Annotated in this window: 47 protein-coding genes and 1 pseudogene (1 of these 48 running past the window's edge); 28 read left to right on the top strand and 20 right to left on the bottom strand. The window is 68.1% G+C overall.

Annotated elements, in window-relative coordinates; genetic code table 11:
* Positions 1-240: 240 nt before the first annotated feature.
* The gene (locus D7X74_RS03325) at positions 241-1,665 is read right to left on the bottom strand and encodes a lipase maturation factor family protein (RefSeq protein WP_120531448.1); all 1,425 of its coding nucleotides are present in this window, start codon (positions 1,663-1,665) and stop codon (positions 241-243) included.
* Positions 1,666-1,833: 168 nt separating this feature from the next.
* Between D7X74_RS03325 and D7X74_RS03330 the strand changes: the two genes are divergently transcribed.
* Both D7X74_RS03330 and D7X74_RS03335 read left to right on the top strand, forming a co-directional pair.
* The gene (locus D7X74_RS03330) at positions 1,834-3,375 is read left to right on the top strand and encodes a hypothetical protein (protein ID WP_120531449.1); all 1,542 of its coding nucleotides are present in this window, start codon (positions 1,834-1,836) and stop codon (positions 3,373-3,375) included.
* 91 nt (positions 3,376-3,466) lie between these two features.
* Entirely contained in the window at positions 3,467-4,105 is a 639-nt protein-coding gene (locus D7X74_RS03335) for a PP2C family serine/threonine-protein phosphatase (protein ID WP_158622168.1), read from the top strand.
* A gap of 210 nt (positions 4,106-4,315) precedes the next feature.
* On the opposite strand, the pseudogene D7X74_RS03340 reads toward D7X74_RS03335, so the two are convergent.
* A pseudogene (locus tag D7X74_RS03340) lies at positions 4,316-4,420 on the bottom strand (transposase domain-containing protein); the annotation flags it as partial.
* A 127-nt stretch (positions 4,421-4,547) separates the two neighbouring features.
* Here D7X74_RS03340 and D7X74_RS03345 point away from each other — a divergent pair.
* Positions 4,548-5,375 carry a crotonase/enoyl-CoA hydratase family protein gene (locus D7X74_RS03345; protein WP_120531451.1) on the top strand — a complete coding sequence of 276 codons (828 nt, stop codon included), beginning with the start codon at positions 4,548-4,550 and terminating at the stop codon, positions 5,373-5,375.
* An 85-nt stretch (positions 5,376-5,460) separates the two neighbouring features.
* On the opposite strand, the gene D7X74_RS03350 is transcribed toward D7X74_RS03345, so the two are convergent.
* Complete coding sequence (locus tag D7X74_RS03350) at positions 5,461-6,279, bottom strand: SDR family NAD(P)-dependent oxidoreductase (RefSeq protein ID WP_120531452.1); 819 nt, start codon at positions 6,277-6,279, stop codon at positions 5,461-5,463.
* Between the two features lie 568 nt (positions 6,280-6,847).
* On the opposite strand from D7X74_RS03350, the gene D7X74_RS03355 reads away from it, so the two are divergent.
* Genes D7X74_RS03355 through D7X74_RS43920 form a run of 4 tightly spaced genes read left to right on the top strand, consistent with a single transcriptional unit; the run spans position 6,848 to position 10,797 of the window.
* Complete coding sequence (locus D7X74_RS03355; RefSeq protein WP_120531453.1) at positions 6,848-7,858, top strand: DUF2169 domain-containing protein; 1,011 nt, start codon at positions 6,848-6,850, stop codon at positions 7,856-7,858.
* On the top strand, positions 7,855-8,904 hold the full coding sequence (locus tag D7X74_RS03360; RefSeq protein ID WP_120531454.1) for a hypothetical protein: 1,050 nt from the start codon (positions 7,855-7,857) through the stop codon (positions 8,902-8,904). The genes D7X74_RS03355 and D7X74_RS03360 overlap by 4 nt, the downstream gene beginning before the upstream one ends.
* A 13-nt stretch (positions 8,905-8,917) precedes the next feature.
* Entirely contained in the window at positions 8,918-10,048 is a 1,131-nt protein-coding gene (locus tag D7X74_RS03365) for a DUF4150 domain-containing protein (RefSeq protein WP_120531455.1), read from the top strand.
* Complete coding sequence (locus D7X74_RS43920) at positions 10,027-10,797, top strand: SMI1/KNR4 family protein (RefSeq protein ID WP_233595336.1); 771 nt, start codon at positions 10,027-10,029, stop codon at positions 10,795-10,797. Before D7X74_RS03365 ends, D7X74_RS43920 begins: the two co-directional genes overlap by 22 nt.
* Positions 10,798-11,262: 465 nt before the next feature.
* Here D7X74_RS43920 and D7X74_RS03375 read toward each other — a convergent pair whose 3' ends face one another.
* Positions 11,263-11,739 carry a hypothetical protein gene (locus tag D7X74_RS03375; protein WP_120531456.1) on the bottom strand — a complete coding sequence of 159 codons (477 nt, stop codon included), beginning with the start codon at positions 11,737-11,739 and terminating at the stop codon, positions 11,263-11,265.
* Positions 11,740-11,826: 87 nt separating this feature from the next.
* On the opposite strand from D7X74_RS03375, the gene D7X74_RS03380 reads away from it, so the two are divergent.
* Positions 11,827-12,219: a RidA family protein gene (locus D7X74_RS03380; RefSeq protein ID WP_120531457.1), complete on the top strand. Its 393-nt coding sequence runs from the start codon at positions 11,827-11,829 to the stop codon at positions 12,217-12,219.
* Positions 12,220-12,298: 79 nt separating this feature from the next.
* Here D7X74_RS03380 and D7X74_RS43585 read toward each other — a convergent pair whose 3' ends face one another.
* Positions 12,299-12,469: a hypothetical protein gene (locus D7X74_RS43585; RefSeq protein ID WP_167508718.1), complete on the bottom strand. Its 171-nt coding sequence runs from the start codon at positions 12,467-12,469 to the stop codon at positions 12,299-12,301.
* A 240-nt stretch (positions 12,470-12,709) separates the two neighbouring features.
* On the opposite strand from D7X74_RS43585, the gene D7X74_RS03390 reads away from it, so the two are divergent.
* Genes D7X74_RS03390 through D7X74_RS03400 form a run of 3 tightly spaced genes read left to right on the top strand, consistent with a single transcriptional unit; the run spans position 12,710 to position 17,199 of the window.
* Positions 12,710-14,593, top strand: coding sequence for a hypothetical protein (locus D7X74_RS03390; RefSeq protein WP_233601948.1), 1,884 nt, complete (start codon positions 12,710-12,712; stop codon positions 14,591-14,593).
* A 1-nt stretch (position 14,594) separates the two neighbouring features.
* Positions 14,595-15,596 (top strand): hypothetical protein, encoded by a 1,002-nt coding sequence (locus D7X74_RS03395; protein WP_120531459.1) that lies wholly within the window; start codon positions 14,595-14,597, stop codon positions 15,594-15,596.
* Between the two features lie 10 nt (positions 15,597-15,606).
* Positions 15,607-17,199 (top strand): DUF1501 domain-containing protein, encoded by a 1,593-nt coding sequence (locus D7X74_RS03400; protein WP_120531460.1) that lies wholly within the window; start codon positions 15,607-15,609, stop codon positions 17,197-17,199.
* 22 nt (positions 17,200-17,221) lie between these two features.
* Here the strand turns inward: D7X74_RS03400 and D7X74_RS03405 are convergent, their stop codons facing one another.
* The 4 genes from D7X74_RS03405 to D7X74_RS03420 form a co-directional block, all read right to left on the bottom strand.
* Entirely contained in the window at positions 17,222-18,313 is a 1,092-nt protein-coding gene (locus D7X74_RS03405) for an NAD(P)/FAD-dependent oxidoreductase (protein ID WP_158620293.1), read from the bottom strand.
* Between the two features lie 4 nt (positions 18,314-18,317).
* Complete coding sequence (locus D7X74_RS03410) at positions 18,318-20,186, bottom strand: LodA/GoxA family CTQ-dependent oxidase (RefSeq protein WP_120531462.1); 1,869 nt, start codon at positions 20,184-20,186, stop codon at positions 18,318-18,320.
* Between the two features lie 128 nt (positions 20,187-20,314).
* Positions 20,315-21,088 carry a hypothetical protein gene (locus D7X74_RS03415; protein WP_120531463.1) on the bottom strand — a complete coding sequence of 258 codons (774 nt, stop codon included), beginning with the start codon at positions 21,086-21,088 and terminating at the stop codon, positions 20,315-20,317.
* 50 nt (positions 21,089-21,138) lie between these two features.
* On the bottom strand, positions 21,139-22,014 hold the full coding sequence (locus tag D7X74_RS03420; protein WP_147446453.1) for a hypothetical protein: 876 nt from the start codon (positions 22,012-22,014) through the stop codon (positions 21,139-21,141).
* Between the two features lie 176 nt (positions 22,015-22,190).
* Here D7X74_RS03420 and D7X74_RS03425 point away from each other — a divergent pair, with 176 nt between their 5' ends.
* The 4 genes from D7X74_RS03425 to D7X74_RS44950 all read left to right on the top strand — a co-directional run bounded on the left by D7X74_RS03425 (position 22,191) and on the right by D7X74_RS44950 (position 29,120).
* Complete coding sequence (locus tag D7X74_RS03425) at positions 22,191-22,580, top strand: redoxin domain-containing protein (protein WP_120531500.1); 390 nt, start codon at positions 22,191-22,193, stop codon at positions 22,578-22,580.
* Between the two features lie 51 nt (positions 22,581-22,631).
* Positions 22,632-25,406 carry a right-handed parallel beta-helix repeat-containing protein gene (locus tag D7X74_RS03430; protein WP_120531465.1) on the top strand — a complete coding sequence of 925 codons (2,775 nt, stop codon included), beginning with the start codon at positions 22,632-22,634 and terminating at the stop codon, positions 25,404-25,406.
* A complete protein-coding gene (locus D7X74_RS03435) occupies positions 25,403-27,523 on the top strand; it encodes a hypothetical protein (protein ID WP_120531466.1) in 2,121 nt (706 codons plus the stop codon). Before D7X74_RS03430 ends, D7X74_RS03435 begins: the two co-directional genes overlap by 4 nt.
* 88 nt (positions 27,524-27,611) lie before the next feature.
* Entirely contained in the window at positions 27,612-29,120 is a 1,509-nt protein-coding gene (locus tag D7X74_RS44950; protein ID WP_120531467.1) for an alpha/beta fold hydrolase, read from the top strand.
* A 64-nt stretch (positions 29,121-29,184) separates the two neighbouring features.
* Here the strand turns inward: D7X74_RS44950 and D7X74_RS03445 are convergent, their stop codons facing one another.
* The gene (locus D7X74_RS03445; RefSeq protein ID WP_120531468.1) at positions 29,185-30,810 is read right to left on the bottom strand and encodes an Ig-like domain-containing protein; all 1,626 of its coding nucleotides are present in this window, start codon (positions 30,808-30,810) and stop codon (positions 29,185-29,187) included.
* Between the two features lie 456 nt (positions 30,811-31,266).
* On the opposite strand from D7X74_RS03445, the gene D7X74_RS03450 reads away from it, so the two are divergent.
* The gene (locus D7X74_RS03450; RefSeq protein WP_147446455.1) at positions 31,267-32,412 is read left to right on the top strand and encodes a hypothetical protein; all 1,146 of its coding nucleotides are present in this window, start codon (positions 31,267-31,269) and stop codon (positions 32,410-32,412) included.
* A 24-nt stretch (positions 32,413-32,436) separates the two neighbouring features.
* On the opposite strand, the gene D7X74_RS03455 is transcribed toward D7X74_RS03450, so the two are convergent.
* Together D7X74_RS03455 and D7X74_RS03460 are read right to left on the bottom strand one after the other, a co-directional pair.
* Positions 32,437-33,249: a metallophosphoesterase gene (locus tag D7X74_RS03455; protein ID WP_120531470.1), complete on the bottom strand. Its 813-nt coding sequence runs from the start codon at positions 33,247-33,249 to the stop codon at positions 32,437-32,439.
* Positions 33,250-33,309: 60 nt separating this feature from the next.
* On the bottom strand, positions 33,310-33,756 hold the full coding sequence (locus D7X74_RS03460; protein ID WP_120531471.1) for a DUF4437 domain-containing protein: 447 nt from the start codon (positions 33,754-33,756) through the stop codon (positions 33,310-33,312).
* Positions 33,757-33,857: 101 nt separating this feature from the next.
* On the opposite strand from D7X74_RS03460, the gene D7X74_RS03465 reads away from it, so the two are divergent.
* Complete coding sequence (locus D7X74_RS03465) at positions 33,858-34,805, top strand: LysR family transcriptional regulator (protein ID WP_120531472.1); 948 nt, start codon at positions 33,858-33,860, stop codon at positions 34,803-34,805.
* A 9-nt stretch (positions 34,806-34,814) separates the two neighbouring features.
* Positions 34,815-35,420: a hypothetical protein gene (locus D7X74_RS03470; RefSeq protein ID WP_147444204.1), complete on the top strand. Its 606-nt coding sequence runs from the start codon at positions 34,815-34,817 to the stop codon at positions 35,418-35,420.
* Between the two features lies 1 nt (position 35,421).
* Here D7X74_RS03470 and D7X74_RS03475 read toward each other — a convergent pair whose 3' ends face one another.
* Entirely contained in the window at positions 35,422-35,925 is a 504-nt protein-coding gene (locus D7X74_RS03475; protein ID WP_120531474.1) for a nuclear transport factor 2 family protein, read from the bottom strand.
* A 206-nt stretch (positions 35,926-36,131) separates the two neighbouring features.
* Here D7X74_RS03475 and D7X74_RS03480 point away from each other — a divergent pair, with 206 nt between their 5' ends.
* The 3 genes from D7X74_RS03480 to D7X74_RS03490 all read left to right on the top strand — a co-directional run bounded on the left by D7X74_RS03480 (position 36,132) and on the right by D7X74_RS03490 (position 39,554).
* The gene (locus D7X74_RS03480; protein WP_120531475.1) at positions 36,132-37,388 is read left to right on the top strand and encodes a hypothetical protein; all 1,257 of its coding nucleotides are present in this window, start codon (positions 36,132-36,134) and stop codon (positions 37,386-37,388) included.
* A gap of 79 nt (positions 37,389-37,467) precedes the next feature.
* The gene (locus D7X74_RS42895) at positions 37,468-37,926 is read left to right on the top strand and encodes a hypothetical protein (RefSeq protein ID WP_158622169.1); all 459 of its coding nucleotides are present in this window, start codon (positions 37,468-37,470) and stop codon (positions 37,924-37,926) included.
* 176 nt (positions 37,927-38,102) lie between these two features.
* Positions 38,103-39,554, top strand: a complete 1,452-nt coding sequence (locus tag D7X74_RS03490) for a putative metal-binding motif-containing protein (protein ID WP_147446457.1) — start codon at positions 38,103-38,105, stop codon at positions 39,552-39,554.
* 126 nt (positions 39,555-39,680) lie between these two features.
* Here the strand turns inward: D7X74_RS03490 and D7X74_RS03495 are convergent, their stop codons facing one another.
* Genes D7X74_RS03495 through D7X74_RS03510 form a run of 4 tightly spaced genes read right to left on the bottom strand, consistent with a single transcriptional unit; the run spans position 39,681 to position 43,308 of the window.
* Positions 39,681-40,439: an ABC transporter ATP-binding protein gene (locus tag D7X74_RS03495; protein ID WP_120531477.1), complete on the bottom strand. Its 759-nt coding sequence runs from the start codon at positions 40,437-40,439 to the stop codon at positions 39,681-39,683.
* Positions 40,436-41,407, bottom strand: coding sequence for an iron chelate uptake ABC transporter family permease subunit (locus tag D7X74_RS03500; RefSeq protein ID WP_233595333.1), 972 nt, complete (start codon positions 41,405-41,407; stop codon positions 40,436-40,438). The genes D7X74_RS03495 and D7X74_RS03500 overlap by 4 nt, the downstream gene beginning before the upstream one ends.
* Entirely contained in the window at positions 41,397-42,461 is a 1,065-nt protein-coding gene (locus D7X74_RS03505; RefSeq protein WP_233595332.1) for an ABC transporter permease, read from the bottom strand. Before D7X74_RS03505 ends, D7X74_RS03500 begins: the two co-directional genes overlap by 11 nt.
* Positions 42,424-43,308 carry a siderophore ABC transporter substrate-binding protein gene (locus tag D7X74_RS03510; RefSeq protein ID WP_233595331.1) on the bottom strand — a complete coding sequence of 295 codons (885 nt, stop codon included), beginning with the start codon at positions 43,306-43,308 and terminating at the stop codon, positions 42,424-42,426. Before D7X74_RS03510 ends, D7X74_RS03505 begins: the two co-directional genes overlap by 38 nt.
* A gap of 312 nt (positions 43,309-43,620) precedes the next feature.
* Here D7X74_RS03510 and D7X74_RS03515 point away from each other — a divergent pair, with 312 nt between their 5' ends.
* The 6 genes from D7X74_RS03515 to D7X74_RS03540 all read left to right on the top strand — a co-directional run bounded on the left by D7X74_RS03515 (position 43,621) and on the right by D7X74_RS03540 (position 53,528).
* Positions 43,621-45,279, top strand: coding sequence for a hypothetical protein (locus D7X74_RS03515; protein ID WP_120531480.1), 1,659 nt, complete (start codon positions 43,621-43,623; stop codon positions 45,277-45,279).
* 69 nt (positions 45,280-45,348) lie between these two features.
* Entirely contained in the window at positions 45,349-46,983 is a 1,635-nt protein-coding gene (locus D7X74_RS03520; RefSeq protein ID WP_120531481.1) for a glycoside hydrolase family 43 protein, read from the top strand.
* 24 nt (positions 46,984-47,007) lie between these two features.
* On the top strand, positions 47,008-47,475 hold the full coding sequence (gene rnhA, locus D7X74_RS03525) for a ribonuclease HI (RefSeq protein ID WP_120531482.1): 468 nt from the start codon (positions 47,008-47,010) through the stop codon (positions 47,473-47,475).
* Between the two features lie 147 nt (positions 47,476-47,622).
* Positions 47,623-50,109 (top strand): type VI secretion system tip protein VgrG, encoded by a 2,487-nt coding sequence (gene tssI / locus D7X74_RS03530; RefSeq protein ID WP_120531483.1) that lies wholly within the window; start codon positions 47,623-47,625, stop codon positions 50,107-50,109.
* Positions 50,110-50,127: 18 nt separating this feature from the next.
* On the top strand, positions 50,128-52,419 hold the full coding sequence (locus D7X74_RS03535) for a hypothetical protein (RefSeq protein ID WP_120531484.1): 2,292 nt from the start codon (positions 50,128-50,130) through the stop codon (positions 52,417-52,419).
* A 29-nt stretch (positions 52,420-52,448) separates the two neighbouring features.
* The gene (locus D7X74_RS03540) at positions 52,449-53,528 is read left to right on the top strand and encodes a hypothetical protein (protein ID WP_147446459.1); all 1,080 of its coding nucleotides are present in this window, start codon (positions 52,449-52,451) and stop codon (positions 53,526-53,528) included.
* A gap of 18 nt (positions 53,529-53,546) precedes the next feature.
* On the opposite strand, the gene D7X74_RS03545 is transcribed toward D7X74_RS03540, so the two are convergent.
* From D7X74_RS03545 to D7X74_RS03555, 3 genes are read right to left on the bottom strand one after another with little or no spacing between them, the layout of a single operon-like run.
* A complete protein-coding gene (locus D7X74_RS03545) occupies positions 53,547-54,326 on the bottom strand; it encodes a hypothetical protein (protein WP_120531486.1) in 780 nt (259 codons plus the stop codon).
* On the bottom strand, positions 54,323-54,727 hold the full coding sequence (locus tag D7X74_RS03550) for a hypothetical protein (protein WP_120531487.1): 405 nt from the start codon (positions 54,725-54,727) through the stop codon (positions 54,323-54,325). Before D7X74_RS03550 ends, D7X74_RS03545 begins: the two co-directional genes overlap by 4 nt.
* A gap of 39 nt (positions 54,728-54,766) precedes the next feature.
* A complete protein-coding gene (locus D7X74_RS03555; RefSeq protein WP_120531488.1) occupies positions 54,767-56,200 on the bottom strand; it encodes a hypothetical protein in 1,434 nt (477 codons plus the stop codon).
* 177 nt (positions 56,201-56,377) lie between these two features.
* On the opposite strand from D7X74_RS03555, the gene D7X74_RS03560 reads away from it, so the two are divergent.
* Positions 56,378-56,684, top strand: partial view of a diol dehydratase small subunit gene (locus D7X74_RS03560; RefSeq protein WP_120531502.1) — the 5' portion only. The gene runs 128 nt beyond the window's last position; the window shows 307 of its 435 coding nt (coding positions 1-307); it begins with the start codon at positions 56,378-56,380; its stop codon lies beyond the right edge, outside the window.

Here is a 56,684-nt window from a genome sequence, read left to right on the forward strand (position 1 = left end):
GTCTTCCAGACACTGGGGCTCCCTGTCTTCGCGAGGGGGGAGTCGGGCGGCTGGGGGCAGCCTTCGCTGCTCGGCTGGGTGCTGGTGGCCGCCGTGTGGTGGGGCGTGGTGTCGCTCGTGCTTCGTGCCTGGGCCTCGTCGGGTCTGCTCAAGTCCCGGTGACGCGCCGGAGGGCCCGTCGTCGTGGACACGCACCACGGCGCAACGACGCATTCTCGTCCATTCTTCATGCGACGGACGTCAGGCGCGGAGCCTGGTCGGCGGGAGATAATCGCCCAGGCGCGTGCGTTCCCACCACGCGCCCGTGTCGCGCCGTTCCTGCCAGGTCGTGAAACGGTAGCGGTACAGCACGGCGCGAAGCATGCGCGGCGGGTGCTCCGGGAAGGGGTTGTGTCGCAGCAGGCGGAGTGTCGCCGCGTCGCCCCGCAGGAGCTTCTCCATGAACGGCGGGAACCACCGGGGCGCGTGCGCCGGCGAGAGCGCGGCGAACCACATGAGCCAGTCGAGCCGCAGGTGGTACGGCGCCCACTGCGACGGGCGCCGCTTCGGGTCGGTCGGCTTGCCTCGGAATTCGTACTCCCGCCACTCGGTGGCCGGCGTGAGGCGCTCGTCGTTCGTGCCCTCGATGACGACCTCGTAGCGCTCGCGAGTGATGCTGCCGAAGGCTCCGTAGGTGTTCACGAGGCGGAGCGGCTCGAAGCTGGCATTCATGAGTTGCTCGCGTGCGAAGAGGTTGCGCGCGGGCCGGTAGGAGAGCACGACGAGGAGCGCGGTGATCGCGAGGACGAGCCCGTCGTGCCAGGGAACGGCGCGCGTGCTGGCGTGACCGAGGGGCAGCAGGTGCCCGAGCACGGCACCGTCGAGTGCCGAGGCCGTGAGGATGATGGTGATGAAGTTGAGCCAGGAGTAGTTGCCGCTCAGGAGAAGCCACGACTGCGTGAGCGCGATGAAGAGCCCCGCGAAGGTGGCGATGGGCTGCGGGAAGAACAGCAGGAACGGTGCGACGAGCTGGGCGAAGTGGCTTCCGAGCACCTCGAGCCGGTGCAGTGGCTTGGGCTGGCGGTGGAAGTACCAGGAGAGGGGGTTCGGCATCGGCTGCGTCTCGTGGTGGTAGTCAAGGCAGGTGAGGTCTCTCCAGCACGGGTCGCCGCGCAGCTTGATGAGCCCGGCCCCGAACTCGACGCGGAAGAGCAGCCAGCGGAAGAGCCAGAGGAGCGGAGCGGGCACCGCGCTCCACGCCGGGCCCAGGAACGCGGCGAGGAACCCGGCTTCGAGGAGGAGCGACTCCCAGCCGAAGGAATAGAAGGTCTGCCCGACGTTGACGATGGAGAGATAGAGCGCCCACAGCACGAGCCAGGTCGCGAGCGTGAGAGGGATGGGCCACGCATCGGGGAGGCCCAGGACGACGGTGAGCGACAGGAGGATGCCGACGAGCGCGACGGCGACCAGCAGGCGGTCGGAATAGCGCAGGTGGAACACGCTCGGCGCGTCGCGGAAGCGCATCCGAGCGAGGAAGCGGGGGACCGGGAGCAGACCGTGCTCGCCGAGGAGCGGCCGGAACTGCCCCAGCGCGACGAGGAAGGCGATGAGGTAGCAGAACCCCAGGCCGCGCTGGAGCACGAGCCGCGCAAGCCAGAGGTCCGGTGCGTGGAGCCATTCAGGCATGCCTCAACGTTATGTCCGGGCCCGGGCTCCTTCAGGAGCGGCAGCCTGCCCGTCTCCGAAACCGGGCCACACGGGCACGTGGGCCTGCTCCGGTTCCCCTTCCGCGCTACCTTGCGCTCTTTGCCGCCACAGCCTGCGCGGCGCGGAGGTAGGTGAACCGTGGCTTTCATGTACAAGTTCGTCAAGCGTGACGAGGCTCTTGATGAGACGATGGGTGGCGACAGCCTTTACGCTTTGACCCAGGCGAACAACGAAGTCTACGCGAAGATCATGGCGATCTACCGCGCATACGTGAACGAGAAGGACAAGCACACCATCGCCGAGGCGGGAGTGAGCTACTTCTCCATGCTGGAGCTGTTCAACAACCTGCTCGGGGACAGCGACGCCGCGCTGAACGATGATCGCATCGCGGCGGAGTTGTTCAAACGCAACGCAGAGAAGGCCCGTGCCATCACCGGCAAGACAAACGCGCCCGCGTTCATCACCCACCTCGACTCGACCATCGAGGCCACAGCGGCGTCCTTCCGCGAAACCCTCGCCGCACTCCGTAATTCCTTCAAGCTGACATACCGCCACACCGACATCGTCTCGCTACTGAAGACGACGAAAGTCGTCACGAAGCCGGGACTGGTGAAATCCCGAGTCTTCGAAACGGCATACATCCTGGATCGCATCCTCGACAAGAAGCGATTCCTTGCGACGTCGCTGTTGCTCGGCATCATGCATGTCGAGCGCTTCCAGACGCATAAGGACACGGACACGAAGCGTCCGTATTACAATCAGGGTTCCGCGCTCTTCACCCTGCTCACGTTCTCCTATACGCCAGCCCTTTCCGTCGAACAGAACAAGGCGTGGTCGGAGAAGGTCCTGAGCATCTTCGAGGAGACGCCGCAGGACGACACGTTCTCGAAGGAGGAGCTCATCGGACAGTTGAGGCGGCTCCACATGGGCCTCAAATGGGCGACCGAGCTGGCCACTGAAGTGGAGAAGAAGGGCGCCGCTGGGGTGCAGGCCCAGATTGCCAATTGGAAGAAGAAGATCGCCGGCCACGAAAAGAGCCTCCAGGCGTTGAAGTCGGATCGGGTGCAATACGGCTGGAAGATGTTCGGCTCTTGTCTGGGGATCTATAACGAACTCCTGCCGACCACCTATGTCGAGGCTGCGGAGATGTGGGGCCAGTTCAACGCGCCCGGCTACAAGCGCGTGGTCTCCGACGACAGCCCGTCGCCCATGGGCCGTGAGGGCATGCTGGACACCTTCGACAAGGCGCTGGGCGCGGAGTCCTTCTGGGAGAAGACTGATTTCGCGAGCTTTGGACTGACGCTCAGTGCCAGCGCGCTCACCGAGATGTCCTATGTCGGCCCCGTGGCGCGGATCCTTGGCTGGTATACGTCCAGCAACCACGCTGGGCTGTCGTGCAGCGACTGCAAGACCGTGCACGGCAGCAGGGTGAGCCTGGTCCGTCTGTGGCACCGCTGCTCCAAGTGCCAGAAGGTCTACTGCGCGCACTGCGCCTCGGGGCTGGCGCTCTATGCCGTGATGGCGTTGGGCGTGGTGGGGACGGTGGGCGGGTGGTGGATGGGCATGGGCACCGCGCTCTACTCGGCGACCGTGGGCTGGGCGACTGGCTCGACGGCCACCCATACCACCTCCAGGTTCATGGCTCGCAAGTGCAAGTCCTGCGGCACCCAGACCGCGGCGCTCTATTGACGACCCATCCCGCACCCATCAGTGCCAGGCCCCAGAGGAGGCAGCACCTTTACTCCACGGGTCATCCCGGATGACCTGGGAGGTGCGACCCATGAGCGATTTCGAGACGGCGTGGCATGTGGAGCCGGCGGGCAAGGCGGGTGCGGACCGCGTGTTGGTCCTGACGCGAGGGGACGCGACGGTGCTCGTGGTGGCGGATGGGGCGGGGAACTCACGACGTGGCGCCGAGGCCGCGGAGGCCGTGCTGCGTGGCGTCCAGGACGCCGTGGACGCCGGGGCCGACGTGGAACGCGAGGAGACCTGGCGCGATGTGCTGGTGCGGTGCGACGCGGAGCGGGTGGCCTCGGGGCAGGGGGGTGAAACCACCGCCTTGGTCGCCTGTGTCACCACGCGGCGCGTGGTGGGGGCCAGCGTGGGGGACTCGGAGCTGTGGCTGTTCCAGGGAGGTGAATCGACCGCGCTGACGGAGCATCAACACCGCAAGCCCCTGCTCGGAAGCGGGCAGGCCCGGCCCGTCACCTTCGAGCTCGCGTGGCGAGGCGGTGTTCTCCTCGGCGCGTCAGACGGATTGTTCAAGTACGTCGACCTCCGTCGCATCCAGGAGCATGTGAGCCTCGCCGACGCAAACGCCGCAGTGCTCGCGCTGGCCGCGCTGCCTCGACTTGCGAGCGGCGCGCTCCCGGATGACGTGGGGCTCGTCCTGTGCCGCCCGAGCGCTCCATGCCCCTGACTCCGTCCTGACACTCCCGAGGCTGTTCGCCATGAGCGAGGCCCTCCACGTCTACCGCGTCACCGAGGACCACGGCTGGTGCCCGAACTTCGCTCCCTGCCCACTCCGATTGCATGGAAGGACCTGGCCCACCTGCTCCTGGGTAACAACCGTCCGGCCAATGACGTGACGGATCGATTGAGGGCGGACGTCGGCAGTACGAAGCCGCTTCCATTCGTGCGGCAGCAGTTCCCCGATGCGGGCGCTCGGGTGCGTCTGGACGCGCAGCAGGACGTCCGCGAGGTCCGCCTCGGGATTGATGCCGTTGGCCTCGCACCCAATCCGGCGAGCCGCGGGTTCGTGAGGCTCCAGGTGCGAACGAACAGCGCGTGGACGCGTTCGTGGACGCCGCCGCGCTGCATCTGCTCAAGTGCCGCCAGCGAACTTCCCTGGGAGGGAATGGATGGGCGACACGTACAAGTCATTGCGCATCGAGAAGGGCGAGGGCGTCGCCGAGCTGGTGCTCACCGGCCCGGGCAAGGGCAACGCCATGGGCCCCGACTTCTGGCGGGAGATGCCCGAGGCGCTCCGCGACCTGGACGCCGACGACGCCGTGCGCGTGGTGTTGGTGCGCGGCGAGGGCAACCACTTCACCTATGGCCTGGACCTGATGGGGATGATGGAGACCCTCGGGCCGCTGCTCACCGCCGAGAGCAACCTGGCGCTGGAGCGCAGCCAGCTTCTCAAGCTGATTGGTGAGATGCAGCAGGCCACGGAAGGGGTGGCGCGGTGCAAGAAGCCCGTCATCGCCGCGGTGCATGGCTGGTGCATTGGCGGGGGCATGGACCTCATCGCCGCGTGTGACTTCCGGTACTGCTCCCAGGACGCGAAGTTCTCCCTGCGCGAGGTGAAGGTCGGCATCGTCGCGGACCTGGGCGCGCTCCAGCGGCTGCCGCGCATCATCGGCGAGGGGAACACGCGCGAGCTGGCCTACACCGGCGGCGACGTGGACGCGGCGCGCGCGCTGCGCATGGGCCTGGTCAATGAGGTCTTCCCCACGCCCGAGGCCCTGCTCACGGAGGCGCGGGCGACGGCGCGGCGCATCGCCGACAATCCGCCGCTCGTCATCCAGGGCGCCAAGCAGGTGATGGAGTACTGCGCGGACAAGTCCATCGCGGACGGGCTGCGTTACGTGGCGGTGTGGAATTCGGCCTTCCTCCAGTCGCATGACCTGACGGAGGCCTTCTCCGCCTTCGCCGAGCGCCGGCCGCCCCGCTTCCAGGGACGCTGACGCGCCGGGCCTCTGCCGTCGCCTGCCTCTGTCTTGAGAACCCGGGGAGGCTTCACCCCCCCGGGGACCGCGAGCGGTGGACGGCTCAGCCTTCCACGGGACGGGTGAGGCCCAGCGTGTCCGCGTAGCTGTGCAGCCCGCGGATGTGATTGCCACCGTCGACGGCGAGGGTGTCGCCGGTGATCCATGACGCCAGGTCGCTGCAGAGGAATGACACCACCTTCGCCACGTCCTCCGGCTCGCCACACGGCTTCCCGAGCGGCGTGTGGGCGAGGAACTCCCGCCCCATGGCTCCCGTCAGGAGGCCGGCACCCTCGGCCAGGGGCGTGCGGATGGCTCCCGGGGCCACGACATTCACCCGGATGCCGTAGCGCCCCAGCTCCGAAGCCGCGACCTTCGAGAAGTTCGCGAGCCCCGCCTTGGAGGCGCAGTAGTGGGCGAGCCCGTCCGTCACGGCCGTCTGATTCAACGAGGAGATGTTGACGATGGAGCCCGGCTGCTTCGCGGCGACGAGCGCCTTCGCGAGTGCCTGGGTGAAGAGGAAGGGCCCCTTGAGATTGATGGCCAGGATCTGGTCGAACTCCTCCGCAGGCAACTCAAGGAGCGGGCGGAGCGTGGCCGACCCGGCGTTGTTCACCAGGATCCCCGGGAGGCCGAACTCCCGCGTGGCAACCTCGATGGCCCGCGCCACGTCCTCCGCGCTGACCACGTCTCCCGCGAAGGGCACGGCCCGCGTGCGCCCCTCCATCCCCCGGTTGAGCTCTCCGGCGGCTGCTTCCACCTTCTCCAGGGTCCGCCCGAAGAGGAGGACGTTGGCTCCGTCCCGCATGAGGCGCGCGGCGATCCCCAACCCGATGCCCTGGCCTGCTCCCGTCACGATGGCACTGCTCGAAATCAGCTTCATGGTGGCTCCTGTGTGATTCGCGGACGGGTGCGAGGCTACTTCACCGCGCCCGGGTGATGCGGACGTCGTCGTCCGTGGCATCTGATGTTCAGTGCCGCAGTGCCGCTGTCGCGTTGGAGCGCCCACGTTCCTTGGATGAAGCCAGCCACAAGCAGTGTGCAGGGGCCCCGTCTGTTCGCGGCGCTGAGGTGCTTGGGGTTGTCGTCGGTGATGAGGCAGGTCCGGTCTCTGATGCTCCGCGAGCTGGTGCGCTGCGTGCTGAGGGAGGCTATCGCAGCCCAGTTGGAGTTCCCTGGAGCGGCCGAGGTCCTCACTCAGATGCCCAGGAATTTCGAGGACTTTCGCGAGGCCCCCCGGAGCTTTGTCTTTGCCTCGTCACGCTCCAGCAGTAAACCAGTCGCAGTTGGCGGGTCGTGTCCCTGGCGTCCAGTTCCGGCTCCTCGCTGGGCTGATTCGCATGGAAGGTGCGCTGAAGAGACAGGCACGTCGCTTGATGGGATGGGCGCCAGGCCGCACGACCCCTGTGGGGCTTTAGCCGCCGTGGTGGCTGAATGGAGCTGGGGGGCACATGTGGGCACTGAACAACCGCACGGTGTTTGCTGCGGAGCGCAACTGGACGCGAGACAGGGATGGAATCCACTGGTGGCTCGTCGCCGTCAAGGCGACGTTCGACATCGGGCCTGACGGGCGGCTGAAGCTCGCGGACGAGCAGCTTCCGCCGGTATTGATTCCGGAGTCCTTCGGCGAGCCGGGCCGCTCCAGCCTGCGATACGACTCCGACCTGCTGGCGCCGAAGCCAGGCACGGACATCCTCGTGAGCGCGCATGCGCATGCGCCTCGTGGAAGACCGGCGCCCACGGTGCCGGTCTCGCTCCGGGTCGGGCGGCTCCATAAGATCCTCGTCGTGCACGGGGATCGAACCTACGAGCAAGGCTGGTCCGGCGTGACGCCCGGCCGGCCCCAGCCCTTCACCACGCGGCCCATTCAGTATGAGTTCGCCTTTGGTGGCAGCGACCTGTCAGACCCCGACCCGGCGAAGCACCGCATTGATGAGCGGAATCCCATCGGGCGCGGCTTCGCGACGCGCGGCGCCCACCTCGCTGGAAAGCCTGCCCACGCCATCGAGTATCCCAGCGGAGCCCCCGCGACCATGGGCCCCGCGGGGTTCGGTCCCATCGATTCCTCGTGGATGCCCCGGCGCAAGCTCGCGGGGACTTACGACGCCCGGTGGGAGCGCACGAAGAAGCCACTGCTCCCGGATGACTTCGACCCTGCTTTTGCACTGAGCGCCCCGGTGGATCAGCGGCCCGAGAACCCCCTGGAGGGCGGAGAGCCCGTCGCACTGGTGAACATGACTCACGAGGGACTCTTGCGCTTCGAGCTCCCTCGCATCTCGCTCGGCTTCAAGACGCGCATTGGTACGCGTCGCGAGGAGCACGGCTCACGGCTGACGACGGTCCTGGTGGAGCCCGAGGCGCGGCGCCTTTGTCTGGTGTGGCAGAGCGCGCTGCGCGTACGCGCGCCGGAGGCGGACTACCTCGACGAGACGGAGATCTTCGAACTGAGGGGTGAGACATGAGCGCTGAAGTCGAGGTGGTGGCTGTCGGCGCTCGGACCCCGCTCGGTTACTCCGCGGAGAGCAGCGCGGCGGCCGTGCGCGCAGGTATCTCCCGGTACGCAGAGTTCCCCTTCATCGATGCGCGCGGTGAGCCGGTCGTGGTGGCCTCGGATGGGGAACTCGACCCGAAGCTGGAGGGGAGGGACCGGTACGTGCCTTTGCTTGAGAGTGTCCTCGACGAAGTCGAGGGGAAGCTCGGTTCAGCGCTCCTGGAGGGGCTCCGGTGCCGGTTGCTGCTGTCGCTTCCCGAGGCGCGCCCGGGGTTCTCCGATGAGGACGCGACCTGGCTCGTGAGCGCCATGGAGGCACGCCTGCGGGCGAAGGCCGCGCTCACGCGCGTCGAGATTGCCGGACGTGGCCATGCGGGAGCCCTGCGCGCGGTGGAACAGGCCCTACGGGAGTCCTCCGAAGGCCGGGAGCTTTTCTTCCTGGTGGCGGGCGTGGACAGCTACCTCCACGCGGAGACGTTTCTCTGGCTGGAGCGAAATGGCCGGTTCGCGCAGCCAGGGATTCGCAGTGGATTCATTCCTGGCGAGGGGGCCGGGTGCCTGGCATTGATGAGTGCTGGGCTGCGCCGCCGCTTGCAGTTGCCCCGGCTGGCGGTGGTGCGAGGGGCACGGACCGCGCAGGAGCGCCTCCTGCGTGACAGTGACACGGGCTCGTTTGGCGTTGGAATGACCCAGGCGGTCGAAGGCGCGGTCGCGGGGCTCGACCTGTCCCGCGAGAAAGTGGATGATCTCTATACCGACATCAATGGCGAGCGGTACCGCAGTGAGGAGTGGGGATTCGTCGCGCTGAGGACGCCATCGGTCTGGCACTCCACGGCGTATCGCTCCCTGAGCGACTGCTGGGGCGACGTGGGCGCTGCGGCGGGGGCCCTCGGAGGCGTCCTGGCGGTCCGGGCGTTCGCACGAGGCTATGCGCGAGGCCCTCGGACGATGGTGACAGCGGGTTCTGATGGGGGACTGCGAGGGGCGATGCTCCTGCAGGACCCGCGGGTGTCGTAAGGAGGGGGACGCAATGAGCAACGTCTCAGTGAATGCACCGAAGACGCCGGTGACCGAGGGCTCCAGTGGGGTTGCAGCGGCAACGCTACCCAACGTGTGCAAGATGCCAGGGCCACCGGCGCCGTTCGTGCCGACGCCGTTGCCCAACATTGGGAAGAGCGGAACAGACCCGAAGAAGTACTCCAAGACGGTCACCATTGAGGGAAAGAAAGTCGCCATCAAGGGCGCGACTTTCGGCTCCATGGGCGACGTGGCCAGCAAGGGGACGGGCGGTGGCATTGTCTCCGCCAACGTGGAAGGTCCCACCTGCTTCCTCGGTCCCGGGTCCATGGACGTGAAGTTCGAGGGGAAGAACGTCCAGTTGCTCGGTGACCCCATGCTCAACAACTGCGGGCCGAGTGGAAGCCCAGCCAATGCGGCGACGATGCTGGGAGTGGTCCAGAAGACCGGAGCCCTCCTGGTCGTCAGCGGGAAGGACGTGTGCCCCCTCTGCAAGAAGGTGCATGGCAGCGAGGGTTCGTTGAAGGAAACCCCCGCGACCCAGGCCAACGCCGCGCAGCTGGAGGTCAAGCTCACCAAGAAGATCTGCGTCGGTGAGTTCCCCGAAGAGGAGCTTCCTTGGGGAAGGATGCTCGGCGTTGCTCAATGCAAGTGCGGACAGAGATACGCTGACCACTCGAGCAACACCCTCGAAGTCTTCTGCAAGAGCGTCAGTGAACTCGGCTGGAACGCGCCCAAGCCCGGCACCACGCGCAAGGAGGTCCGCGCGTTCATTGATAATCGCTTCAAGAAACACAGCAAGAACGTGGAGAAGGCCTGGGCGCGAGCCCAGGCCTTCAATGAGCAGTTCGCGAGCAAGAAGACCACCGCCGCGGCCTACCCTCCGGGAGGCTGTGCCGGCCCCAAGGCACTCGTGTTGGCGATGGACCATGGCGCGCGCGTCACGGGGCTGTCGGAGCGGTGGTTCCGCAGTGATGGGCAGCCGGTGAGCGCGAAGATCCGGTTCATCGACAAGAGTGGAAGGGAAGTCGAGAGGCACTTTGCACACGGCAAGAGCGTCCCACCGTGCATGTCCTGCGCCGTCATCCTTCCCCTGCTCATCTGTCCCGAGGAGGAAATGAAGTGTCAGCACAAGACGAAATAGACCTTGAGTTCCTTGAGGTGGAGGACCTCCTCCTGAGGACCGTGCCCGGGCTCGCGGAGCAGTGGCGGGGTGCCACGCCCGATGAAGTCGAGCAGCTCGAGCGTATCGCCGGGCGTCCCCTGCCACGGTTCTATCGCTGGTTCCTGAGCCGCATGGGGCAGAGCATGGGGCCGCTGGCCTATCCCAGTCAGGACTTCTCTGCGCGGCGCGTGCTGGACTGCTACGCCAGGAAGATCGTCGCGCCCAATCCCCGGTTCCTGCTCATTGGATACGAGTCCGACGAGATGATGCCCTTGCACGCGTTCTATGACCTCGACGCGCCCGCGCGAGGCGATGCGACGGTGACGGCGCGGTACGCGCGCGGGGGCGACGATCCCATCGATCGGTTCGAGACCTTCCACGAGATGCTGTCGTGGAGCGCGCTGTTCCGATTCCGGTTCGAGCAAATGCCCCAGAGGTGCGAGGGGACGCTCTATCGCGAAGACTCAGACCTGCTCTCCCTCCTCGTTCCGGTGCTGAGCAGTCTGGGGTTCACGCAGCCAATCGCTACCGGCCGCTACTGCGGACTGTATGAGCGAGCCGACGCGGTCCTCAGCTGCGGCGGAACGCCCAGAGAGAATCTTGAGAACGTGCGCACGTTCCTGCTCGGGGGGAGTAACGCCGGAGTCCTCCGGAGAATCCTGGGGGAGGTCGCGAAGGAGTCCTCGCTGGAGGTCGAGGTCAACACCTGGACTCCGGCGCTTCGTTGATGCGCCAGCGCCCTTCGCCGTAGGGCCAGCTTCGCGCTCCACCTTCAAACTGGCATGGCCCTCATTCAATGACCCGCTTCGCCGAGGACCTGGGGACGACGACACGCAACGTCCAGCGCTTCCTCGCCCGCCATCGGGCGAGCGGCTTGAGGGGGTTGAGGATTCTCACCTCTGCCCGTACCGGTTGCCGCCCTACAGCCCCCAACTTCAACCCATCGAACGAATGTGGCGGCCCCTGCGCTCGGGCCTGGCTGCTTCCGGACACGGCCTCACGTCGTCCTCAGGCTCTTCGGCTCGCTTTGGACGACGACCGGATGACCCGAGGCGTGAATCAGGACTCAGACATCGAGAGCGGATGGAGGCCCTATGGAGGGTGGGCGCTGGTGCGGAGAGCTGGTACGCCCCGCGCGTCCACGGGTTCAATTCCTGTCTCCCCGAGTCTCGGTGCAGTGGGCTGGAGCGCTGCTACCAGTCGTCCTTCTTCCTCGGGAACTTGTTCTTGTCCGCGATGCGGTGCAGCAGCGCGAAGTCCGTGAGCCGTCCGGCGGCCAGGGACTGCTTCTTCGCGTCGTAGAAGAGCTGCTCACCGCAGCCGAAGCACACCACCACGTCCACCCAGGTGTCGCCGCGCCAGAAGCGCAGCGCCATGTCCGGGTTGAAGGGGCACATCATCCGCCCCTTCTTGGGCGTGTTCTCCGGAGAGGTCCAGGTGGCGGCCAGCTCCTTGCGCTCCTCCGGCGTCAGGTCTTGCCCTTTCACGGTGAAGACGGCCATGCCCACCCGGGGACGCGTGTCCTCCTTGGGAGGCGTGTCTGGCGTAGGGTCCATCCGGGCCCGATACACCTCCACGCGGTCCGGCTTCTGGAAGAAGTCGGCCAGCGTCGGCGGGCTCGCGAACGTCAGGAACGCCAGCCAGTACAGCGGAACGAGGAGGCTCACCATGGGTCAAGCCTGACAGCTATTGGCAGGACATGCCAACCCCCTCCGATTAGGTTCCCGTGTAGACCGAGCCACTCAATGGAGAACCCCATGACGTCAGCGAAGCACCAGCCCATCGTCGCGCCTGGACTGCCCAAGCCCGCGGGCCCGTACTCTCCCGGCATGCAGTTGGACAGACTGCTCTTCATCTCCGGACAGGCCGCCAGGGATCCTTCCACCGGCGTGCAGGCCGAAGGAATCGAAGCGCAGACGGAGCAGGTGTTGCGCAACCTGGAGCGCATCCTCGTGGCCGGTGGCTCCAGCCTCCAGCACGTCCTGCGCTGCGGCGTCTTCCTGGTGGACATGCAGGAGTTCGCCCGGATGAACGCTGTCTATGAGCGCGTCTTCGCCGGCCATCGGCCCGCGCGCACCACCGTGCAGGTGTCCGCGCTTCCCAACGCCGGCCTGCGCGTGGAGATTGATTGCATCGCCTACGTGCCTTGAGCCTCCTGGCACGGAGTGCACCCGGGAGCTCCGAGCTCACCGTCCAGCGCGGAGCTCCCGGCGTTGAAGCGAAGGCGCCCTAGAACGGCGGCGGGTAGGGACAGATCAGCGCGCCGGTGATGGGGTGCCGATAGCAGCCCGACGGCAGCTCCGCCGCCTGAGCCGTGCCCGGAACCAGGGTGAGCCCCGCGACGCCAACGCCAGCGATCGCGGAGAGAAGGGCAACGATGCGAAGGGTCTTCTTGGACATGCACGCGCTCCTGTCAATGAGTCGGTACAGCGAGCCAATCCTACTGCTGGCGGCCACTGCGCGGAACCTCCAGCGCGCAGAGGGCTGATGCCGCGGCGAGGGGGCCACGCCCCACAGTCTGGGGGGTGGAACCATCGCAATCGCTGACGGCGCAAGCCCCCCCGCGCGCACCTCCCGAGTGAGCGTCCGTGCACCGCCGTCGCTCAATGCCCTGGCACATGCATTGCGTGGGGGCCGCGAATGAATCCGCGCATCTCGGCCGCTCCTGGCGCGCCCCCGGAGCCTTCCTCTTCCCGTCGGGGGCCCGCACGGCTGCCACGCTCCGTCTGCTGTCTCCTCGCACTCATCGTGTGGACGGGCTGTACCGGCGTGGTGGGCGGAACGCCTGACTCGCCGGTGGATCCCTCGGGCTCGACGGACGCCGGCTGCGAGGAGCCCACCCCTTCGGGGGGCACCGACGCGGGGGAGAAGAGCGACCTGCTCGCCCCCAGCCGGCTGCTGCGGCGAACGTCACTCGCGCTGCGGGGCACGCCTCCCACCGATGAGGAGTTCGCCGCGCTCGAAGCCGCGGGCGACGACACCGCGCAGCGGGCCTTCGTGGATGCCTTCGTCGACCAGACGCTCGGGCAGCCCACCTTCTACCGGACGATGTTCGAGCACGCTCGCGACTGGTTCAACATCCCGCTCACCCCACTCACCGCCGATGCTCCGGAGTACGGGGTGCAGCAGCAGCGCTCCGTCCAGCGGTGCCCGGCGGGCACGGCGAAGGCCGGCGCCTGGAAATACTTCCGCGGGGACACCACCGCCTGTGACGGCGTGAAGACGGATGGCTCGCCCGTCGAGGAGACCGCCCTGGAGCCGTGGTGGGCTCCGGGGACGACGGTCACGCTGGTGGGCGTCGCGGCCAATACCTCCACCGAGGGCACCACCAGCGTCAACGGCAACCCCGTGCCCGTCATCTGCGCCAAGGTCGGCCCGGAAGGCACCTGCGGGTGTGGCCCGAACGCCGTGCGCTGCCACGCCGACTTCCAGCAGTACGCGGGCTTCGAGAGCTTCCTGCACTACAACGAGCACGGCCAGCGGCGGCTCGTCTCCGAGGAACCCGCCCGCCTCTTCGCCCACCTCGCGTGGCACGACCGGCCGGTGACGGACCTCATCCTCGGCACCTACTCCGTCGCGCCCACCAACCTCCAGGCCGCGTATGTGATGCAGGGGCTCGCGGGGGGCGCGACAGGCCTCCTCGACGATGACTCCTGGTGGCGGCCTTCGCGCTTCGCCGGCGCGGCGGTGGACCCGGACCACGCGCCGTCGGATCCGCTGGCCTGGCGCGAGTACCCGGTCCCCGCGCGCAATCCCTTCCTCCTCGCCGAGCGCGACTACCGCTACGACCCGCGCACCCAGGCCGGCCCGTCGCGGGGCGTTCCCGCCGCGGGCATGCTCACCAGCATGGGCTTCCTCACGGGCTACCCGCGCGAGCGCGTGCGCGGCGCCCGGGCGCTGGAGACGCTGGCGTGCGAGGTCCTCTCCCCGCCGCTGGGCCAGAAGTTCAATGAGTACCGCCGCGACCCTGGCACCGAAGGGCCCTGCCAGCACTGCCACAGCCGGCTCGACCCGGCGGCCATCCACTTCAAGCGCTTCGCGAAGGCGGGCTCGGCGTTTGAGGGCTATGGCGCGAAGTACCCGATGCCGGGCGTGGGCACGGAGTGGCACTGGCCCGACCGGTGGCGCACCGGCGCATACCCCTACGGCGGCGACCCGTTCAGCCACTGGAACCGGTGGTACGCGCCCGACACGAAGCTCACGCCCGTCACCGAGGCCCAGGCGCAGCTCAACCCCGAGGCCATCTTCCTCGACTTCCTCCCCCCGGAGCAGACGCTGCTCGGACAGCAGGGAGATGGGACCGTGGGGCCGCTCGGCTTCGCCAAGCTCATCGTCGCGGCGGGGGCCTTCGACCGCTGTGTCGTGCGGCACCTGCATGCGCAGGTGCTCGGCCGCGACATCGACCCGACCCGGGAGGCGGGCTACCTGGACGAACAGGTGACGCGCTTCCTCGCGGGAGGCCGCAAGGTGCGCCCGTTCGTCAAATCACTCACCCAGTCCAGCCTGTTCCGGCGGGGGCGCTGACATGAAGCACCTCTCACTCCTCCTGCTCGTGCTTCCCGTGACGCTCGCGTGCGGCAGGGACGGCACCGCGTCCCCCCGGGTCCAGGAACAGTCCGCCTGCGGCACGCCGGCCAGCTCCGAAACCGTGCGCGTCATGGAAGGCCTCAAGCCGCACTGCGAGGGCTGCCACGCCCAGGGCGCGCGCGGGTATTTCGCCTCCGTGGACGCGTTCCAGAGCCTGCTGGTGGCGGACGCCCGGCTGGTGAAGGCCGGCAGCCCGGATGACAGCGAATTGGTGCGGCTGTTGGAGGGCCGGGGCAGCGCCGCGTTCAAGCAGATGCCCATTGGAGAGAAGTCCTATGCGCAGCTCGTCTCCGAAGGCACGGCGAAGCTGCCCGTGGCGGAGGTCCGCGCGTGGATCCAGGGGCTCACGGCGCAGCAGCGCGACGCGCGCCCCGACCCCGACGCGCCGCGCATCACCCGCCTGAGCGCGACCCAGGCGCAGCGGGCGCTGTACCAACAGCTGGGCCTTGCCCATGAGGACTTCTTCGTCTCCGCGAACGAGTTCGGCATCCCCATGGCGGAGTCCCGCGGTGACGACCTCTACCCGCTCCAGCCGCCGGACGCCGTGCCCGCCCCGCGACAGGGCACCACCTCCGAGCGCTTCTATGGGCTGGGCGGCGGCTCCGTGATGACCCAGACGTCGTCGGACCGGAGCCCGTCCCCCACGTTCGCGCTCACGCTGACGCAGGTCTCCCAGCGGTGGTGCCGCATGGCCCTGGCCAAGACGGGCAACGTGGCGCTCTTCCCCGCGGGCACGCGGCGCACCGCCGACCCCACGGACGTGAAGACCACGCTCCGGCGCTGGTCGCTGCACTTCCTGGGGGAGCGCTTCTCCGACGCGCAGGTGGAGGCGCTCTACGCCGACGTCTTCGTGCCGCTCTCGACACCGACGGACACCGAGCCCGCCTACGTGGGCGTGTGCTCGTACTTCATCCGTCACCCGCATTGGATCTTCTACTGAAGGGGCCACCATGAAGCTCTCTCGTCGAAAGCTGTTCGGGTTGGCCCTCGGGGCCACCCAGCTGGGACTCATGGCGCGCTATGGACTGTCCACGGCTTCGGCCGCGCCGGTCCCGGGACGTCCCACCAAGCTGCTGGCCATCTGGCTGGATGGAGGCCTCCACTGGGAGAGCTTCTTCGCCCCGCTGTCGCGCGCGGGCATCAACAAGTTCATCCCCCCGGCGCAGGGCGGCGTCATCCCCTGGGGCTACCTGCCGGACCAGGTGGAGAACTTCGACCGCTCTCCGGCGGACCTGGACGCGCCCGGACCGGTGCGCAAGCTTCGCGGGCCCATCTACTGGAACTGGGCGAACCCGGCCGACACGCGGGGCGCGAACCCTGTCGTGAACAACCAGCAGCTCTTCCGCCCCTGGGGCTATGCGTGGGCGGACCCCACGTACAAGCTCTTCGAGAAGGCCTCGCTGCTCGTGGGGGCGGACCAGAACACCGCCGCGCACGCGAGCGGCATCGTCGCGAGCATGTGCGGCGTCGCGGGCGCGAGCTTCCGGGCCCCGGCGGTGCAGGCCGTCATCGCCAACGCCATGGCCAGCCGCTTCCCCGACCGGCCCATCCCCAACGTCAGCCTGGGCGGCACGCTTCCCACGGCGCTCGGGCTGCCCGCGCTGGCGAACCCGACGGTGCTGCGCTCCGCGTCCTCGGTGGAACCGACGCTGTCCGACAGGCGCGACAGCGCCTGGAAGGGGCTGCGCGCGCGCACCGACGTGCCCGACCTCGCCTTCGATGGCTCGCCCCGCGAGGGCACGGTGCCGGCCACGGCGGTGGACGCCGCGCTCCTCAAGGCCCTGCGCGCTGAAAGGGGCGTGTCCACGAGCGGCACCGACGCGCTGCTCGAACAGCTCTATGAGACCTACAAGGGCGAGAGCAGGACCATTCGCCGCGACATCCTCTCCGTGCTCGGCAACACCCCGGCGTGGGAGCACCTCAAGCAGGACGCTCGCTACCCGGTGGATTGGACGGCGTGCATCGGCTACGCGGACGCGTGCGGCCCGGGCGCGTCGATGGGCTCCTATGACTTCGCGCTGCGGCTCTTGAAGTCAGACCTGGTGACGTCGGTGAACCTGCGGGCGTCGAGCTTCAACAACTTCACCTTCGACACCCACAGCGCCAACGGCGTCCAGATGCACACCAACCACCTGCGCATCGCGCTCGAGATGGTGGGCCAGATGTGCATCGAGATGAGCCTCACCCCCAGCAAGACCGACCCGGCACGGTCGCTGCTGGATGAGACGCTCGTGTATGTCTACAGCGACTTCGGGCGGACGTTCCCGAAGCAGGGCAGTGACCACCACCCGGCGACGTGCGCCCTCCTGGTGGGCGGCGGCATCCAGGGCAACCAGATGCTCGGCGGCTACGATGAGACGATGAATGGCTCGCCCATGGGAGCGCCCGTGGCGCTGGTGGAGGAGGACGGGCAGCGGACGCTGCGCGCCCCACGCTCGCAGGACATCGCGGCGACGGTGATGAACGCCTTTGGGCTGGCGCCGGGAAAGGACTTCTTCATTCCCGGGGGCTACGGCGTCTACGACGGCGTCGTGAAGGGCTGAACGCGGACCAGGGGACGCGCGCTCAGAGTCCGTGGCGGGTGCGCCAGTAGGGCGCATCCGGCCAGCGCTGCTCGCTGCGGTAGATGCGCAGGGCTTCGCGTCGGTAGTCATCGAAGGCGCGCGTGAGACGGGCGCCATAGGCCGGCAGGGCGCTGGTGTCACCGCGAGCGTCGGCGACGAGGGCGGAAGCGGCGTCGATGCCCGTGCGCAGGGCGAGCGTCAGGCCGTGCGCGGAGATGGGGTCGTAGGTGAGCGCGGCGTCGCCAACGGCCACCCAGTTCGGGCCGTGCGGCGTCGCGAGCCGGGCACTGCCGGCGTCGACGAAACGCGGGAGGCCTTCGAGCGTCGCGCCATGGGCCTCCAGGCGGGCCCGGGTGTGCGTCGAAGCGGCGAGGAGCGCGCCCATGCCTTCCGCGGAGCGCGCGCTCGGCACGTGGTGCAGGGCGGCCTCGGTGAAGAGCGAGAGGACGAAGCGCCCGCCGGGGACAGGCGCCGAGTACCAGAAGCCCTCGGGCACGGCCTCGATGAGCGTGAACGCCTCGTCGATGGGCCGGGTCGCGCGCGCGAAGGCGAAGAGCGCCACCTGCTCCCACGCCGTCTCGCGCTGCACACCCTGGCGGCGCGCGAAGGAGGCCGCCCGTCCCGACGCGTCGACCCCGTAGCGAGCGCTGACCGCCGGGTGCCCGGCACTCGCCTCCGCGCGCCAGACGCCATTCTCGCATCGCAGATCGCGCGGCGCTTCGCCCTCGAACAGGCGCGCCCCCACCTCGGCGGCCCGCTCGCGCAGCAGGGTCTCGAAGCGCGCGCGGTCCACGTGGAAGCCGTGTCCGCGCGGATCGCGCAGGAAGTCGTGCCACGTGAGCGCGGCGCTGCCCCACGCGGAGGCATTCGCGTGGCAGGGCAGGGGCCCGTCCGCGAGGAAGCGCTCGCGAAGCCCCAGGTGCTCAAGGAGGGCCATCGCCCCGGGCGAAAGGCTCTCACCGATGCGCTCGCCCGGCTGCGCGCGCCCGAAGACGGCCACGCGCAGGCCCGAGCGGGCGAGCGCGATGGCCGACGCGCACCCGGCCGGCCCCGCGCCAACGACGACGACGTCTGCTTCAAGCTCGCGCGTCACCGCGTCAGTCTTCAGAGGCCCAGATGTACTCAAGGCCTGTCATCGCCGGCTGGTCGTGTTCAATCTGCCGGCCCGTCTCCACCCACACTTCGCCAGGAAACGCGCCCCCCGGTCCGGGCAGCGCTTCGACGATGCCGACCTGCGCCCATTCGCGGATGAACTTGTTGATGGCTTCCTTCGAGGGGTAGATCTGCGGCGGGAACGTCGGCTTCATCGGGTAGCGGATCCCGCGCAGCCATTTCACGCGCTTCTCGAAGCCGAACTCCCGCTCCTTCTCGTTGACGGGCGTCTTGGGGTCCATCAGCTTCTCGTACTGCTGCTCGCTGAGCACGTCGTTCGGCACGCGCGCGGGCCAGAACGTCGGCAGGTAGTCATCGACGTAGGGCACGTAGGCCGACAGGCAGGACGAGGTGTCGGTCTGCCACGGCGTCGCCATCCAGCGGGTGATGTCGCCCGCCGTCGAACCGTCCAGCGGCCCACCGCGCATGAGGGCAATCGAGGAGATGAGCTGCGGGCCGTAGTCGGGCTCCGGAGCGGCGCGGCGCTTGATGCGAAACGGCTCCGCGTAGAGCAGCGGGTTGCGCATCGGCCACGTGAACTCCGCGCCGGGGTGGAAGGGTCCACCGAGCACCTCGTCGAGCACGGCGCGATCGATGAGCCGCACCTGTTCTGCGGCGCTCAGGCTCTCCCAGGGCGGAGGGGCCGCGGGCTTCCCATCCGCCACGAAGTCGCCGTCCGCCCACTGTTCGAGCCACCGGTACTGGGTCGGCAGGATGGCCATCCACGCGCGCGGGCCGGCCTTGGTGACGTCGATGGTCATCGCATCGCCGTAATAGGCGGGGAGGGAGGCCGGCTGCGGGGCGTTGTAGTTGGCGTTCCTGAACCAGTCGAAGACGCGGAAGCGGAGCGCGCGGGACGCCTCGGAAGGATCATTGAGGCGGGCGACGAGCACGGGATCGGTGAAGTCGCTCGGCGAGCCGAAGCCGAAGTCGCGCGCGAAGCCTGCGTTCACCCACTGGGTGAGCGTGAAGCGCCGGAGCAGGGCGTAGATGTGCTCGGAGAACTTCGGGCGCTCGGGCATCCGCGCCGGCTCGAGCTCGGTCGCGACCTGGAACAACAGGTCCCAGCCGGTGACGATGCCCTGCACGCCCGGCGCGTAGTCCGGCGGACCGACGAGGACCCAGGCGCCCTTCGCCTCATAGGTTTTTCCCTCGTACTCGACCGTCGCGTCGACCGGCCCATCGGAGGTGTCATCGTGCCAGCCTTCGTTGTTGGCGAACGTGGTCGCGGGCTTGCCGTCGAAGCTCGCCGCCTCGCCTCGGCCGCCAAGGAACACGAGGCGCCCCTTGGCGTCGGTGTGCAGCTCCCCCAGATAGACCGACCTGCTCATGAAGCGGCCGTTGAGCGCGAAGGAAGCCTCGTTGCCCAGCGCGTTGATGTTCTTGCCGGCGATGGTGACGGCGGGCGGAGTGATCGCGAGGCTCGCGCGCTCGGGGCCCGGCACGTTCGCGTTGCGCAGCGTGCTCACGATGCCCGGGGTGCCATCGATGAGGCCTTGGGACTCGGGGATGTCGAGCGCCTGATCGAAGTCGAACCACGCTGCCTTCTTGTTCGCGACCTCGACCTTCCACGTGATGCGCGCGTCGTCCGCGGTGATCTCCTTGACGACCTCTCCGCGTGCGTCGAGCCCATAGACGCGAAAGCGCGCGGCTTGCCGCTTGATGCGACCGCTCGCGTCACGGTAGGCGCCCTTGTCGCGAGGAGCGCCTGGCTGCTCGGGTCCGAAGAAATACCCGTCAGGGCTGTTGCCGACCCTCGCGACGCCGAGCGACGGATAGATGGCGAAATGCGTGATGACCTGCGGCTCGCTCATGACAACCCCCCGTGGGAAGCAAGACACCATCATTCGGGGGCGACCGGCCGAGCGTCAATGGCACCCGCCAGGATTGGCGAAGCGGTCAGACTGACCTCACCCCCGGCATCACAGGGTTCAGGTCGCAATCATAGAGGGCGGCCCGGCCGACCGATGAGGTAGGTGATGACCATTCCCGGCGTGCGATAGACGCCGCTGCCCCAGCGATACCCATGGGTGTCGAGCCCCTCGGTCAGCTTGTCGAGGTCCTCCGGGGTATAGGTCCTCAGCGACGACACCACGCCATCCCAGAGGATGATGAGGGGAATGATGGGCACCAGGTAGGTGAGGACCAGGCGCCACCAGTGCATCGGGCGGATGAGCAGGGTGAAGACCCACACGAGGGGCACGACGAGCAGGAGTTGGATGAGGAGGTACGGCAGCGAGCGCTGGGTCAGCTCGTAGGCGGCGAAGGGGGCCCCGCGCGCGGCGGCATCCGCGAGGAGTGCGCGGGCCTGCTCCGGGGGGAAGTGGTGCAGCCCCTCGAAGAGGGTCCGCACGCCCGTCAGTTCCTCGGGGATGCGCGTGGCGTCCACCGGGGTGTCCCGGTAGTGCGCGCCGGGAGGCAGCTCCTGCACCGGGGTGGGATGGAGGTCGGTGAGCGTCACCTCGGCCCCGCCGTGTGCCGCGCGCAGCGCCGGGAGCAGGGTGCGCCACGGGCCCCCCGTTCCGGAGCAGAGGTCGACGATCTGGTCCGTGCCGGCCGTGCGGAGCAGCTCCGCCAACTGCGGCACCACGGTGTCGTAGGGCCGCACGCGGTCGAGCACGACGCGGAGGTAGTCGACCTCGCCACGGCGCAACGGCCCGGGCAGCCACGGTTGGTCGAGAAATTCGAAGAGCTGGAGGCGAGGGAGCAGGGGCATCGAGAAGAGGATAGCGCCTGCGCGCGACTCCCATCCCCTGAATCCCGACGCTATACCGCGCGGGCAATCCCCCGGCGCTCCATGAAGTCCCGCAGCTCGGGCCACCGGGCGACCAGGACCTCGAAGTCGCCGGGGCGCGCGGGCTGCAGGGAGGCCAGCGCGGCATCGATGGCGGCCGCGTGGGTGGCCGGGTCCAGGGCGTCCAGGGCGAAGGCCCTGATGAGCTTGAGGTGGCGGATGTCCCGCCCCCCCAGCGCATCCGCCTCGCCCGCCCGCGCATCCAGCGCCGCCACCGCGCCAGCGGGGTTGCCTTCACGGCAGAGGAGCGCGACCTCCGGAAGCAGCGCGTACATGGGAGGCAGACCGCCGTTCCGCTTGCGGCCCTCCTCCAGCCATGCGCGCGCGGAGGTCAGGTCTCCCTGGGCGAAGCGCGCCGTGGCGATCATGTTGGGCATCCACCGGTGTATCACCGGCACGGAGCCCCGTAGATTGCGGGAGCGCTCCACGGAGCCGAAGAGCTCCAGCGCGCGCGCTGCGTCTCCCAGCGCGAGCTGGCACTGACCCATCATGGCGACCGACACCGCCCGCTGTGCCCCCTGGGTGCTGCGGCGGGCGGCTTCCTCGAAGCGGCGGATGGCTTCCGGGTAGTCCCCCGCGCCGAAGAAGGAGATCCCCTCACTGTAGGCCGCCGCCCAGCGACGGATCCGCCAGTAGAAGAAGGCGAACAGCACCAGGAACACGGTGACGATGAGCGGGATGAACAGCCGAGGCCCCAGGGACTCGAGAAGCTCGCCCCCTCCGCGGCTGGCGTGCTGATAGGCGAAGAGGAAGACGACGACGCAAGCCAGCCAGATGAGGCCCCGCTGCACCGACAAGAATGGAAAGGGTTTGAGGTGGGGCTCTTTCGGCAGGGGAAGTTCGTTCATCTGGAAGTCCATGGCGTGGCGGGCAATGCCAGTCGTATCTTGAATGGCGCTTCACATGCCACTCTCCAGGGACAGCTCATTCCACGGGATGGGCAGGCGCTCGGCCGGGCGCAGGAGTGCGGCGGCGCTCCACGAGGGAATCGTCAAGCCGGACTCCGAGCCCTGTCGTGCATCCCATGGCCTATCCCGCCCAACAGCCTCATGCGCCCTTGCCCCCCGGCACGCCAGCGCCGCCCCTCGATGCTTCGGTGACCCCGGACCCGAGAATCACCCTCGAGGACTTTCGCGGGACCCCGCTGGTGCTGGTGTTCTACCCGGCTGACCGGAGCCCGGTGTGCACCGACGAGCTGGCGCTCTTCAACGAACTGCTGCCGGAGTTCAAACGCTACAAGGCCCGGGTGGTGGCCATCTCCTGCGACAGCGCGTGGTGCCACGCGGCCCTCGCCCGCGACCTCGCCGGACACCGTCCCCTCGCTCATCGCCGCCCTCCAGGACGGGAGCGCCGCATCGGTCGGGTCCTTCCGACGTTCTTCCAGGTTTCACATGGAAATCCAGACCCCCCCTAGCCGCGTCCAGGCAGGCTCTCCTATGCTGGGACGCGAGGGGGGTACAAATTGATGAGATGGGGAAAGCCCGTGGGGCTCGCGTCTTCGCTGAGCCCTTTGTTGATCCTGGCCTGTGTCTGTCTGGCCTCTCCTGCGCATGCGCGCGACTGGTTCGTCCGAGCAGGCTCCACCGGCGGTGACGGCTCGCGTGAGAAGCCCTTCGCCGATCCCTGGATGGCGCTCGAGCGCGTCGAGGCGAACGACAAGGTGCACGTCGCCGCTGGCAGGTACTTCGGCAAGCTGGAGAAGGGGAACTGGGTGCTCTCGTTCCCCGGCGTCGAATTGCTCGGGGGCTACGACGCGAACTTCCGGGAGCGCAACCCCTGGAAGAGCCTGACGGAGCTCACCTGGCGCAAGGGCGCCGCGAACCGGCCGGACATCTCGCTGGCGCGGGTCAGCACCAGCACCGAGCGCGACACCGCCGGCGCCACCATCGATGGCTTCCTCATCGACATGCAGGACTATTACGAATACGCGGGCGAGGGCGGGAACTTCAACCCGATGGCGCTCCTGCGCAACGGCGCGGTCGACCTCGCGAAGGGCGGCATCCTGCGCAACTGCATGATCGTCAATTCGATCAACGCGGTGCGGACGTCGCCGGGCGCCGTGGTCGAGAACAACGTCATCGTGAACTCCCTCTTCGCGGCCGTGAGCGCCAAGGGCGGTGGCGACCACGACCTGCCCGTCACCCTGCGCGACAACACCATCGCCTTCGTGTGGGCCACCAAGGCCATCGCCGAGGGCGGCACGGAGGGCGCTGGCATCGACGTGACGAACAAGGCGCTCGTGGAGAACAACCTCCTCGTCCACTCCGACAACCACGGCGCGCAAATCATCGTGCCCGCGAAGGTGACGTTCCAGAACAACGCCTTCTGGCGCAACCTCTACTCGAACGTCACCTTCTACTTCCAGGGCAAGAAGTCCTCGCTCGACGACTCGGACATCGCGGAGGCCGAGGATGCCGGCTTCGCCAGGGCGGGCGGCAACATCGCGGTGGACCCGAAGCTCCCGTTCGACAACGCCTGGTATGAGAAGTTCACCCGCCGCGCCACGCTGGGGAAGAAGTTCGACGCGAAGGCCTGGGAGGAGACGCGGACCGCCGCGGGCTTCCCCGCGACGGGCGAACAGGTTGAGCTCTTCGCGCCTGCGTATCCGCCCCAGGCGGTCGCCGCGCTCATCGCTCCGAAGAACCCCGCGTTGAAGCAGGGGGCCCGCGTGAAGACGCTCCCGGTGAGCTTCTCCGCGGTCGCGGCGACGACGGTGTCGAAGACCTATGCGAAGGCCGGACTGGACAGCCTCGCCGCGAACCCGAAGGGCTACGACGGCAAGGACCTCCAGCTCATCGTCGGGGTGCAGGGCGTGGCCAATCCGGACAACGGTCCGCCGGGCACCTCGCGTGAGACGCACAAGGCCGTCTTCCTCATCGACGCGAAGAACGAGTCCCGCGTCACCGGCTTCTTCAAGAAGGGCACGGCGCTGGAGCGCGCCATCGACGCCATCCCGAACTATGGCTCGGGTCCACCGCGCGACCTCTTCGTCGTGCGCGGCACCGCGCACTTCCGCGCGGGCGGCTATCCGAAGCACGCCCTCGTCATCGACGCCATCGAACCGTACGAGAAGGAGGTCGTCGCGTCCGAGCGCCCGAAGGGACGGGACTGGTTCGTGCGCGCCGGTGAGAGCGGGGGCGACGGTTCGCGCGAGAAGCCGTTCCGCGACCCCTTCCAGGCCATCGAACAGGCGGGCAGGGGAGACCGCATCCTCGTGGCCACGGGCGAGTACGGCGGAAAGCTGAAGAGCGGCAAGTGGATGGTCGACGGCAAACAGTACCTGGCACTGCTCGGCGGCTGGGACCGGGACTTCAACAAGCGTGACCCCTGGAACACGCCGAGCCTCTTCTCCTGGCCGTCGGACTCGAAGACCGCTCCGCAGGGCTATCTGTTTGAAGGCAACGGCGACCACACCGGGCTCATCGTGGATGGCTTCGTCTTCGACCGGCGGACGTTGAACCGCTACGACAAGGACGGCTTCATCGACCTGAACACCTCGCCTGACAACGAGCACCTCTGGGTGTCGTCTCCGGAGTCCGTGATTCGCAACTGCACCTTCGTCAACGGCGCGGGCGCGGCGGTGCGGATGAGCAACGGGGTCACGTTCGAGAACAACCTCGTGGTGAACGTCTTCAACGAAGGCGTCCGCGTCACCGGGGGCTTTGGCACGCGGCCGGCCCAGATTCGCGACAACACCTTCCTGTTCGTCTGGAACCGGAACCGCCCGCACCAGGGCTCGTCCTCGACGGGCAGCGGGCTCGCGGTGACGGGCAATGCCCCGGCGGTGGTGGATGGGAACGTGTTCCAATACATCGACAACTTCGGGGTGAAGTCCGAGTCCCAGCTGAACGAACTCGTGCTCACGAACAACGCGTTCTTCCGCAACTGGGCCGCGTTCCGCTCGACGCTGGGAACGCCGCCGCCCACGGTGGATGAGAAGTCGATGCACCTGCTCGCCGACCTCCCCTTCAAGAAGGCGGAAGGGAACGTGGTGGTGGACGGCGGCTTCGACATCGACCCGGCCTTCTACGCGAGCTGGTTCGCTCGGACCTCGCAGCTGACGGGCCTGTTCACCCCCGAGGAGTGGAATCAGATCGCCCCCAAGCCGACGGGCGGTGAGGCCGCGAAGCCGGGCGTGGGCCGCGCGCTCGACTGGAAGCAGGCCGCGAAGCTGTTCCCAAGGAACGCCCAGGTGAAGGGCGCGCGTCTGAAGAAGCTGGAGAGCGGGAGCGACCGATGAAGAAGATCCTGAACGTGGTGGTGTTCTCGCTCCTCGTCGCCGCGCCCGCGTGGGCGGATGAAGTCGATGACCGGGTGCGTGCGATTGACGACAACCTCTCCCGCATCAAGGACAAGCTCGATGGCATCGTCTCGGATTCGAGCTCCAGCGACATCGACTCCGCCCTCGACTACCTGAACACGGTCAAGAGCGAGGTCGACCGGCTCAAGTCGCTCGACCCGCAGAGCGACCCAGGCAAGTCGATGGCCTATTACTACCCGGACTGGATTCCGAAGTTCCGGGAGTCGGCGCAGGCCTTGAAGCGGATGAAGGACTTCCAGGTGAAGGCGGACGAGTCCCGTCTGGCCGAGCGCTGCACGGAGGCGGACCGGAACCTGAAGGCGTTCATGCAGAACTTCGTCGAGCGCAAGGACCCGAACGGGGTCTCCAAGATCTCCGACGAAGTGGAGAAGATCGGGCGCCAGTACTCCGACGAATACAAACGCATGCAGGAGGTCCACGGAGAGATGGACCGCGCGCGGGGGTACGCCAGGTACTTCTCCGAGTCCCAGGGCCGCTGGTCGGACGTGAAGGGCGAACTCCACGACGGGGTGAGCGACATCTGGGACCGCTGGACGCGCCGGATGGACGAGACGAAGACGAAGTGTCAGGAGCTGGCCCGGGGCCGCGACGCAGACGCCGTGAAGGACGCGCTCGCGAAGCTCGGCGACAGCAGTCGCGCACGCCGGGAGATCACCGAGAGAATCCATCAGGCGCTCGACCAGGCGGGGAACTCGCTGTCAGGCGCGGGCGCGCGCACCGGAACGTCGGAGCTGGACTCCGCGCTCGGCTCCAGCACGGAGGTCGCCACGCAGCTTGATCAGCTCCGCAACATGCGCGGCGAGGACGACACCGCGAAGCGGATGACCGACGTCTGGCCGGACAAGAACAAGGAGTTCCGCCGGTCGGTGGAGCTGCTGAAGCAGGTGAAGGCGCAGCAGTTCTCCTTCGATGGGATTCCGGTGGCGTGCAAGACGACCGAGGACCAGCTCATGGGCACGGTGCGGGCCTACCTGGGGGCCCTGGACGACGCGGACGAGGGCGTCAAGGTCGTCACCGAGCGGTCCGAGCGGTTCGCCACGGAGACGCGCCAGCAGCTGGATGCCGCGGAGCGCAAGTACTCGGAGCAGGAGCGGCTCCTGGAGGAGGCGAAGCGCTTCGCGTTCGACGAAGGGCGCTGGCGGTCGGTCCGCGACCGCGTCCAGGAAACCGCGAGCGCCATGCAGCGACACATGCGGACCCGGCTGGATGAGTCGAAGGTCGCGTGCGGCAAGCTCTCGCAGGGCACCAACAACCCGGACATCGTGAATGCGCTCAAGGTGCTCAGGGACCGCGACCTGCTGGTGAAGACGACCCTGGAGCGTGTCGCCCGGGACTACGAGGAATGGAAGAAGGAGCGCCGGGGGCTGAAGCCCGGCGGACGGTTCCGCCAGGAGAACGCGGACAAGCTGCTCCAGGCCTTCTGCGACCAGGACGAATACCAGCTCGCCGACCGCGTGCAGCGCGTCGCCGACGAGGTGGCGTCCGTGATGGGGAACCTGCAACGCCAGTACCTCGACCGGCTCAAGCGCCTGCAGGAGGACGTGAAGGCCGTGGAGTCCACCAAGAACCCGACGCTCAAGGCCGAGGTGAACCGCCAGAAGCGGAACATGGCCGCGACCTACAAGCGACTCGAGGATGCGGGGAACCTGGGCATCCTGCGTGGCAGGAACAACCCCATGGTGAACATGTACCTGGAGAACGGAAACAAGAAGCACCTCGCGTACCAGACTGGCTGCACGGCGATGGAGTACGAGATTCCGGGAGGCCGGATTGACTGCGTGAACGTCTCGGACGGCTCCTGCGAGGTCATTGAAATCAAGCCCAACAGCTCCTCCGGGCGCAGCGCGGGCGAGGCGCAGATCGCCAGCCGGAAGTCCGTCCTGGAAGACCTGCACAGGAACAACAGGCTTGGGGGCCTGATGCAGCGCTGCGTGAAGGATGGCAGCCTGAACATCCGGTACTCGGTGAGGTACTACGAGTACTGCCCCGTGGGGATCGCCCATATCGACGTGCAGTCGGAGGACCCCGACGAGTAGGGCGCTGTCCGTCGCGGGTGACGCGAACAATTCGCGGTCGGGAACGTCCCCGGCCCGGATAGGTTTCCGGGCCGGGAGGCGTCCACCCTTGCGCATCGAGTCCATCCAGCCGCTGTTGCGAATCCTCGCCCTGGTCCTCGTCACCACGGCAGCCCACGCCGCCGGGGCGGGTTCGCCCAGGGCGGGCGAAATCATCACGGAAGTCGGTTCGACGAAGACGGCGCAAGGCGAGACGGTCCAGTACGAACTGGGCACCTTGTTCGTGCCGGAGAACCGAGCGGTCGCGAACAGCCGGCTCATTGGCGTGGGCTTCGCTCGCATCAAGGCGGCGCGGCCCACCGGGGCTCCTCCCATCTTCATCCTCCCGGGAGGCCCCGCGCGCAGCTACCTCAACGCCTTCACGGACGAGGATGCCGCCGCGAAGAAGCAACTGGCGGGCGTGTTTCCCTTCACCGCCGCTGGCGATGTGGTCGTCATGGACCAGCGCGGCTATTCGAAGCGCGGAGAGGAATTGCTGGTGGCGCGTCCACGCCAGCCCCTGGACCGGCCGCGAACCCTGGCGGCGGATGCCGCGGAGCTGGTGAAGCTGGCCCGGGACGCGATTGCGGCGCATCCCGACAAGGACCTCGCCGGGTACACCATCGTCCAGTGCGCGGAAGACGTAAACGACCTGCGCCGGGCGCTGGGCTACGAGCAGCTCACCTTGTCCGGTCAGAGCTTCGGCTCTCAGTGGAGCTTCGCCGTGATGAAGCTCCATCCGGAGATCGTGGCGCGCGCCTGGCTCTCCGGCGTGGAGCCGCTCGACAACGCCTTCGACATGCCGTCGCACGTCTTCACGGTCCTGCAACGGATTGCATGGGACGCGGACCGGGCTCCTGAACTGGCCCCCTGGCTGCCCAGGGGAGGCGTCATGGAGGCCCTGCGCGCCGTCCACGCACGGCTCGCCAGCGGGCCGCTCCGGGTGAAGGTCAAGGACGCGGCGACGGGCAAGGCGCGCACCGTGGTGCTGGGCCTGGAGGACTTCCGGGCCTCGCTGCTGATGCCCCCGGAGGCCTGGCCCGCGTTCGTGCTCTCCCTCTACCACCGGCACTACGACGACTGGGCGCGGGCGGTCCTCCAGGAGCGGCAGGCAGAGGGCTCACCGGTCCGCCTCATCGCCCCGTTGATCGACAGCAGCCTGGGCGTGTCCGCGCAACGTGCGCACCTGCTGCGGACCGACTCGGGCACGGAGGCCCTGGGCATGACGGACTTCGACGCGCTCATCGCCTCCGCGGACGCGTGGCCGACGCCTCCCATGGAGGACTCGCTGCGGCTGCCGGTCCCCAGCCCCATCCCCGTGCTCTTCTTCCACGGGGACTGGGACACCTCCACGCCCATCGACAACACGCTGGGCATGCTGCCGTACTTTCCCAACGGCCGGGCCCTGCTGGTCCACCGGGGCGTGCACCACACCCGCGCGCCGGTGTTCGAACAGCACCCCGAAATCCTCCCGCGGGTCATCGCCTTCCTGAAGACAGGGGACACGCGGGACTTCCCGGTCAACGTGTCGCTGCCCGTCCCCACGTTCCAGAAACCGTCATTCACTCCGGGCCGGTAGCACCCGCACGTGGGACATGCAGGCGCGGACGGCTGCCGGTCCGCGCCCGCAGGCTTGCTTCAACTCAAGGCACGGTCACGGTGACGGGGTTGCTGCGCCGGGTATTGCCCGCGCGGTCCGTGGCGACGGCGACAATCACGTGCGTGCCGGACTTGCCCGTGGTGTCCCAGGTCTTCGTGTACGGCGCCGTGGTCGCGTAGGGCGTGAGGTTCACGCCGTCGACCTCGAAGATGACGTAGGCCATCGCCTGGCTGTCGCTCGCGGAGGCCGCCAGCGTGACGACGCCGCTGACCACCGCGCCGTTGGCCGGCGAGGTGATGTTCGACACGGACGGCTTCGCGTTGTCCACGATGAGCGACCGGGTGTTGGTGACGGACGCGTTGCCCGCGGCGTCGGTCGCCTGGAAGCCGATGTTGTAGGCGCGGTTGCCCAGCACCAGCGTGTTCCACGAGATGGAATAGAGGGTGCCGGAGACGGTGGGATTCGACGTCAGCACGGACCCGTCCTGGAAGACCCGCGCCAGGGCCACGGGAGCGCCGCCCTGCAGGGCCACCGTCCACGACACGGTGATGTTGCCGCGCACGTAGTTCTGGGTGGTGGGGTTGTACTGGGGCGAGCCCGAGAGGATGAGCGGGGGATTGTTGTCCACCGTGACGTTCACCGCGCTGGAGGTGCCGCTGTTGCCCGCAGCGTCGAAGGCCTGGGCCGTCAGAGAATGCACCCCCGCCATCACGGACGTCGTGTTCCAGGACGCGGAGAACGGCGCCGTGGACGAAGAGCCGATGAAAGAGGTGCCGTCGAAGAAGTCCACGCGGGCGACGCCCACGTCGTCGGTGGCGTTCGCGGTGACGGTCACGGTGGAGCGCACATAACCACCCTCGACCGGCGCGGTGAGCTCCGCGGTGGGCGCCTGGGTGTCGTCGTCCAGCAGGGTGACCGGGTCGGTGGCGCGACGGGTCGCATCCGTGGGGAGCGGGTCGGCCGCGCTGACGGTGGCCCGTCCCGTCCCGGTCGTGAAGCCATCGGTGATGGCCTGGAGCGCGCTGTTGAACGCCTCGGTGCCGGGCGTCAGCCGCGCCAGTGCGTTCCAGCGCTGCGCCTGCGCGAGCACGTCCACGGGCGTCCGCGCGGGCAGCTCGTACGCGAGGGTGACGGTGCGGTCCAGCGGCTTGCCGCTCGCATCGAGCACGTCGAAGACGAAGTGACCCTCACCGGCGGTGCCCCGCGACACGTCGCGCAGGTCCATGCGGTTGGCGATGGCCCGCAGGCGCAGGGGCGACCGCGTCAGGTCCAGCTTCCCGTCGATGCGCGTCGGCCAGTCCCAGGCGACCTGGGAGAGCTCCCGCGCGAACAGGTCCCGCACGAAGTCCTCGGGCGCCACGGACCCGCTCATCCGCGCCACCAGCCGACCGAAGCTCCATGCACCCTCCGCGGTGCTCCCATCCGCGGGCAGCGCGCCGGACCACGTGGTGCGAAGCGTGTCGTTCACGACGCCCGGGTCCTGGATGACCAGCGCCTGTTCCGGGGCGATGGCGGACGGGGTGCGTTCCAGGGAGGCCTTCGCCTCGAGGACCTGGGACGGGGTGTTCTCCGGCGTGCCCTGGACCTCACCGCAGCTGGCGGAGGCCAGTGCGCCCGCACCGACGAGCGCGATGGCGATGCCACGGGTGCCTCTCGAAACGATTCTCATGGGGATTTTCCTTGGGGAGCGGGCGCCCGCGTGGGGGTGGAGCACCCGTGACGAAAGACATATCAAATCCTGCCTTTCGCCGGCTCCCAGGAACTTCAACAGAAAGAGCTTGTAACTCCAACTGCTCGAGCCCGTCGCGCTTTCAAGAAAAGAGGGTTGGCTGCAGCGACGGACGGGCTCTGTTAGGGGTAGTCTCCGATGGTGCGAGGACGTTTGATGATCGACGAGGCCATGCCCGGGACACAGTCGTTGGAGTCAACCCCTAAGCTCCCAGACAACGCACCGCAGCTCCTCTCTGGCGATGAAGTGTCGTCAATGCCTGTCCTGACCATGCCTTCCTCTCCAGATGCGGCGGGGATTGGACCCCCCTGGGTTCCAGATGTCCCCATCGCTCCTCTCGCTGGAGCCGCGAGTGCTGCGTCGGTCGCAGCGGCAGGCAGCGCGGCCCAGTACAACGTGCTCGCCGCCGTCGCCAATGAAGCCCTTTCAAAGGGCGAAGCGGCGCTCAACTCAGTGGGACGGCAGTACGCGAACACGCCCGACGCATCGCTGGCGGGCCGCGTGGCCGAGGAGTTTCATGCCGCGACCTTCAACGCCGATGCGGCCTTGAAGGGTCGCATGGAACTTCATGCCCGCACGACCGCCAGCGCAGGTCGCTCCTTCGACGCGGTGGACATTGAGGTCACGAAGACCGGCGCCAAGGTGGTCGACGCGCAGGTGAAGTACCTAAGCACCGCCGAGAAGACCGCCAAGGGACTCTCCCAGCCGCGTTACGAGGGGCAGTCGAAGATCGTTCCGGCGGATCAGCTTGAAGGTGTGCGCTCGACAGCCCATCAAGAGGCTGTGCGCAACACCGTCAAGCGTCCCGCTCAGGCGAAGCACTATGAGGACACCGCCGCGCATGCCAGTGACCGGCTCCAGTACGAAACGGTCCAAAGCCAACCGCAGACGAAAAAGGGTGCGGTGAAGCTGGCCAAGAAGGCTCGGCGGGGTCAGGCGAAGTTCAAGCGCGTTCCCACTCAGGACGTGGCCCGGCATGTGGGCACGGCAGCGGGCCGTGCGGCCTTCGCGGGTGGTGTCGTTGCTGGACTGGTGACGGCCGTGGTCTCGGGAGTGAGCAACGGTATCGATGCGGCGAAGGGGCGCAAGAGCGGACGCGAAGCCGTGGCCGACACCGCGCAGGACGCGGGGCTTGCAGCAGCGGATGCAGCCGCGAAGAGCGCCGTGGGCGCCGGACTTCAGGCGGGAGCCACGGTGCTGGCGCGAAGTGCCGCTGCGCAGGTCGTACGTGGGGTGGCCGGTGTCGTCGCGCGCTCCAATGCCGCCCTCGCGGTGGGCGCGGTTGCGGTGGATGCGCTTGTCGGCGGTGTCCAGTTCGCGCGAGGGAAGATCGACGGTGGCGAATACGCGACCCGAGTCGGGGAGTCCGCGACGGGGGCGGCAGGTGCATTCGCCGGAATGCAGGGTGGCGCAGTGCTTGGAACGGCCGTGGGAGGGCCCGTGGGCGCAGCGGTGGGGGCTCTCATTGGTGGGACTGCGGTAGCGGTGGGCGCAAGCGAACTCGGTCGTAAGATCTTCAGACGCAAGGAGCGCAAGAAGTAGGCGCTCTGGGGCAGCGCCGCGGGCTCAGGCAGAGCGCTGAAGAAGTACGACCCTGCTGTCCACGTTGAGCACCTGCGCTCCTCCGGGGAGGGTCGCGAGCGGCGTCTCCCAGTGGGCATGGCCGCACACCACCAGGGGCGCCTCCCGTTCTGGTAATGCCAGGCGGATGGCCGTGCTTCCCCGCAGCCGCGTGCCGGGCACGTCCGGACCCTGGTGCAGCACGAGCATGTCCGGTGAGTGGCTCAGCGCATCTTCCAGCAGTCGCAGCTGATCGGGCTCTTCGCGCCGCCCCTGCTTGTCCCCACGACCCATGATGCTGCCCACGCCCCCCACGCGCAGACCCTCCAGGTCGATGGTTCCTCCATCAAGCAGGTGCAGTCCGGGCTGCTGCTGGAAGCGGGCCTGTTCGCGGGGGCTCCCGAACGTGTCGTGATTTCCGGCCACGCCCACTACCCAGCGGAAATGCTCCGCGAAGGCCCTCCACACGCTGCGCACATCGCCGGAGGCGCCTCGCACGTTGGCGCCCGGCGCTGAGTACAGGTCTCCCGCGAGGACCACGCCGATGTGCTCGGAAGGGGGTAGGGTGTCCTCCTCGCCCAGCAGGGCCAGGGCATCCGCGAGCACCTCGCCCAGCAGGGCCACGGCTCCCTCCTGGCGGGGATGTGGCGCCACGCCTTGCAGATCCGCGGTCACCAACAGCGCTTCCACGCCTTCCGGGAGCGTGTCCACCGTCCCGCGCAGCAAGGGCAGGAGCTGTGTCTCCGTCCCGCCGCGCGGCGCTGCATTGAGATAGCGCCACGCGTGCATCGGCACCGTGTCGAGGGTCAGGATTCTCATGATGGCGCGGACGGTCGGCGCGGGGCCGCGCTTCCTGACATCCACGCCCCCTTTCGCCGACTACTTCGCCTTCGCCGGGGCGAAGTCGAACGGCTTGTCCTGGGCAATCAGCATCACGCACTCGGAATCCGGCGCGCACTGGTTGCGGTGCACCACCTTGCCGGGCTGGTCCCAGGTGCTGCCGGACTCGACCGCACCGCCCGGGGCGACGCCGTCGCTGGTGTTCGTCATCCGGCCCTTCACCAGCACCCCGTGATAGTCGGCGGAGTGGGTGTGCGGCCCTGAGTCGAACCCCGCGGGGAACTTCATCAGGAGCCCGTACGGGCCCTTCTTCATGTCACCCCAGAGGACGTGCACCGACGGCCCTCCGGGCATCATCTCCGTCCAGGCGAGCTTGTCGTACGAGGTCTGCTGGAACGCGGCGGCCTCCGCCTTGCCCTTCGCGACGGCGAGACCGAAGGCGGAGACAACGACGAGCGCGGCGGCGAACTTGGAAAGGGTCTTCACGGGTGGAACTCCTCGGTGGAAGTGACGCCGGGAAGAATGGCGGCGGGGCGCCTCTGCGAAAATGCCCGTTTCCGCAGGCTGCCTCTGCAAGAGTGCAGGCCATGCCCCAGTGGAGTGACCTGCAGCACTTCCTGGCCGTCGCGAGGGGAGGCAACCTCTCCGCGGCGGCCCGTCAGTTGAAGGTGGACCAGACCACCGTGGGACGGCGCCTGGCCGTGCTGGAACGGGAGCTGGGGGCCCGGCTCTTCGACCGGACGCCCTCGGGTTTCCGGCCCACGGCCGTGGCCCTGCGCATCCTGCCAGCCGCGGAGGCGGTGGAGGCGGAGGCGCTGCGCGTGGAGCGGCTCGCCAGTGGTGAGGATCTGCGCCCCTCCGGCCCGGTGACGGTCACCGCGACGGACTCCTTCCTGGTCCACAACGTGATGCCGTGGCTGTCTGGCTTCCGTGAGCGCCATCCCGAAATCGAGCTGCACCTGCTGTCGGGTTACGAAACGCTCTCGCTCGTCCGGCGCGAAGCCGACGTGGCCATCCGCCTGGTCCGGCCCCAGGAGCCCTCCCTCCGCGCCCGGAAGGTGGCGGCCATCGGCATCGTGCCCTTCGCCTCCCAGGCGTACCTCGACCGCAGCGGGCCGGTGCGCTTCGACGCGGGGCTCCAGGGGCACTCCGTGGTCGGGTACGCGCACGACTCGAGGCGCTGGCCCGAATCCAAGTGGCTGGACGTGCACGCGGCACGGGCCACCGTCGCGGTGCGGCTCACCTCCATCCTGGGCCTGCTCCAGGCCGCGCGCGAGGGATTGGGCGTGACGCTGCTGCCAGCCTTCTTCGGCCACCTGCATCCGGAGCTCGTCCCGCTCCGCGGCGTCCTGCCCGAACTGGAGCGGACCGTGTGGCTGGTGTTCCACGAGGACCTGGCCAACAACGCCCGGGTGCGCGCGGTGGTGGACTTCCTGGCGGACACCATCGGAGCGCAGGCCGAATCCCTGTCGAAGGCGCCCACGCGTCCACCGCGTGCGGCGCGCGGTATCGGCAAGCGCCGGGGGAACAGGTAGATTGGAGGGATGCACGCTCGCCTTCTGTTATTGCTGGCCGTCTGTGTTCCATTGCTTGCCTCGGCCAGGGAGCCGAAGCCACGCACGTACGACATCATCATCGTCGGAGGCGGGAAGACCGAAGCAGAGGCGCAGGCCGCGTTGGACCGGCTGAAGACCCAGGTGCTCTGGGTTCGCGTGGCGCGCCCGAGCGGAGACTTCCTGGCCGTCAAGAAGTCCGACGACTACCCCGGGCTCAACAAGGGGCTGTACATCGCCGTGCTCGGACTCTGTGCCCGGGACGCTGAAGTGACCGTGGACATGAAGCGCTTCATGAAGGCGCTCAAGGTGCATGCGCCGGGGGCGTACTCCAAGAGCATCAAGGGCCAGTATGGCGACCCGTGCCCTCCGTCAGATGCCTTCACGCCGCCAGACGACGAGGAGAAGCCCTTCCTGGAGCGCATCGCGAAGGAGCCGAAGTCAGCGGAGGCGTTCTACGCCTACGCCCTGTTCCTCAAGAATCAGGGCGGTCTGGAACAGGCCGACGCGATGGTCGGCCATGCGCTGGACCTCGACCCCCAACACGCGGAGGCCAAGGCCCTGGCCCATCTGCTGATGGTGCTGCTGACCGACTGAGCTACGGGGTGCCCAGGCGCTTGCCCTGGACGAACTCCAGGCCCAGCAGGTTGCCCCGCTGGTGCATCGGATCCAGCGTGACCTTCTGGATGCGCCACCCCTCCTTGTCCGTCTTCACCACCTCGTGCGTGTAGCGCCCCACCAGCGTCCACTCCTGCGGCACGCCGTTGAGCTGGAAGAAGTGGGACACCTCCGCGTAGGCGTGCACCGTCGCCTGCGTGTTGCTCGTGAACTCGGTGCGCACGGTGTTGGCCGTGGCGTGCTGCGTGCGGGTGAAGCACTCCAGCGACACGTCGCCGAACTTCGCCAGCACCGCGCGCGGCTGCGTGACGGGCGGCACGCCCATGAAGCGCGAGTAGTCCGCCGTCACCTCCGGCGCGAAGACCCGCTCCCAGCGGGTCCAGTCGCCCGTGTCCTTGCCATGGTCGATGGCCTGCCCGTACTCGGCCACCAGCTCCTGGATGGCAATCCAATCCAGCGTGTACTCCAGGTTCTTCTCGCGCATCGGCGTCTGCCTTTCAGGGGGTGGAGCTCGCGCAGGTTTTCACTGCCGGAGCTCCAGGGCAACGTCGCCTGCACGCCCGGCGGGGATTCCGCCAGGCCCGCCTGGTATCAAAGTGTTTTACTGGTTTTTCTGCTCCTGCCATGCCATCCCGCGAAGTCACTCGAAGTGAAAAAGGGATCACCATGGGAATCATCCGGAAAGCTTCAATGACCGTGTTGGGGAGCCTGATGTTGCTGTCGGCCAATGTGGCCGTGGCCCAGGTTCCGCCCTACACCCCGGTGGCGCCGCTGAAGAAGGTCCACTCCCTCTACAATGCGACGGAGACGGACCAGTTCTTCACGCTCGACGGGAACCTGGCGCAGTACTACCTGGGCAGTGGCGGGTGGAGCAGCACGGGCGAGGTCCTCTATCTGGAGACCCGTCCCCAGGCCACCACGGTCGCGCTGTACCAGTTGTACAAGGGCGCGCCGCAGCGGGAGCACTTCTACACGACGAACTCGGCGGATGTGGCGACCCTGGTTGCTTCGTACGGCTATGTCAGCTCGGGCATCCTCGGGTACATCTACAACGAGCAGGTCCCGGGAACCGTTCCGCTCCACCGTCTCACCCGCTTCGACGGCGTCACGGGGGACCTGGTGCACCGCTACACCGTCAGCTCCAGCCTCGTGACCACGCTCACGTCCCAGGGCTACGTCAACGAGGGGATCACCGGGTACGTCTACCAGGGCCCGACTCCCACGGTGGCGGGAGGCCACGTCTTCGGGGTTCGGTGTGGGCCCACGGGCTGCGGCCCCGGTTCCGGCGCGAGCTATCGGAACTACGCCTTCGGCAGCTACCGCTCCGTCAGCAGCATTGGCGCCAAGCCCGCAGGGGCCCGGTTCCAGGTGATGCGCTTCAAGCTCTGGACGCCGGACATGTTCGCCAACACCGCCTCGCCCTCGTCCACGTCCGGGGATCACCTCGTCTTCGTTCCGCGCGGCACCCTCCAGGTCAATTACAGCAACCTGCTGACCAGCAGCATCCACGGCATCGGGCTCATCGTCACCGCGGGTGACTACGGGTGCCCCCTGTATGACGGCGCCTTCATCGAGGAGTTCTGGCCCGCTCCCGCTCCGCCCCACCTGCCGTCGTGGGGCGGCTACAACTTCACCGCGCTCGCGACGCCGAACACCTGTGGTGCCGGCCGGCTGTACAATCGCAACTGGTACGACGTCTACGTCTCGGTCAGCGACACGGGCCTCGCCATGTATTCCATCCGCCTCAACGGGGCGGTCGTCGCAACCAACTCCGTCACCTATGGCACCGCCACGCTGAAGGACACCAACGGCGACGGCATCCTGGATGATCCGGATGCGGCGGGATGGTTCGACGCCGCCGCCAGCGGCTGGTTCATGACCAATGCGCAGGGCGCGGGGCGTGACTACACCGCCTATGTGACGGACCTCACCGTCGTCTGGCAGTAGGCCTCGCAGCGCGGTCCCAGGTCACGTCCGGAGGGCCTTCACCCCTTGCGTGAAGGCCCTTCCGACTATGCTTGGAGGCATGTCCCTGACCCTCATCGGATGGATTCTTGTCGCGCTCCTCGCCGGGGGCGCCCTGGCGTTCTTGCAACGTCGCCTCCGTGAGGGCTCCTCCCGAGATGAGCAGGCGTTGGATCCGCCGCCCGTGGTCGCGCCGTCCCGACTGGCCCCGGAGGTGTTCCAGGCTCGCATCGAGGCGCTGATCGACGCCAACCAGACCATCAACGCCATCAAGCTGTACCGCGAGCAACACGGGGTCGGCCTGAAGGAGGCCAAGGACTCCGTGGAGGCGCTCATCGCGGAGCGGCATCCCTTCGGGCGCGCTCCGTCGGGAGCGGTGGAAGGGGATGCGGACATCGAGCAGGCCCTGCGCGACGACAAGCTCATTGAAGCCGTCAAGCTCTACAGGGACCGCTACGGCGTGGGCCTGAAGGAAGCGAAGGACGCATGCGACGCGATGCGAAGGCGCCTGCGCGGATGAGTGCCGGGGAGGAACTCCTCGTACGCCTGGAGGGCCTTCTGGCATTGCACGCGGCGTGGGTGGCTGCTGGTGCCAGGAATTGGATAGCCTTGTACGCGGTGGCGCCCTGGATGGGGGCGGGCGTCCGTGAGGGGACCATGCAAGAGCGGATGAAGTCGTCAGGCCGGACGTGGGCGATGATTTGCGTCGTGGGGGGCCTGCTGCTGGGAGGCTGTGATTCCTCCCCGGGGCCCATCGCTCAGTTGCCCGATGCAGGGGCCGGCGATGCGGGCGTGCCGGAGCCCTTGCCGTGTGAGCGCACGCAGGGCCTCTGCGCGGGAGCGAAGCGGGCGCTGGTGGACGGCGTGCCCGAAGCGGTCTGCACGGCCCGCTCCTATGGGACGGCCTACGAGGACAAGGAGACGCGCTGTGACGGGCTGGACAACGACTGCGACGGGGTGACGGACCCCTCGACGTGGACGGATGTGGCCTCGCTGCGATGGACCCCGTACACGTCGATGGTGGACAGCCTGGCCGTGGAGGGCGGCTTCCTGGTGGCTGCGTCCGACGTTCAGGGACGGATCCAGATCTTCCGGCTGGATACGGCCCTGGCCCGGGTCGCGACCACCAATGTGGAGGTGGAGACGGGCCTCATCCCGGCGACGGTGACCCAACTGGTGCGCACATCCAGAGGGCCCGCGCTCTTCTATGTCACGGCGGGCGCGACGGCAGCCTCCACACAGGGGCACCTCATGCAGCTCGATGAACAGGGTGTCCCCGTCGTCCGGCCTGAGGGCGGGAGGGAGGACGCCATCCTCTTCGAGCAGCCCGCGCGGTACGTACCGACCCGAGCGGGCGTGTCCGTGGACGGTTCCCGGGTGTTGACGGTCTGGACGTCGGACCATCCTGTCAGCGGTATGGCCCATGAACTCCTGGGCTCGGTCTCGGACCCTTCCGGGCAGGTGCGGGTCACGCCCCAGGTCCTGTTCCAGAGGGAATCGCAAGACAGCGCCCTGTTTGCCCCCGCCGTGCTGGCCCTGGACGGCGGGAACTTCCTGGTGATGGCGGTCGAGGACCACGGCTTCGAACAGAACGCGGTCATCCGCTTGCGACGCTACGACCGCGACCTGTCGCCTATGGGGGAGGGGCGCACCTTGTCCGTAGGGTATTCGCCCATGCCCGTGCTCCTTCGGGAGAACCCCGTGGCCGAGGGCATCCCGGGTGAGCCCATCCTGCTCCTGCGGGACGTGTCTGGAGGGAACCGGAAGTTGCTGCGCGTGCGCGCCCTCTTCGACAACGGTGCTCCGGAGACCCTGGTGGAGCGGATGACGACGGCCCCGGGTGAGGCCCCGTGGTTCAGTGCCACGATGACCTCGCGCGGACTCCAGGCGACCTGGCTCTCCGTGCAGTACGACTACAGCCTCCCGAACGGCTCCCTCTACAACGGGCAGGGGCGGCTCTGGGGGCGAAGCCCGGCGGGCGTCGTGACGGACTGGACCCCGGGACCGGGTCTGCTGCCCCTGCATCGACAGCAGGAGTGGGTGCTGATGCACGAGCTGCCGGATCAGTGGATGGGCGCCCTCCTGATGACCGCCACGGACGACCCGCCCACCCACACCCTCAAGTCGCTTCGTTACTGCGCGCCCTGAGTCCGTTCAGGTCCCGCCTCGGCGCGTGAGCCCACCGCGCCGGAGCCGGCCCTGGAGCTGTCGTGGCTGGGGGAACCCGAGCCGGTGGTGCTCGCGCGAAGCTGAGCCCTCCCGGCTTCGGGGGCTTCAGCGGTAGTGGACGGCGATCCACTTCCCGTCGAGCTGGTGGATGGCGATGTCCAGGTCGTAGATGCCGCGCAGGACCTCGGTGCGCATCAGCTGCTCCGCGTTGCCCTGGAAGGCGACCTTGCCCTCGCGCATCGCGATGATGTGGTCGGAGTAGCAGGAGGCGAAGTTGAGGTCGTGCAGCACCAGGATGACGCTCTTGCCCAGCGCGTCCGCCGCGCGCCGCAGCTCCTGCATCATGGACACCGCGTGCTTCATGTCCAGGCTGTTGAGCGGCTCATCCAGCAGCACATAGTGCGTGTCCTGGCACAGCACCATCGCCACGAAGGCGCGCTGGCGCTGGCCGCCGGACAGCTCGTCCAGGAAGCGGTGGGCGATGGGCTCCAGGCCCAGGTGGTGGATGGCCCCTTCCACGAAGGCGCGGTCCTCCACCGTCGGGCGCCCCCGCGAGTGCGGATAGCGGCCGAACGTCACCAGGTCCCGCACGGTCAGCCGCGCGGTGAGGTGGTTGTCCTGGCGCAGGATGGCCAGCCGCCGGGCCAGCGCGTCGCCGGGCGTCTTCGTCACGTCCAGGTCGTCCACCAGCACCACGCCCGAGGACAGCGGCAACAGCCGGCTGATCATCGACAGCAGGGTGGACTTGCCGGCGCCGTTGGGCCCGATGATGGACGTGACGCCGCGCTCGGGGATCCGCAGGGAGACGTCGTCCACCACCAGGGTGTCTCCGTAGCGGCGGGAGACGTTCCGGGCCTCGATCATCGCAGGGCACCTCGCATGAGCAGGGCAATGAACATCAGCCCGCCCAGGAACTCGATGATGACACGCAGGTTGGCGCCAAAGGAGAAGACCTGCTCCAGCAGCAACTGCCCGCCCAGCAGGCCAATCACCGCGAGGAACACGGCGGCGGGCAGGATGTGCACGTGCCGGTGCGAGCCCACCAGCCCATAGGCCAGGTTCGCCACCAGCAGGCCGAAGAACGTCACCGGCCCCACCAGCGCCGTGGACACCGACACCAGCACCGCCACCACCACCAGCAGGAGCGACACCGTGCGGCGGTGGTCCACGCCCAGGTTGATGGCCAGGTCCCGGCCCAGCCCCAGCACGTCGCAGGCGCGCAGCAGGCCCAGGCCCAGGAGGGAGGCCCCCACGGTCACCACCGCCGACACGGCGAGCAGGTCCGGATCCGGGTTGTTGAAGCTGGCGAAGAAGCGGTCCTGGAGGAAGGCGAACTCGCTGGGCGCGATGACGCGCTGGAGGAAGGTGGACAGGCTGCGGAACAGCACGCCCAGCACCACGCCTGTGAGCAACAGCAGGTGGATGCTCCGGCGCCCGCCCCAGAACAGCCACCGGTGCAGCACGCCGGAGAAGAGCACCATGACGGTGACCTCCACCGCGAACAGCAGGCGCACGTCCAGGGACGCCACCGCGGTGGAGCCCAGGAAGAAGAGCAGGCACGTCTGCAGCAGCACGTAGAGCGTGTCGAAGCCCATGATGGCCGGCGTCAGCACGCGGTTCTCCGTCACGGTCTGGAACAGCACCGTGGAGACCGCGATGGCGTAGGCCACCAGCACCACCGTCGCGACCTTGCGCCCGCGAAAGGGCAGCACGAAGTCCCACCGGCCCTGGGCGCCCAGGGTCATGAACACGACGACGCACAGCAGGGCCAGCCCCCCCAGCAGGAGCAGCCGCCGCTCGTGGCCCTCGGGCTTGAGCGCGCTAGCCCACACGGGCGTCCCGCCGCAGCAGCAGGTGGAGGAACAGCAGGCTGCCCACCACGCCCGCCACGGTGCCGACGGGAATCTCATACGGGTAGCGCACCACCCGCCCGACGATGTCACAGAGCAGCACGAAGCCCGCGCCCATCACCGCCACCCACGGGATGGAGCGCCGCGCGTTGTCGCCCAGCATCAGGCTGACCAGGTTCGGCACGATGAGTCCGATGAAAGGAATCATCCCCACGGTGGCCACCACCACGGCGGTGACCATCGCGACCAGGGCCAGCCCCAGCGCGACGATGCGCCGGTGGTTCAGGCCCAGGTTGGTGGTGAAGGCCTCACCCATGCCGGCGACCGTGAAGCGGTCCGCGACGACGTAGGCGATGCCCGTGAGGACGAAGGCGCTCCACAACAGCTCATAGCGCCCGCGCATGACGCTGGAGAAGTCCCCCGTCGTCCAGGCCGACAGCGACTGGAGCAGGTTGAAGCGGTAGGCGAAGAACGTCGTCGCCGCGTCGAAGATGGCCCCCAGCACCAGGCCCACCAGCGGCACCACGAGCGCCGAGCGCAGCGGGATGCGCCGCAGGATGAGCAGGAACAGCGCCGTGCCCGCCAGCGCGAAGCCCGCGGCCACCAGCGTCTTGAGCAGGACGGGCAGCTCGGGCGCCAGCACGGTGACGGCGAGGATGCCCAGGCTCGCGGACTCCGCGGTGCCCGCCGTGAAGGGCTCCACGAAGCGGTTGCGCGCGAGCATCTGCAGGATGAGGCCGGCCACGCCCAGCGCCATGCCCGAAAGCATCAGGGCCAGGGTGCGCGGCACGCGGCTGATGACCAGCACCTGCACGGCCCGGTCATCCCCTCCGGCCGCGAAGAGCGTGTCCCACGACACGTGGCTGACGCCAATCAGCAGGCTGAGCCCGGCGAGCACCAGCACGACGAGGCCCGCCACGAGCAGGCGCGGCACGGCGAGCGCCGGCTCCGGGACCACGGCGGAGCGGTGGGGGGCGCGTCTGTCGAAGGTGCCCGACTCAGGGAGCGGAGGGCTGTCGAGGCTGCGCATAGACATCCGAAATCTGCTCCATCAGGCGCCGCACCGACTGGATGCCTCCGCCAATGAGGTAGGTGTTGGCCGGCTCCAGGTAGACGACCTGTCCCTGCTTCCAGGCCGCCGTCTGGCGCACCAGCTCGTTGTCGAGCAGCCGCTGGGCGCCGCCCCCCTCGCCGATGGCCGCGTCGCGGTCGATGACGAACAGCCAGTCCGGGTTGGTCTCCAGGATGAACTCAGACCCGATGGCCTCCCCATGCAGGGACGCCTTGAGCGCTGGGGCCGCGGCCGGGATGCCGAAGCCCTCGTGCAGCACCCCGAAGCGGGAGCCCGGGCCATAGGCGGTCATCCGCCCGCCCGTGGTCAGCACGACGAGCCCCCGGCCCCGCGTCGCGGTGGTCTTCTTCAGGGCCTCGATGGACTGGCGCAGGTCCGCCAGGAGGGCCCGGGCCTTCTCCTCCCTGCCGAACACCGCCGCCAGCCGCTCCGTGTTGGCCGTCATGGTGTCCAGGTAGTGCGCGTCGTCCGTGGGTTGATCGATGGCGGGCGCGATGTCCTTCAGCTTCGAGTACCGCGCGCTGGAGCGCCCTCCGGTGATGATGAGGTCGGGCCGCGCGGCGCTCAGGGCCTCGTAGTCGGGCTCGAACAGCGTCCCGAACCGGGGGTACTTCTTCGCGTCCCCGTACTTCGCCAACTGCCCGGGGAAGTACTCGCCGGCCACCCCCTGGACGTCCACGCCCAGCGCGTCCAGCGTGTCCAGCGCGGCCAGGTCGAACACCACCACCTGCTTCGGATGCTCCGCCACCACGGTGCTGCCCTGCCCGTGGGTGAAGGTCCGGCCCGCGGAGGGCGCCGACGCCGCAGGCACGGCCGCTTCCGGGACTGGCGTGGAGGAACGCGAGGCGCGCAGACCGAAGACCGCGAGCCCGAGGACCGCGACGCCGCCAACGGCCGCGAGAAGGGGAGGGAAACGCCGGGGAGAGGTGCTCACGGGGTCGTTCAATCCAGGCTGGCTACTGATATCAAATGATTTTGATAATCAATATCGCGGTGGGTATAGCGGATCGCGGCCGGAGCGTCAAAGGTCGTCCGTCCCGCGACAGGCCTCCGGGCGGGCAGGGCTTCCAGGGGGCCGCCGGCTTGACGGGGCCGAACCCACGCGGGGAGCATTTGGAGACCGATGTTCTTCTATTTCGAATGCAAGACCTGCAAGCAGGTCAGTGAGCTCTTCACGGAGAGCGAACGGCCCGGCGCGGTCCCCAAGTGCGTACCGTGCTCCACGAAGCACGGGAGCAGCATCGTCGAGACGCGGTCGGTGAACTACTTCACCTGGCACTGCCGGCGGTGCGACCGCACCTCGGGGATGTGCACGGCGGACGACTACCCGACGCTCAAGGGCGCCCGGCCCGTGTGCATGAAGTGCCACAAGTCGGACGCGGTCTTCATCGTCAAGCCGCAGGTCTCAGGCAAGCCGGCGCGGATGGCGAAGCGCAAGGAGCTGGGGGTGCTGGGCAAGCGCGAATGGGACGACCTGGACCTCTACGACGACACGACGGCGCTGGAATTGGAAGCGCTGGAGGAGGGGTTCCGCGGCGGCTCGCACAAGAAGCCGAACCTGGCCCTCGAGTTGGAGAGCGCGGACAAGCTCCCCCGTGCGTTCGTCTTCGGACCCACGGACCCCAACGCGCACCTGGCGAGGAGCGAGGCCACGTACCAGGAGAAGAAGCGCTTCCGGGAGAGGTTCAAGACGAAGAACGGGGCGCTGTCGGACAAGCGGAACCCGCTGAAGACCGAGCTCCACGATGGGACGGTGGTGGCCCTCAAGCGGTACCGCGACGACTTGACCTCGGAGGAGACGGTGGGCACGACGGTCTACCCGAAGATGAACAAGTCGGCGCCCACGGTCGTCAACGCGGCGAAGCTCGCGGACCGGAGCCTCCCGTGGGACTACCGGGAGCTGGGCCCCAACTCCTTCCTGCGCAGGCTCTGCTCGCTGCTGTACGTGGTGGAGTTCAACGGAGGCGGGGATGGCAACAACCCGGTGGAGCTCCAGGCCCTGTGGGCCAACGGCTCGCTCTTCCTGTCGACGAACAACCTCACGTTCTCCACCAGCCTGCTGGCCGCGCTCAAGACGGAAGGCTCCGTCAAGGCCTTCCTGGCGAAGGTCGACCTGAAGGGCACCCTGACAGGGGGCTACAAGACGGCGATGCGCAACTTCGGCAAGGAGCACACGGAGAAGCTCCCCGTGTACCAGGCCGAGTTCGGCAGTGAGAAATACCCGGACTACTTCCGGTTCAAGTGGGAGTACGTGTTCCAGGAGATCCAGCGGTCGCTGAAGTTCGCGGCCACGGACATCGAGGAACTGGTCGTCGCGAAGAGCGCGACCCAGGACGGCTTCAAGCACTGGTCGGTGGAGTCCCCGGTGGTGAGCGGCAAGGTCTACGTGGTCCTGCCCAAGAAGAAGACGAAGGGCGAGGGCGACACCTACTTCACGAAGAAGAAGATCCACGCCGAGGAGCTCTTCCATCCCATCCTGATGGCGCTCGACGGTGCGGGCCTCCTGAGCGAGGTGCTCCCCGCGTTCGTGGGCGGCGTGAAGACCCCCTGCCGCACCTGCTCCATGGTGCTGGAGGATGCGGCGACCACATTGGGGACGAAGCTCATCCTCCCCACCAACGCCTTCGGGCACTACTGGAAGGCGTCCGGCATGCACGTCCCCAGCCCCGTGTTCCCGCCGAATGTGCAGACGATGGTGTTCGGGTCGAAGAAGTCCATCGATGACGGCTCCATCAACATCTACAACACGGAGATGCCTCCGTCCCCCAAGCGGGATGACTGACTCCGCCCTCTTGCCTTCTTCCTGATATTTCTAGAAATTCCAGAAATATTGGTTTGAAGGAGAGGGCTCATGAAGACCGTTCGTGTCGTCGGGTGGCTGTCCACGCTCTTCGCGGGGGTTGTCGGGTGTGGAGGCGGGACGGTCCCCGCGCCGGAGGAGGTTTCAAGCGCGGCGCTGGCGGCCGGTGACAACGCGCGGACGCTGGTGATGCCATGGCTGGCGGACCCGGAGGTCTACAAGGAGAACGACGACCTGTTCTTCCTCACCGGCACGGGCAACGGCGTGGTGCTGCCGCTCTACGAGTCGAACGACCTCACGGCGTTCCGCTTCAAGCGCGACTACAATCCGTCCGCGGCGGATCCGACCTACGACTACTGCTTCCTCTGGGCGCCGGACCTCAACAAGTCCAACGGTGCCTACCAGCTCCACTTCTCCGCGCACCGGGTGCCCAACGGCGCGGCGTGCCCACCGGCCGGCCAGGAGGTGACGACCTTCGTCGCCACGGCGCCCGACCTGAACCTGAACTTCGGCGCGCCCCAGCCGCTCAACGCCAACACGACGTGGCCTCGCACCTCCACCGCGACGGGCTGCCTGCCGCAGGGCTGCAACCGGAACATCCGCATCGACTCGGCGACGTACAACGACGTGGCGGACCGCTGGTTCTTCTATGTCTGGTTCGACCGGGGCAACAACATCTCCTCCTTCAACATGGCGGCCCCGGGCACCGTCTACAACCACGCGGGCCCGGCCGTGTTCGCGACGCCTGCCCATGAGGAGGGCATCAACGAGGCCCCGGAGGTCTTCAAGCGCAATGGCATCTACTACCTGCTCTTCAGCGGCGGTTGGTACAACAGCCAGTACGCCATGTATTACGTGATGGCGGACTCCATTCCCCAGCTCACGCGGGCGCGCGCGGTGCGGCGGTTGTCCCTGCCGCTGCGCAACTCCGCCGGCAAGCTGGTGCAGAGCCACGGCCACAACGTCATCGTCGAGCGCCGGGGGGAGTACTTCAATGTCTTCCATGTCGGCGCCTTCGACACCGCGGGCAACCTCACCTCGCGCAGCACGTACATGCAGCGCGTCGGCTTCAAGCCCGACGGCGCGATGACCTCCCTCAATCAGGTGAGCGTCCGCTGGAACAAGCTCAACGGCTACAGCTACTCGCTGGACGTCGTCCTGCGGGACGGGTCGGTGATTGGGCCGTGCAGCTCCGTGGCGCTCCTGGGCCAGTCCAACAAGACGGTCTTCGACGGCGTGTGCCGCAGCGCGGGGGACCGCGTGGTGACGAAGGGGGACATCGCCGCCTTCCGCATCTTCTACGCCATCAACGGCGCCTGGGGGGCCTTCGTGGAGAAGGCGTATGACGGCATCTCCGACGACGTCTCCCTGGAGCTGCCGGGGGGCTTCACGCCGTTCGTGGACCTGGAGTGGAACGAGCTGCAGACCCCGGCCCAGTACTCCATCGACGTGCAGCGGCGGGACACCGGCGCGTGGATTGGCCCCTGCATCGGCGTGGCGTCCGTCAACAAGAGCCTGGCCTGGACCTACCAGGGGCGTTGCGACACGCCGGGCATCAACGTGGCCCCTTCCAACATCCAGGCCTTCCGCATCTGCTCGGCGGTGAATGGGGACTGGGCACATGCCCGCTGCGGCGCGGCGGCCTACGACGGCCGGGGCCTGCACTCGCGCATCGTCATCCCCTGAGCCCCGGGGTAGGGTGCGCGTTCGATGTCGCTCCCTCTCGTCCACATCTACTGCGACGGCGCCTGTTCGCCGAACCCCGGCCTGGGCGGCTGGGGGGCCATCCTCATCGCCCCGGAGCGGAAGTCCTACCGCAAGGAGCTCCAGGGCTCGGAGGCGGACTCCACCAACAACCGGATGGAGCTGACCGCGGCGCTCGTGGCGTTGAAGGCCCTGAAGATGCCGTGCCGCGTGCAGGTGTTCACCGACTCCAAGTACGTGTGCAACGCCTTCGAGGCGAAGTGGCTGGACAAGTGGCAGGGCAACGGCTGGCGCACGTCGGACAAGAAGGCCGTGTCCAACGCGGACCTGTGGCGCGAATTGCTGGAGGCCGTGCGCACCCACGAGGTGTCCTGGCACTGGGTGCGGGGCCACTCGGATGACGTGGAGAACAACCGCGCGGATGCGCTGGCCGTCGCGGCCCGGTTGGAGCTGGCGGCCCGGCTCGGGCGGTAGCGGCCCCGGGCCGAAGCCATCCACATCCGACCCCAACCTCCCACCCTCCGGAGGGCAATTCTTTTCACGGCCTCGCGGTGCAGCGCTTGCACACTCCTGGTATGGTAGCCCTTTCGGTCGCAAGCCTTGCACTGACGGGGGAAGTCCATGCCCAACGCCAAATCACCCGCCTTCACCCTGCGGGTGGGAGCCCTCGAGGCTGACTCACTGGTCGTGGAGCGGTTGAAGGGCGAGGAGGGCCTGAGCCGCCTCTTCGACTTCAGCGTGGACTTCGCGCCGCTGGCGCCCGAGTCCCTGGACACCGCGCCCCTGGTGGGGGCGGAGGCCCTGTTGACGGTGACCCAGCCGGGCGGGACGCCGCGCCACGTGCACGGGATGGTGCGCACGGTGGAGTCCCTGGGGCTTCGCGACGGCCGCTGGCGCTACCGCGCGCGCATCGTGCCCGCGCTGTGGCGCCTCACGCAGGTGAAGCGCAGCCGCATCTTCCAGGGGAAGTCCGTGCCGGACATCCTCAAGGACGTCCTCACCTCCGCGAAGGTGGAGGTGCGCGTCAGCCTTCACGAAAGCCACGCGCCGCGCGAGTACTGCACCCAGTACCGCGAGACGGACTTCGACTTCCTCAGTCGCCTGATGGAGTGGGAGGGCATCTTCTACTTCTTCGAGCACTCCGAGGAGGGGCACGTCCTGGTGCTCGGGGATGCCCCCAGCGTCCATGAGGCGCCGCCCGGTGGCGCCGCGCTGCCCCTGCGTGACGAGGACGGCCGGGTGGAGACGGGCGAATACCTGACGGACCTGCGACGCGTGCGCAGGCTGCGTCCCGGCGCGGTGCACCTGAAGGACTTCGACTTCGAGAAGCCGTCGCTGGACGTGTCCGGCAAGTCGAAGTCCTCCGAAGGGATGGAGGCGCTGGAGGTGTACGACTACCCCGGCGGGTACGTGGCCGCGGGCACGGGCAAGGCGGCGGCGCGGGTGCGCGTCCAGGAGGCCACCCAGGCGGCGCTCACGCTCGAAGGGGAGGGCATCTGTCCCCGCCTCACCTCCGGGCACCTGTTGCAGGTGGAGGACGACGGCACGCACGAGGGCCGCTACGTCGTGGTGACGGTGCGCCACCACGGCGGCCAGCCGGAGACCCACGGAGGCCGCGAGGCCCTGGGCGGGCTGTACCGCAACCAGTTCCAGGTGATGCCCGCCAACGTGCCCTTCCGTCCCCGGCGGCTCACGCCCCGGCACCGCATCACCGGGCTCCAGACGGCGCAGGTGGTGGGCCCGGCCGGCGAGGAGATCCACACCGACGCGCACGGCCGCATCAAGGTCCAGTTCCACTGGGACCGGGACGGCCAGCGGGATGAGAAGGCGTCCTGCTGGGTGCGCACCAGCCAGGCGCTGGGCGGTCCCGCGTGGGGCGCGCTCGTCCTGCCGCGCATCGGGCAGGAGGTGGTGGTGCGCTTCCTGGAGGGGGACCCCGACCGGCCGCTGGTCGCGGGCTCCGTCTACAACGGCGCCAACGCGACGCCCTACGCGCTGCCGGACGAGAAGACGAAGAGCACCCACAAGAGCGCCTCCAGCAAGGGCAGCGACGGCTTCAACGAGCTGCGCTTCGAGGACGCCAAGGGCCAGGAGGAGGTCTTCCACCACGCGCAGAAGGACCAGGACCTGGTCACGGAGAACGACAAGGACCAGGAGGTCCGGGCCTTCGAGGACCTGCTGGTGAAGAAGGACCGGGCGCGCACCGTGGAGGGCAACCAGTTCCTCTTCGTCAAGAAGGACGACGTGGGCGTCGTCGAGGGCCATCAGACGCTCCAGGTGCACAAGGACCGGACCAGCACCACCCAGGGCAGCCACGACGAGACGGTGGAAGGCAACCAGGCGGTGACGGTGGGCGGCAAGGAGACGGTCTTCGTCGCGCAGGGCGCGATGATGGACGTGGGCGCCGCGCGGGCGCAGACCATCGGTGGGGCCTCGCTGGTCAACGTGGCGCTCGCGTACAACGAGGCCACGGGGGGGCTGCGCTCGCTCCAGATTGGCGGCGCCTCCACCGAGTATGTCATTGGCACGCGGCAGGAGTCCGTGGGCGGGGACAGCTCGCGCAAGGTGGGCGGGGACTTCGTCACGGAGGCGAAGAAGCAGCTGACCGTGACGGTTGGCAAGGACCTGGGCGAGCAGGCCGGGGCGGACTCCCAGGTGAAGGTGGAGGAGGCGACGGCGTGGCTCGCGAAGACGTTCGGGCTGAAGGCGGACCGCTTCTCGCTGATGGTGGGTGACCACCTCATCCTCGACATGGAGAAGTCCGGCGCGGTGAAGCTCTTCGCGAAGACGCTCACCGTCGACGGCTCCGAGGTGAAGTTCAAGGGCGCGAAGGTGAAGATGGAAGGCTCCGGCTCGCTCAAGGACAAGAAGGCGAAGCTCAAGGACATCGAGAAGCTCACGCAGGAGAAGCCCGCGCCCATGGACCTCCAGCTCAAGGGGCCGGACGGCAAGGCGCTCTCCAACGTGGCCTTCGAGGCGGAGCTGCCAGACGGCACCGTGCAGAAGGGCACGCTGGATGGCAGCGGCAAGGCGAAGTTGAAGGACATCCCGCCCGGCCCGCTTCGCATCTCCTTCCCCGACCTGGATGCGGGAATCTCCAAGAGCTGAAGCGCACCCGAGGACACCATGAAGAACTACACCGTCCAGGATGGCGACACGCCCCAGGGCCTCGCCTCGCTGTTTGGCTTCAGTGACTGGAAGAACATCTACGAGCACAAGTCCAATGAGTCCCTGAGAGGCAAGCGCGGGCCCAATGAAATCAAGCCCGGGGACAGCGTCACCATCCCGGATGCCTTCATCGAGCTGCCCGGCGGCTCCAGCGCCTCACTGCTCGCGTCGGAGAAGCTGCCGCTGCCGCCCGTCGTCATCGACGCGCACATGCACATCATGAGCGGCAACTGCACGCCGTTCCCGGTGGCGTACTACACGCAATTGGAGCCGCGCGTGGGCGGCATCCTGTCGCCGGCCAGCTCGCGCAAGTTCCTCAACGGCGTGGGCAGCCTGCTCATCGTCCGGTGGTTCCAACCCTTCCTGGGCTGGTCCCCGCGCAAGACGTTGAAGATCGGCGGGGACACCGTCGATCAGAACGACAGCGTGTTCTCCGTGTTCCGCAAGTCCGACGCGACGAAGCACCTGCGCGACTGCGAGCCGTCCTTCCTGGGCATGTCCATCGTGCTGACCATGGACATGGACCTGTGCCATCTGGATGGCTACAAGGGCCAGAGCGTCTACACGGAGGTGGAGCCTCCCGACGGCGGAGATTCCTACTACACCTTCAGCACACGCCTCACGGGGGACGTCGACGAGCGGCCCGACCTGGGCGCCGCCCACCCCGCTGAGTGGGGCATCTTCGAGCCCTGGAACGCGCAGGTCCTGGCCACGAAGACGGCGTGCGCCGAGCACCCGTTCCGGCTCATCCCCATGTATCACTACGAGCCGCGCCGCTTCTCGCAGTGGACGGGCAAGGAGAAGGCCTTCCCGGAGGCTTCACTCTCTCCTGACTGGAGCAAGCCCTTCGCGGAGCTGGCCACGAAGACGCAGGCGGGCATGTTCGCGGGCTTCAAGATGTACACGTCACAGGCCTACCAGCCCACGGATCCGAACGTGCCGGCCCTGGCGGAGTTCTTCGCGAAGTGCGCGGCGGAGGGCGTGCCCATCATGAACCACTGCACCCCGAGCGGTCACTTCACGCACGACCGCAAGCTCTACATCGAATTGGATCCCGCCGCGGCGGGTGCGCTCAGTCAGGCGGACAAGGACGCCTACGCGGACGCGCGCAAGAAGCGCGGCACGTACCTGGACGCGAAGGAGACCTTCTCCCAGAAGGAGAAGACCTTCGAGGACTACTGCGCCGAGCACAGCCTGCCGCTGGACCCTCATCTGTACAATCAGTACGGAACGCTCGCGCCAGACCTGTCGGCCATCTCCATGCTGCCGACCGATCCCGAATACTGGAAGGCCTACGGCGAATACAACGACGCGCGGGCCGCGATGGATGAGACCGGCGAGGCCTATGAGAAGGCCGCTCGCGTCGTCCGCATGCACGAGGACATGCCGGCGCGGCTCGCACGCGCCGGAGGCGACACGCAGAAGATGCTCCAGGATCCGCCCCTGCGCCTGAAGTACTTCAAGGAGAAGCACCTGCACCCGGAGGCGTGGCGGCCGCTGCTGGAGCGCCACGACAAGCTCAAGCTGTGTCTGGCCCACTTCGCCTCGGACCGGTGCCTGTGGTGGCACTACCTGAAGGACGAGAACGGCAAGTGCTTCGACGAGGACGACGTGCCCTACGAGAAGAACTGGGTGACGTCCATCATCGAGCTCTGCAAGAAGTACGACAACTTCCACACGGACCTGTCGTACCTGCCCCTGCTGGAGCCGCTGATGCCGTCTCCGGAGCGCTCGAAGAAGGAGGCGCAGGCCTTCAAGAAGCTGGAGCGCGAGGAGAAGCTTCCCTTGATGTGGGAGGGGCTGGCCAAGGTCTGCGAGCAGAAGCACATGCTGACGAAGATCATGTTCGGCACCGACTGGTACATGATCCTCGCGTCCAAGAAGAAGTACTCGAAGTGGTACGAGGAGACCCTCAAGGGCCTGGCGCTCGTCGAGGAGCGTCTCAACCTACCCCGGAAGATCAACCTCTTCTACCAGTTCGCGGTGGTGAATCCGATGCGCTTCTACGGGCTGCCCGTCATCGCGGACAACCTCAAGAAAGGCATTGAGGCCTTCGTGGAGACAAAGGCGCTGACGGAGAAGGAGAAGAAGAAGCACTTCGCCAAGACGCAGGAGCGGATGATGCGCAACCATCCCATCCTCAAGAACCTGGCGGCCGTGCTGGAGAAGGTGGAGAACGCTCCCGGGGATGACAAGGGGCTGCTCTACGAGGATCAGGTCCGCTTCGTGAACGTGGTGCCCACGTCGTGACACGTCATCCTGGAGCCTGAATGCCTCCCGTGCCCCTCACACTGAGCCAGAGCCTGCCCTTCCCGTCGGCCGCCCGGAGCTACCCGCTGCCGGTGACGTCGGAGCAACTGGCGTTGGTGATGCCTACGCCCCGGCCCGGCGCCGCGGCCGTCATCCTCTTCGACGAAACGCTGCGCATGCTGACGCTGGGCGCGGACTCCGCCCAGACGTCCCGGGTGGACAAGGGCTACCTGCCGCAGGTGTCTGGCGGAGACCTCCAGGCCATTTCGCCCGCCGTGATTCCCGACGCCTGCGCCTACCTGCAGACGCGGCTGCTGGTCGTCTACGACCTGACGCAGCAGCGCCACCAGATGCACATGGCCGCCAGGAAGATGGATGAAACCCCGGTGGGCGCGCGGTGGCTGTCGGTGGAGCCGCGCCGCATCGCCGTGCTGATACGGGATTTGAAGAACTACCTGAACACCGGAAGCGTGGACTTCCGGCTGCGCGTGCTGGACCTGAGCGGGCCCAAGGCGAAGACCGTGGGTGAGCGGGAGATGGGCCACGACGGCGGCTTCGTCTGGGACGCGGGCGCGGGCGTGCTCGTCCTGCGCAAGGACAACGAGGTGCAGGTGCACGGCCCCGCGCTGGACGGGCCCCTGGACCATCCGCTGGCGCGCGCCCTGGCCGTCCTCCTGGCGGGCTCCGGCGGCCTGCGCCTGGACGAGCTGCGGCTGCATCCCACCCAGCCGCTGGCGGTCTTCACCGTCGCGGGACTGCCTTCCTCGGACAAGGACAAGGACCGGGATGTGAGCGGCGTCTGGCGGGCCACCTGGGACGACCAGGAAGCGACGCTGACACCGCTCGTGAAGCTGTCGCCCCTGGAGCGGGTGGAGCTGGGCGAGTTCTCACCCGAGGGTGGCTGGCTCACCTATCTCCAGACGGAGCCGGGACCCTCGCGCCTCTACGCCCAGCAGGTGCTGGGGACGCCCGGGCCGCCCCATGCACTGGGCGCGGTGGAGGACGCGGAGAACCTGCTCTGGACGCGGGCCCCGCTGGCGCTCGCGGCGGTGATGCCTCGCAAGCAGCTCATCACGCGTTGGGACTTCGGCCGGGCTTCGGGGCCCTGACGCCAGGGCCCGCCGGCTTCAGCGGGACAGCGCGAGCAGGATGAACGTCGGCACGGCGGCGACGAGCACGCCCGCTCCGAGCGCGAGCACCTTCTGGATGAAGAACATGTCCTCCAGCGTCTCCACCAGCGCGCCCTCCAGCCGGTCGATGGCCAGCGTCTCCAGCTCCCGCACCGCGGAAGGGACATCCGGCGACGTCACCACCGCGCGCAGGGCGATGAGGCCCAGGACCCGGCGGGACTGCTCCATGAGGAAGCGCTCCAGCCGTTCGGTGCGGGAGGGCGGTGCGTCAGGCTCCTCCTCTTGTTCCTCCTTCAACCGCTCCGCCACGGACTGCTCGATGGCGCGGGTGAGCTCCTCGCGGCTGGTGGCGCCGGCACCTCGCAGGCGCCGGGCGGCCTGGAGCGTGGCGGGCTTGATGACCGCGTAGGCGTAGCCCATCAACCCGCGCTCCTGCACCTCGCGGGCGAGCCGGGCGCTGACGGCGTGGACCATCAGCACGTAGCCTCCGGAGAGGGCCAGGGCGAGCGGCGTGAGCACGAAGCTCAGGACCTCCAGCCACACAGGGGTGGGCGCCGCGCCGGACAGGCGGGGCACCAGCACGAAGACGCCGGCCATCACCAGGCCGAAGCTTCCGAAGAGGAAGAAGCCCTTCAGCGCGCCCCAGAAGCCGGAGCCCACCAGTGAAGGCACCACGCTCACGAGCACCCGCAGCCCGGCCCGGGCCATCCCCGCCATGCGTTCGCGCTGGCGGACCGGAGGGGCTTGCCCTCCCACTTCCACGAGGGCGGTGCTCATCGCGCCTGCTCCTGGGCCAGCTCGGCGGCGGCCCACCGGTCCACCTCTTCGGCGGAGGGCGGTGACAGCGCCGCCGCGGCGGACTTCGGGTCGCGGCGGCGGCGCCACCACACCAGCAGCGCGGCGGCGCCAAACAGCACGGCCCCGAAGGCCAGCCGGGGCAGCAGTCCAAAGCTGGGGCCGAAGCGCCCGCCCTCGTCCCTCCACGCCTTGAAGCTTCCCGCCGCGGCGAGGACCCCGAGCAGGGCGGCGACGCGGAGGACGTCGCCGCTGGAAGGCCCCGGCACGAGTCCCAGCAGTCCGAGCAGCACGGACACGGTCCACAGCAGCACGCGGCCCACGCGGAAATCCATCATCTTCACCAGCACGGCCGCCACCGGCTGTGTGCCCTCACCGCTCATGTGCTGCCCCCTTGAACCCAGTCTACGGGGGCGCGGCGCTCACTTCCATGAGTGGCAACTGAAGGCGAGGGGGGCGAGCGCGCCCTTCACCTTGTAGGAGAAGGAGTGGCCGTCCTTCTCCGCCGAGGCGTACTCCAGGTCGGTCTGGGCCTGGAGCCACTTCATCGTCGCGGGCAGGTCCTTGCAGGGGTCGTCGAACTTCTCGAAGAAGCGCTTCTCGAAGGCATCCAGCTTCGCGCGGGCCTCGACCACCCGCCGGGTCCGGGCGTCCACCTGCTCCTGGCTGAGGATCTCCCGCGTCTCCGACGCACTCATCCAGTGGCTGCCGTCGGCGAAGCGCACCTCGACGGCGAGCCGCGCGGTGCGTGCCTCCTTCGTGTCCAGCGTGAGCTTGAGCTCCTGCTCATGGGAGTCCGTCGGGAGCGACGCGTGGCGCCGGCTCACCTTGCCCGCGGCATCCAGCTCCACCAGGGTGGCCTCGGCGGGCCGGGGGATGAGCTTGTCGAGGGACACTCGCGCCAACAGGGGCTTCGTGTCGCCCACGAGGAACTCCCAGGGGTCCACCAGGTAGAGCACCTGCCGGCCGTAGGTGACTTCGCCCGGCAGGGGCTCCTCACAGTGCACCGTCAGCTTCACGGGGACATCCCGCTTCAGCACGGGCTTGCCCTGACAGGACATGCCGACGCTCAGGGTGCGCTCGAAGGGCGGCCGGGGGCTGGCGCAACCCTGGACGACGTCCCGGACGGGCCAGAGCGGAAGGTCCACCACGAAGCGCTTGTACGTCTGGTTCGCGGAGTCAGGCCGCAGCGTGAGGGCCTGGAAACCGGCCCCACCGCTCAGCTCCACCTTCTCCAGGGGGCTGTGGCAGTCGGCCTTCAGGATGAGCCGCGCATGGGTCTGGAGGGGCGTGAAGCCGCCTCCCATCACCCCTGCGAGCTGGCCCTTCACCACATACGCGCGCGTCTCCTGCTCGGCTTCCAGCGTGGGCTTGTTCTTCTCCGCTTCGGCGGCCTGCGCGAGCCGCGCGAAGTAGTAGTTCATCTGCAGCATGGTCAGCCGCTCCAGCTTCTCCTTGGGGAGGGGCACGACGGGAAACATGTTGTCGGGGACTGGCTCCCGACTCTGGAGGAAGACGGAACCCGGACCCTTCTTCTTCGGATCCTTCGACGCCACCGTCAGTTGGAGGAGTTCTCCCGGTGGGGGCGTCAACGCGTCCAGCAACTCGTCCTCGGTGAGCTGGGGCAAGGGCGCGCGGGAGGTGAAGCGGCGGATCGGCGTGATGATGCGCACCAGTGTCATCCCGGTCTGGAGCCCCGCCGTGTCGGCCAGGCCCTTCTTGACCACCTGGGTGACGGTGACCGTCTCTCCATCCGAGCGGGCGGAGTAGCCCGCGGACTTCACGGTGACGGTGAACGGCGTCGCGGCAAGCAGCCACGCACCCGTGAAAACAGACAGCAGCGACGCCAGGAACATCAGGACCCCCAGGAAGGGAAAGCGGCCAGCAGGAAGGCAGCCCCTGTCATCCTTGGTCGTTTCGCCGGGTTCTGGAAGAAAAGCGCGCGTGGCATTGGGAATCGGGCGGCGCATGACGAATTCCATGCGGTGCCTTCCGCCTCCCAATAGGGACACCTTCTCGAAGGAGCGATGCCCATGAGCCGTGATGCGCAGCGACCCGCCCCGCCCTTGAGCTATCCCCTGGGCAAGCATCATCCGGAGCGGCTGCACACCCCCACCGGAAAGACATTGGAGGCGCTGACCTTCCAGGCGGTGCTCGACGGCCGGGTGACGTCCGAGGATCTGCGCATCACCGCGGAGACCCTTCACCTGCAAGCGGGCATCGCGGAGTCCGTGGGGCGCACCCAACTGGCCAGCAACTTCCGCCGAGCGGGCGAGCTGACCGCCGTCTCCGACGAGCGCATCCTGCAAATCTACAACGCCCTGCGTCCCGGAGCCTCCA

Origin of the sequence: Corallococcus sp. CA047B, from assembly GCF_003612065.1 — a bacterium.
GTDB classification, from domain to species: domain Bacteria; phylum Myxococcota; class Myxococcia; order Myxococcales; family Myxococcaceae; genus Corallococcus; species Corallococcus praedator.

What these genes read in the sequence shown, in the direction of transcription:
- D7X74_RS03455 (WP_120531470.1), bottom strand. Translation starts at nt 33,249, where the DNA reads ATGAGAATCCTGACCCTCGACACGGTGCCGATGCACGCGTGGCGCTAT.
- D7X74_RS03550 (WP_120531487.1), bottom strand. Translation starts at nt 54,727, where the DNA reads ATGAGCGGTGAGGGCACACAGCCGGTGGCGGCCGTGCTGGTGAAGATG.
- D7X74_RS03410 (WP_120531462.1), bottom strand. Translation starts at nt 20,186, where the DNA reads ATGAGCGAGCCGCAGGTCATCACGCATTTCGCCATCTATCCGTCGCTC.
- D7X74_RS43585 (WP_167508718.1), bottom strand. Translation starts at nt 12,469, where the DNA reads ATGTCCAAGAAGACCCTTCGCATCGTTGCCCTTCTCTCCGCGATCGCT.
- D7X74_RS03390 (WP_233601948.1), top strand. Translation starts at nt 12,710, where the DNA reads ATGAATCCGCGCATCTCGGCCGCTCCTGGCGCGCCCCCGGAGCCTTCC.
- D7X74_RS03415 (WP_120531463.1), bottom strand. Translation starts at nt 21,088, where the DNA reads ATGCCCCTGCTCCCTCGCCTCCAGCTCTTCGAATTTCTCGACCAACCG.
- D7X74_RS03375 (WP_120531456.1), bottom strand. Translation starts at nt 11,739, where the DNA reads ATGGTGAGCCTCCTCGTTCCGCTGTACTGGCTGGCGTTCCTGACGTTC.
- D7X74_RS03350 (WP_120531452.1), bottom strand. Translation starts at nt 6,279, where the DNA reads ATGAAGCTGATTTCGAGCAGTGCCATCGTGACGGGAGCAGGCCAGGGC.
- D7X74_RS03555 (WP_120531488.1), bottom strand. Translation starts at nt 56,200, where the DNA reads ATGTTCCTGGCGTCGCTGCTGTCTGTTTTCACGGGTGCGTGGCTGCTT.
- D7X74_RS03535 (WP_120531484.1), top strand. Translation starts at nt 50,128, where the DNA reads ATGAAGAACTACACCGTCCAGGATGGCGACACGCCCCAGGGCCTCGCC.
- D7X74_RS03515 (WP_120531480.1), top strand. Translation starts at nt 43,621, where the DNA reads ATGTTCTTCTATTTCGAATGCAAGACCTGCAAGCAGGTCAGTGAGCTC.
- D7X74_RS03470 (WP_147444204.1), top strand. Translation starts at nt 34,815, where the DNA reads ATGCACGCTCGCCTTCTGTTATTGCTGGCCGTCTGTGTTCCATTGCTT.
- D7X74_RS03365 (WP_120531455.1), top strand. Translation starts at nt 8,918, where the DNA reads ATGAGCAACGTCTCAGTGAATGCACCGAAGACGCCGGTGACCGAGGGC.
- D7X74_RS03395 (WP_120531459.1), top strand. Translation starts at nt 14,595, where the DNA reads ATGAAGCACCTCTCACTCCTCCTGCTCGTGCTTCCCGTGACGCTCGCG.
- D7X74_RS03425 (WP_120531500.1), top strand. Translation starts at nt 22,191, where the DNA reads ATGGCCTATCCCGCCCAACAGCCTCATGCGCCCTTGCCCCCCGGCACG.
- D7X74_RS03545 (WP_120531486.1), bottom strand. Translation starts at nt 54,326, where the DNA reads ATGAGCACCGCCCTCGTGGAAGTGGGAGGGCAAGCCCCTCCGGTCCGC.
- tssI (WP_120531483.1), top strand. Translation starts at nt 47,623, where the DNA reads ATGCCCAACGCCAAATCACCCGCCTTCACCCTGCGGGTGGGAGCCCTC.
- D7X74_RS03465 (WP_120531472.1), top strand. Translation starts at nt 33,858, where the DNA reads ATGCCCCAGTGGAGTGACCTGCAGCACTTCCTGGCCGTCGCGAGGGGA.
- D7X74_RS03330 (WP_120531449.1), top strand. Translation starts at nt 1,834, where the DNA reads ATGTACAAGTTCGTCAAGCGTGACGAGGCTCTTGATGAGACGATGGGT.
- D7X74_RS03495 (WP_120531477.1), bottom strand. Translation starts at nt 40,439, where the DNA reads ATGATCGAGGCCCGGAACGTCTCCCGCCGCTACGGAGACACCCTGGTG.
- D7X74_RS03490 (WP_147446457.1), top strand. Translation starts at nt 38,103, where the DNA reads ATGATTTGCGTCGTGGGGGGCCTGCTGCTGGGAGGCTGTGATTCCTCC.
- D7X74_RS03420 (WP_147446453.1), bottom strand. Translation starts at nt 22,014, where the DNA reads ATGAACGAACTTCCCCTGCCGAAAGAGCCCCACCTCAAACCCTTTCCA.
- D7X74_RS03480 (WP_120531475.1), top strand. Translation starts at nt 36,132, where the DNA reads ATGACCGTGTTGGGGAGCCTGATGTTGCTGTCGGCCAATGTGGCCGTG.
- rnhA (WP_120531482.1), top strand. Translation starts at nt 47,008, where the DNA reads ATGTCGCTCCCTCTCGTCCACATCTACTGCGACGGCGCCTGTTCGCCG.
- D7X74_RS42895 (WP_158622169.1), top strand. Translation starts at nt 37,468, where the DNA reads ATGTCCCTGACCCTCATCGGATGGATTCTTGTCGCGCTCCTCGCCGGG.
- D7X74_RS03335 (WP_158622168.1), top strand. Translation starts at nt 3,467, where the DNA reads ATGAGCGATTTCGAGACGGCGTGGCATGTGGAGCCGGCGGGCAAGGCG.
- D7X74_RS03520 (WP_120531481.1), top strand. Translation starts at nt 45,349, where the DNA reads ATGAAGACCGTTCGTGTCGTCGGGTGGCTGTCCACGCTCTTCGCGGGG.
- D7X74_RS03380 (WP_120531457.1), top strand. Translation starts at nt 11,827, where the DNA reads ATGACGTCAGCGAAGCACCAGCCCATCGTCGCGCCTGGACTGCCCAAG.
- D7X74_RS03430 (WP_120531465.1), top strand. Translation starts at nt 22,632, where the DNA reads ATGAGATGGGGAAAGCCCGTGGGGCTCGCGTCTTCGCTGAGCCCTTTG.
- D7X74_RS03325 (WP_120531448.1), bottom strand. Translation starts at nt 1,665, where the DNA reads ATGCCTGAATGGCTCCACGCACCGGACCTCTGGCTTGCGCGGCTCGTG.
- D7X74_RS03360 (WP_120531454.1), top strand. Translation starts at nt 7,855, where the DNA reads ATGAGCGCTGAAGTCGAGGTGGTGGCTGTCGGCGCTCGGACCCCGCTC.
- D7X74_RS03445 (WP_120531468.1), bottom strand. Translation starts at nt 30,810, where the DNA reads ATGAGAATCGTTTCGAGAGGCACCCGTGGCATCGCCATCGCGCTCGTC.
- D7X74_RS03505 (WP_233595332.1), bottom strand. Translation starts at nt 42,461, where the DNA reads ATGTCTATGCGCAGCCTCGACAGCCCTCCGCTCCCTGAGTCGGGCACC.
- D7X74_RS03345 (WP_120531451.1), top strand. Translation starts at nt 4,548, where the DNA reads ATGGGCGACACGTACAAGTCATTGCGCATCGAGAAGGGCGAGGGCGTC.
- D7X74_RS03435 (WP_120531466.1), top strand. Translation starts at nt 25,403, where the DNA reads ATGAAGAAGATCCTGAACGTGGTGGTGTTCTCGCTCCTCGTCGCCGCG.
- D7X74_RS03355 (WP_120531453.1), top strand. Translation starts at nt 6,848, where the DNA reads ATGTGGGCACTGAACAACCGCACGGTGTTTGCTGCGGAGCGCAACTGG.
- D7X74_RS03400 (WP_120531460.1), top strand. Translation starts at nt 15,607, where the DNA reads ATGAAGCTCTCTCGTCGAAAGCTGTTCGGGTTGGCCCTCGGGGCCACC.
- D7X74_RS03475 (WP_120531474.1), bottom strand. Translation starts at nt 35,925, where the DNA reads ATGCGCGAGAAGAACCTGGAGTACACGCTGGATTGGATTGCCATCCAG.